The sequence below is a fragment of the Burkholderia sp. MSMB1078WGS genome, assembly GCF_001528895.1.
Classification (GTDB): domain Bacteria; phylum Pseudomonadota; class Gammaproteobacteria; order Burkholderiales; family Burkholderiaceae; genus Burkholderia.
The window spans coordinates 170908-212176 of sequence record NZ_LPDI01000024.1 but is presented as its reverse complement, the minus strand read 5'-3'; the positions used below and the strand labels follow the sequence as shown (position 1 = coordinate 212176).

General features: G+C 61.3%; 46 protein-coding genes, 4 tRNA genes and 1 rRNA gene (1 of these 51 cut by a window edge). 50 read left to right on the top strand and 1 reads right to left on the bottom strand.

The annotated features are described in order from the left end of the window. Positions 1-39 precede the first annotated feature (39 nt). From rrf to dsbD, 50 genes are all read left to right on the top strand, one after another. Positions 40-152 (top strand): 5S ribosomal RNA (rrf, locus tag WT24_RS04855). 1955 nt (positions 153-2107) lie between these two features. Beyond that, positions 2108-2193 (top strand) — tRNA-Tyr (locus tag WT24_RS04850). A gap of 43 nt (positions 2194-2236) precedes the next feature. After that, positions 2237-2310 (top strand) — tRNA-Gly (locus WT24_RS04845). Positions 2311-2332: 22 nt separating this feature from the next. Continuing rightward, positions 2333-2407: transfer RNA gene (locus WT24_RS04840), tRNA-Thr, on the top strand. A 66-nt stretch (positions 2408-2473) separates the two neighbouring features. After that, entirely contained in the window at positions 2474-3664 is a 1191-nt protein-coding gene (gene tuf / locus WT24_RS04835) for an elongation factor Tu (RefSeq protein ID WP_034209732.1), read from the top strand. 59 nt (positions 3665-3723) lie between these two features. Beyond that, positions 3724-3799, top strand: a tRNA-Trp gene (locus tag WT24_RS04830). A 42-nt stretch (positions 3800-3841) separates the two neighbouring features. After that, positions 3842-4222 (top strand): preprotein translocase subunit SecE, encoded by a 381-nt coding sequence (secE, locus tag WT24_RS04825; protein WP_059499776.1) that lies wholly within the window; start codon positions 3842-3844, stop codon positions 4220-4222. A gap of 1 nt (position 4223) precedes the next feature. Beyond that, positions 4224-4781 (top strand): transcription termination/antitermination protein NusG, encoded by a 558-nt coding sequence (nusG, locus tag WT24_RS04820; RefSeq protein ID WP_006400672.1) that lies wholly within the window; start codon positions 4224-4226, stop codon positions 4779-4781. A 141-nt stretch (positions 4782-4922) separates the two neighbouring features. Further along, complete coding sequence (rplK, locus tag WT24_RS04815; protein ID WP_006477201.1) at positions 4923-5354, top strand: 50S ribosomal protein L11; 432 nt, start codon at positions 4923-4925, stop codon at positions 5352-5354. After that, positions 5355-6053, top strand: a complete 699-nt coding sequence (gene rplA / locus WT24_RS04810; protein WP_034209724.1) for a 50S ribosomal protein L1 — start codon at positions 5355-5357, stop codon at positions 6051-6053. Between the two features lie 308 nt (positions 6054-6361). Then, positions 6362-6859 carry a 50S ribosomal protein L10 gene (gene rplJ, locus WT24_RS04805; protein ID WP_059499775.1) on the top strand — a complete coding sequence of 166 codons (498 nt, stop codon included), beginning with the start codon at positions 6362-6364 and terminating at the stop codon, positions 6857-6859. A 63-nt stretch (positions 6860-6922) separates the two neighbouring features. After that, complete coding sequence (gene rplL / locus WT24_RS04800; protein ID WP_006482911.1) at positions 6923-7297, top strand: 50S ribosomal protein L7/L12; 375 nt, start codon at positions 6923-6925, stop codon at positions 7295-7297. A gap of 390 nt (positions 7298-7687) precedes the next feature. Continuing rightward, complete coding sequence (gene rpoB / locus WT24_RS04795) at positions 7688-11794, top strand: DNA-directed RNA polymerase subunit beta (protein WP_034209726.1); 4107 nt, start codon at positions 7688-7690, stop codon at positions 11792-11794. A gap of 21 nt (positions 11795-11815) precedes the next feature. Further along, a complete protein-coding gene (gene rpoC, locus WT24_RS04790; RefSeq protein ID WP_059499774.1) occupies positions 11816-16057 on the top strand; it encodes a DNA-directed RNA polymerase subunit beta' in 4242 nt (1413 codons plus the stop codon). A gap of 268 nt (positions 16058-16325) precedes the next feature. Further along, a complete protein-coding gene (recQ, locus tag WT24_RS04785) occupies positions 16326-18173 on the top strand; it encodes a DNA helicase RecQ (protein WP_059832860.1) in 1848 nt (615 codons plus the stop codon). 227 nt (positions 18174-18400) lie between these two features. Beyond that, positions 18401-18781, top strand: coding sequence for a 30S ribosomal protein S12 (gene rpsL, locus WT24_RS04780; protein ID WP_006400662.1), 381 nt, complete (start codon positions 18401-18403; stop codon positions 18779-18781). A gap of 172 nt (positions 18782-18953) precedes the next feature. Then, positions 18954-19424, top strand: coding sequence for a 30S ribosomal protein S7 (gene rpsG / locus WT24_RS04775; protein WP_034209730.1), 471 nt, complete (start codon positions 18954-18956; stop codon positions 19422-19424). A gap of 123 nt (positions 19425-19547) precedes the next feature. Next, positions 19548-21650: an elongation factor G gene (gene fusA / locus WT24_RS04770; protein WP_034209731.1), complete on the top strand. Its 2103-nt coding sequence runs from the start codon at positions 19548-19550 to the stop codon at positions 21648-21650. 42 nt (positions 21651-21692) lie between these two features. After that, positions 21693-22883 carry an elongation factor Tu gene (gene tuf / locus WT24_RS04765; RefSeq protein ID WP_034209732.1) on the top strand — a complete coding sequence of 397 codons (1191 nt, stop codon included), beginning with the start codon at positions 21693-21695 and terminating at the stop codon, positions 22881-22883. Positions 22884-23166: 283 nt separating this feature from the next. After that, on the top strand, positions 23167-23478 hold the full coding sequence (gene rpsJ, locus WT24_RS04760; protein WP_004199280.1) for a 30S ribosomal protein S10: 312 nt from the start codon (positions 23167-23169) through the stop codon (positions 23476-23478). A gap of 178 nt (positions 23479-23656) precedes the next feature. Then, complete coding sequence (gene rplC, locus WT24_RS04755) at positions 23657-24307, top strand: 50S ribosomal protein L3 (protein WP_006482922.1); 651 nt, start codon at positions 23657-23659, stop codon at positions 24305-24307. Next, the gene (gene rplD / locus WT24_RS04750) at positions 24307-24927 is read left to right on the top strand and encodes a 50S ribosomal protein L4 (RefSeq protein WP_040143046.1); all 621 of its coding nucleotides are present in this window, start codon (positions 24307-24309) and stop codon (positions 24925-24927) included. Before rplC ends, rplD begins: the two co-directional genes overlap by 1 nt. Then, on the top strand, positions 24924-25238 hold the full coding sequence (gene rplW, locus WT24_RS04745; protein WP_004199275.1) for a 50S ribosomal protein L23: 315 nt from the start codon (positions 24924-24926) through the stop codon (positions 25236-25238). Before rplD ends, rplW begins: the two co-directional genes overlap by 4 nt. A gap of 2 nt (positions 25239-25240) precedes the next feature. Then, positions 25241-26068 carry a 50S ribosomal protein L2 gene (gene rplB, locus WT24_RS04740; RefSeq protein ID WP_034209733.1) on the top strand — a complete coding sequence of 276 codons (828 nt, stop codon included), beginning with the start codon at positions 25241-25243 and terminating at the stop codon, positions 26066-26068. A 10-nt stretch (positions 26069-26078) separates the two neighbouring features. Further along, positions 26079-26354, top strand: coding sequence for a 30S ribosomal protein S19 (gene rpsS, locus WT24_RS04735; RefSeq protein ID WP_004199273.1), 276 nt, complete (start codon positions 26079-26081; stop codon positions 26352-26354). Between the two features lie 12 nt (positions 26355-26366). After that, positions 26367-26696, top strand: coding sequence for a 50S ribosomal protein L22 (gene rplV / locus WT24_RS04730; RefSeq protein ID WP_004199272.1), 330 nt, complete (start codon positions 26367-26369; stop codon positions 26694-26696). 11 nt (positions 26697-26707) lie between these two features. Then, positions 26708-27508, top strand: a complete 801-nt coding sequence (gene rpsC / locus WT24_RS04725) for a 30S ribosomal protein S3 (RefSeq protein WP_006482899.1) — start codon at positions 26708-26710, stop codon at positions 27506-27508. A gap of 2 nt (positions 27509-27510) precedes the next feature. Beyond that, positions 27511-27927, top strand: a complete 417-nt coding sequence (rplP, locus tag WT24_RS04720; protein WP_006482873.1) for a 50S ribosomal protein L16 — start codon at positions 27511-27513, stop codon at positions 27925-27927. Positions 27928-27936: 9 nt separating this feature from the next. After that, entirely contained in the window at positions 27937-28131 is a 195-nt protein-coding gene (gene rpmC, locus WT24_RS04715) for a 50S ribosomal protein L29 (protein ID WP_006400652.1), read from the top strand. Further along, positions 28128-28400 (top strand): 30S ribosomal protein S17, encoded by a 273-nt coding sequence (gene rpsQ / locus WT24_RS04710; RefSeq protein ID WP_006477189.1) that lies wholly within the window; start codon positions 28128-28130, stop codon positions 28398-28400. Before rpmC ends, rpsQ begins: the two co-directional genes overlap by 4 nt. 309 nt (positions 28401-28709) lie before the next feature. Continuing rightward, complete coding sequence (gene rplN / locus WT24_RS04705; protein WP_006482918.1) at positions 28710-29078, top strand: 50S ribosomal protein L14; 369 nt, start codon at positions 28710-28712, stop codon at positions 29076-29078. A gap of 9 nt (positions 29079-29087) precedes the next feature. After that, positions 29088-29396 carry a 50S ribosomal protein L24 gene (rplX, locus tag WT24_RS04700; protein WP_006477187.1) on the top strand — a complete coding sequence of 103 codons (309 nt, stop codon included), beginning with the start codon at positions 29088-29090 and terminating at the stop codon, positions 29394-29396. Between the two features lie 16 nt (positions 29397-29412). Continuing rightward, positions 29413-29952, top strand: a complete 540-nt coding sequence (gene rplE / locus WT24_RS04695; RefSeq protein ID WP_006482882.1) for a 50S ribosomal protein L5 — start codon at positions 29413-29415, stop codon at positions 29950-29952. A 7-nt stretch (positions 29953-29959) separates the two neighbouring features. Further along, on the top strand, positions 29960-30265 hold the full coding sequence (rpsN, locus tag WT24_RS04690) for a 30S ribosomal protein S14 (RefSeq protein WP_006482884.1): 306 nt from the start codon (positions 29960-29962) through the stop codon (positions 30263-30265). Positions 30266-30279: 14 nt separating this feature from the next. Next, entirely contained in the window at positions 30280-30675 is a 396-nt protein-coding gene (gene rpsH, locus WT24_RS04685; protein WP_006477185.1) for a 30S ribosomal protein S8, read from the top strand. 18 nt (positions 30676-30693) lie between these two features. Further along, positions 30694-31224 carry a 50S ribosomal protein L6 gene (gene rplF / locus WT24_RS04680; RefSeq protein WP_006477184.1) on the top strand — a complete coding sequence of 177 codons (531 nt, stop codon included), beginning with the start codon at positions 30694-30696 and terminating at the stop codon, positions 31222-31224. 12 nt (positions 31225-31236) lie between these two features. Further along, complete coding sequence (rplR, locus tag WT24_RS04675) at positions 31237-31602, top strand: 50S ribosomal protein L18 (RefSeq protein ID WP_006477183.1); 366 nt, start codon at positions 31237-31239, stop codon at positions 31600-31602. A gap of 14 nt (positions 31603-31616) precedes the next feature. Continuing rightward, positions 31617-32135, top strand: coding sequence for a 30S ribosomal protein S5 (rpsE, locus tag WT24_RS04670; RefSeq protein ID WP_006752931.1), 519 nt, complete (start codon positions 31617-31619; stop codon positions 32133-32135). Between the two features lie 15 nt (positions 32136-32150). After that, positions 32151-32333, top strand: coding sequence for a 50S ribosomal protein L30 (gene rpmD / locus WT24_RS04665; RefSeq protein ID WP_006400644.1), 183 nt, complete (start codon positions 32151-32153; stop codon positions 32331-32333). Positions 32334-32359: 26 nt separating this feature from the next. Further along, the gene (rplO, locus tag WT24_RS04660) at positions 32360-32794 is read left to right on the top strand and encodes a 50S ribosomal protein L15 (protein WP_006482880.1); all 435 of its coding nucleotides are present in this window, start codon (positions 32360-32362) and stop codon (positions 32792-32794) included. 42 nt (positions 32795-32836) lie between these two features. Continuing rightward, positions 32837-34186: a preprotein translocase subunit SecY gene (gene secY, locus WT24_RS04655; protein WP_006482915.1), complete on the top strand. Its 1350-nt coding sequence runs from the start codon at positions 32837-32839 to the stop codon at positions 34184-34186. 8 nt (positions 34187-34194) lie between these two features. Then, positions 34195-34413 carry a translation initiation factor IF-1 gene (gene infA, locus WT24_RS04650; RefSeq protein ID WP_004521905.1) on the top strand — a complete coding sequence of 73 codons (219 nt, stop codon included), beginning with the start codon at positions 34195-34197 and terminating at the stop codon, positions 34411-34413. A 20-nt stretch (positions 34414-34433) separates the two neighbouring features. After that, complete coding sequence (gene rpmJ / locus WT24_RS04645; RefSeq protein WP_004199844.1) at positions 34434-34550, top strand: 50S ribosomal protein L36; 117 nt, start codon at positions 34434-34436, stop codon at positions 34548-34550. A gap of 38 nt (positions 34551-34588) precedes the next feature. Beyond that, the gene (gene rpsM, locus WT24_RS04640; protein ID WP_006400641.1) at positions 34589-34954 is read left to right on the top strand and encodes a 30S ribosomal protein S13; all 366 of its coding nucleotides are present in this window, start codon (positions 34589-34591) and stop codon (positions 34952-34954) included. Between the two features lie 28 nt (positions 34955-34982). Further along, entirely contained in the window at positions 34983-35384 is a 402-nt protein-coding gene (rpsK, locus tag WT24_RS04635) for a 30S ribosomal protein S11 (RefSeq protein ID WP_004197937.1), read from the top strand. 154 nt (positions 35385-35538) lie between these two features. Then, entirely contained in the window at positions 35539-36162 is a 624-nt protein-coding gene (gene rpsD / locus WT24_RS04630; protein WP_006477177.1) for a 30S ribosomal protein S4, read from the top strand. A gap of 124 nt (positions 36163-36286) precedes the next feature. Then, positions 36287-37264, top strand: a complete 978-nt coding sequence (locus tag WT24_RS04625; protein ID WP_006477176.1) for a DNA-directed RNA polymerase subunit alpha — start codon at positions 36287-36289, stop codon at positions 37262-37264. A gap of 149 nt (positions 37265-37413) precedes the next feature. After that, positions 37414-37809 carry a 50S ribosomal protein L17 gene (rplQ, locus tag WT24_RS04620; RefSeq protein ID WP_006477175.1) on the top strand — a complete coding sequence of 132 codons (396 nt, stop codon included), beginning with the start codon at positions 37414-37416 and terminating at the stop codon, positions 37807-37809. Between the two features lie 203 nt (positions 37810-38012). Beyond that, complete coding sequence (gene cutA, locus WT24_RS04615; protein WP_059499772.1) at positions 38013-38339, top strand: divalent-cation tolerance protein CutA; 327 nt, start codon at positions 38013-38015, stop codon at positions 38337-38339. Then, positions 38332-40179 carry a protein-disulfide reductase DsbD gene (gene dsbD, locus WT24_RS04610; protein WP_060031543.1) on the top strand — a complete coding sequence of 616 codons (1848 nt, stop codon included), beginning with the start codon at positions 38332-38334 and terminating at the stop codon, positions 40177-40179. The genes cutA and dsbD overlap by 8 nt, the downstream gene beginning before the upstream one ends. A 129-nt stretch (positions 40180-40308) precedes the next feature. Here the strand turns inward: dsbD and hemB are convergent, their stop codons facing one another. Continuing rightward, positions 40309-41269 carry the 3' portion of a porphobilinogen synthase gene (hemB, locus tag WT24_RS04605; RefSeq protein ID WP_034209736.1) on the bottom strand. Its footprint extends 38 nt past the window's final position, so 961 of the gene's 999 nt are visible here — the last part of the coding sequence; its start codon lies beyond the right edge, outside the window — the gene reads right to left on this strand; the stop codon is at positions 40309-40311.

Sequence of the window (41269 nt, the reverse complement as noted above, 5' to 3'; positions counted from 1 at the left end):
GATTGGTTGCGCTGCGAAGCAACGCAACAACCCTCTTTGCCTGATGACCATAGCGAGTCGGTCCCACCCCTTCCCATCCCGAACAGGACCGTGAAACGACTCTACGCCGATGATAGTGCGGATTCCCGTGTGAAAGTAGGTAATCGTCAGGCTCCCTAAGCCAAGAACCCCCGCCCGACCAGGCGGGGGTTTTTGCATTTCGGCGCCGAGAAAAAGCACGTGGAGAAGCGCCGTTGTGGCAGGAGCTGGGTGTCGACCGAAGGTGTCGGCTCAAATCGGAGTCGCCTCCGTGAGATTGGCGCAAATGCACCTTGTCTCTCGGGGTGCCTGCACGCCAGTGTGTTGCTGAAAAACTGTCCTCTTACTTACTTCTCGTTTGTGTGGGCGGTCATCAGATGCGCAACGAGAAATCGCCTTGGCACTTCTCCGTGGCAATCTCCGCCCGGCCTTGCTCAGCACCGGCGCAAACGAGATGTTGCGAGTTCTCCTCATCCGATAATCGATCAGCGTGCGTTGACCACCAGTGTATTTGGCCCATCTTCTACCTCGGTACGCTATGGCTATCGTCTGGCAGCGGGATATGTCTCGCGCTCGCTCTGTCTCCCGCGCGTAGTTGGCAGAACGGGCAGAATGTTGGCGCTCTCAACCCTCTTGTCGCCGCCGCTAATTGTTCGTTCCCCATGGAGCCGCGCGACTGAACTGCGTCAAGAGACGAACGATGTCGCTATCAAGCGCTACTTTTAGTCTATTCGCAGCATTTCACATCGAAATAGCCGTATTGGTACGTGACCCACGCCTGAGCCGGGACAGGAGGTGCCCCCAGTCGAGGACTGGCTGCGCCGTGTGCGTATAGCGGGCCAAAGAAGATCAAAAGTCGGCGCGGTTCTTCTCGACGGTCATCTGCGGACCGTCTCATCACGCGTAAATTTTCTTGATGAGCGAATAGGCGGCATTGCCTGCGCGGCATCGCGTTTTTCCCATCTGAAGGGCGTGCAGTCTGCGTCGACGCCCAGAGCCAGGCTTGTGTGTGTCGTATTCGGATCGCCGAACGGAGGGCCTCCCACAGCGGAGGGGGCTGTGTTCCGGTCGTGATTCCGGGCCGGCTCGAACATTGCCGGGCAGTGCTCGTCGGATGTCGATGCTCCGGCGCCACATATCGGCTTTCCGACGTTTTCGGGAGTGGGAGGCGTGGTGAGGGTACTCGCGCCGAACCCAGCGCCGGCATTTGCGCCCAGCTGGACGAGGCGGGCACCGTACGAGCGGTTGCGAGGTCGCATGTGCATGTATGTCGACGAGTCGCTGCGGTAAGGCGGTCCGACGACGACGTTGGGCGACTTGCTCGACGAGATGCAGCGGCGCCGACCATCGGAACATTCGACGCGGCGACAAGGCATGGAGAGACCGGAACAGGGCGCTCGTCGTCACCAGGTAGCGGCCATAAGCACATCGAGGCACGCAGAACCGCCGGATGCATCCCGCGAGACGTCGTTGGGCCATCGCACCCCGATCCATCGGTTGTGCCGCGTGCTAGTCGACGCCCATCCAAACCCCCGCAAAGCACCCAGGGCTTCGGTCCCGACCGTTGAGCCGCTCCGAGCGTCGAGCGCGCCTCCGGTGCTCCGCGGCGAAGCGGTGAGTCACGCTGCCGTCGGATCACCTGATCGGTATCGCGAGCGGCACCAGGAGTCTGCCGAAGCCGTGGAATGTACCGTTGCGACCACAAAGGAATGCCGTTCAGGAGCAAGCGGGCACATGGGAAGGTAGGCAGGCGATTCCTGCAGGAATCGCCGTCGAACCTCTCGAGAACCACCGGCGCCGGCTCGCCAAGTCGGCCCGGCACGAAATTTGCCGAAATTTTGTGCGTATCGCTTGGCATTGCGCGAAAGAGGCCGTATGATGGCGGTCTTTCGTTTTTAGCGCAGATGTAGATCGGCGTTGAAGACGGAGTCTGACGAAGATGTGGTGCCGATCGGCAACATCTCGCGCTTGCCTTAGCCGGGCGAGGGCGGGGATCGGAGGGAAGCGGAAGTCGGGAAGAGAATGAAAATAATCTTCCGGATGTGCTTGACAGGAGTGCGATGCACCCCCATAATCGTCAGTTCTCTACGGAGGGGTGCCCGAGTGGCTAAAGGGGGCAGACTGTAAATCTGTTGGCTTACGCCTACGTTGGTTCGAATCCAACCTCCTCCACCAAGATATCAGCGCAGTGAGCGGCAAGGAATCGTTAGTGGCCCGTGCGGGTGTAGCTCAATGGTAGAGCAGAAGCCTTCCAAGCTTACGACGAGGGTTCGATTCCCTTCACCCGCTCCAGACCGCTAAGTTGAAGCGTAGCGCCCATGTGGCTCAGTGGTAGAGCACTCCCTTGGTAAGGGAGAGGTCGGCAGTTCGATCCTGCCCATGGGCACCAGCAGTAAAAAGTCAGTGTCTTGTTTGCGCGCGGCGCAACCTGTGAAATTCCTTTTGGGAGTTGAAAATGGCCAAGGAAAAGTTTGAGCGGACCAAGCCGCACGTGAACGTTGGTACGATTGGTCACGTTGACCACGGCAAGACGACGCTGACGGCAGCGATCACGACGGTTCTGACGAAGAAGTTCGGCGGCGAAGCGAAGGCGTACGACCAGATCGACGCGGCACCGGAAGAAAAGGCGCGCGGCATCACGATCAACACGGCGCACGTCGAGTACGAAACGGCTAACCGCCACTACGCACACGTCGACTGCCCGGGCCACGCTGACTATGTGAAGAACATGATCACGGGTGCGGCGCAGATGGACGGCGCGATCCTGGTTTGCTCGGCAGCAGACGGCCCGATGCCGCAAACGCGCGAGCACATCCTGCTGGCACGTCAGGTTGGCGTTCCGTACATCATCGTGTTCCTGAACAAGTGCGACATGGTGGACGACGCTGAACTGCTCGAGCTGGTCGAGATGGAAGTTCGCGAACTCCTGTCGAAGTACGACTTCCCGGGCGACGACACGCCGATCGTGAAGGGTTCGGCGAAGCTGGCGCTGGAAGGCGACACGGGCGAGCTGGGCGAAGTGGCGATCATGAACCTGGCAGACGCACTGGACACGTACATCCCGACGCCGGAGCGTGCGGTTGACGGCGCGTTCCTGATGCCGGTGGAAGACGTGTTCTCGATCTCGGGCCGCGGTACGGTGGTGACGGGTCGTGTCGAGCGCGGCATCATCAAGGTCGGCGAAGAAATCGAAATCGTCGGTATCAAGCCGACGGTGAAGACGACCTGCACGGGCGTTGAAATGTTCCGCAAGCTGCTGGACCAGGGTCAGGCAGGCGACAACGTCGGTATCCTGCTGCGCGGCACGAAGCGTGAAGACGTGGAGCGTGGCCAGGTTCTGGCGAAGCCGGGTTCGATCACGCCGCACACGCACTTCACGGCTGAAGTGTACGTGCTGAGCAAGGACGAAGGCGGCCGTCACACGCCGTTCTTCAACAACTACCGTCCGCAGTTCTACTTCCGTACGACGGACGTGACGGGCTCGATCGAGCTGCCGAAGGACAAGGAAATGGTGATGCCGGGCGACAACGTGTCGATCACGGTGAAGCTGATCGCTCCGATCGCGATGGAAGAAGGTCTGCGCTTCGCAATCCGCGAAGGCGGCCGTACGGTCGGCGCCGGCGTCGTCGCCAAGATCATCGAGTAAGCCAGTTATTCGTTGATCGACAGTTTTGGGGCTGGCGGCAGCCAGCCCCAACATGGTTTAGGGGTATAGCTCAACTGGCAGAGCGTCGGTCTCCAAAACCGAAGGTTGGGGGTTCGATTCCCTCTGCCCCTGCCAAAAATCGCCACGTGTCCTACGTGGCATTTGTTTTAAGGTGTTATGGCGAATCCATCCGTCGAAACTGTAAATACCTCCGGCGATAAGCTGATGCTGGCCCTGGGCGTATTGCTGGTCTTGGCCGGATTCGTGGGCTTCTTCTGGCTGGCCAATCAGCAGTGGTATGTCCGCGGTGCCGCATTGGCGGTAGGTATCATCGCCGGCGTGGCCGTCGGGCTCATGTCCGCCCCTGGCAAGGGTCTCATCGCATTTGCCAAGGATTCGTACAAGGAAGTCCGGAAGGTCGTATGGCCCACCCGCAAGGAAGCAACGCAAACCACACTCGTCGTGTTCGGTTTCGTGCTCGTGATGGCGATTTTCCTCTGGTTGAGCGACAAATCGATCGAATGGGTGATTTTCTCGGTGATTCTGGGTTGGAAATGATATGAGCGATACTCCGGCATCCCCGAGCGGAAAACGTTGGTACGTCGTGCACGCCTACTCCGGTATGGAGAAGAGCGTGCAACGTGCGCTTCAGGAGCGCATCGAACGTGCTGGCATGCAGGACAAATTCGGTCAGATCCTGGTCCCGACCGAAGAAGTGGTCGAAGTCAAAGGCGGTCACAAGGCAGTGACCGAGCGTCGTTTCTTCCCCGGCTATGTGTTGGTGGAAATGGAAATGACGGACGAAACGTGGCATCTCGTGAAGAACACCGCGAAGGTCACCGGTTTCGTCGGCGGTGCGCGTAACCGCCCGACCCCGATTTCCCCGAAGGAAGTCGAGAAGATCATGTCGCAGATGCAGGAAGGCGTCGAAAAACCGCGCCCGAAGACCCTGTTCGAAGTCGGCGAGATGGTGCGTGTCAAGGAAGGTCCGTTCACGGACTTCAACGGCACCGTCGAAGAAGTCAACTACGAGAAATCGCGCGTGCGTGTGTCGGTCACCATTTTTGGCCGCTCCACCCCCGTCGAACTCGAGTTCGGTCAGGTCGAAAAAGTTTGATCCCGATTCGGTGGGCAGCCTCGGCTGCCCACCTTCGCGCTTACGGCCCGCGTCATGGCCGTTGAGGAGCGTCAGTAGCCAGCGGCGAAAGCGCGTTATCACTCACCGAACGCCTTCCCCGGCGTTCCAATGAGGTTTCAAATGGCAAAGAAGATTATCGGCTTTATCAAGCTGCAGATCCCTGCAGGTAAAGCCAACCCGTCGCCGCCGGTCGGTCCGGCACTGGGCCAGCGCGGCCTGAACATCATGGAGTTCTGCAAGGCGTTCAACGCGCAGACTCAAGGCATGGAGCCGGGTCTGCCGGTGCCGGTGGTCATCACGGCATTCGCTGACAAGAGCTTCACGTTCGTGATGAAGACGCCGCCGGCGACCGTCCTGATCAAGAAGGCGGCGAAGGTGGACAAGGGTTCGAGCAAGCCGCACACCGACAAGGTCGGTTCGATCACGCGCGCTCAAGCCGAAGAAATCGCGAAGACCAAGATGCCGGACCTTACGGCAGCTGATCTGGACGCAGCCGTTCGCACCATCGCTGGTAGCGCACGCTCGATGGGTATCACTGTGGAGGGCGTGTAAATGGCTAAGATCTCCAAGCGCCGTCAGGCATTTGCCGCCAAGGTCGACCGTCAGAAGCTGTATGCGATCGAAGACGCACTGAGCCTCGTGAAGGAATGCGCGAGCGCGAAGTTCGACGAGTCGATCGACGTCGCAGTCCAGCTCGGCATCGATGCGAAGAAGTCGGACCAAGTCGTGCGTGGTTCGGTCGTTCTGCCGGCAGGTACGGGCAAGTCGGTTCGCGTTGCCGTGTTCGCGCAAGGCGAAAAGGCCGAGCAGGCTCGTGCAGCAGGCGCGGAAATCGTCGGTATGGAAGACCTGGCAGAGCAGATCAAGGCTGGCCAGATGGACTTCGACATCGTGATCGCTTCGCCGGACACGATGCGTATCGTCGGTACGCTCGGCCAGATCCTCGGCCCGCGCGGCCTGATGCCGAACCCGAAGGTCGGTACGGTCACGCCGGACGTCGCAACCGCCGTCAAGAACGCGAAGGCTGGTCAGGTGCAATTCCGTGTCGACAAGGCCGGTATCATCCACGCGACCATCGGCCGTGCATCGTTCGAGCCGACCGCGCTGCGTTCGAACCTGTCGGCGCTGATCGACGCGCTGCAGAAGGCAAAGCCGGCAACGAGCAAGGGCGTGTACCTGCGCAAGATCGCACTGTCGAGCACGATGGGCGTCGGCGTGCGTGTCGACCAGGCTACGCTGGCAGCACAGTAAGCAAGTATTCGGGCCGCTTCGTTCGCGAAGCGGCCTACATGGGCTTTGGGCGGTTGTTCGTGCAGCAGGGCGGACAACCGGTTATCAAAGACCGTTGGTGGGGCGCAGCAGTCAGGTGATCCCTTAATTCAAGCCAACGCAGATGGCGAACCCGAAAAAGTTTTGCAGTGGTGAAGCCGCAGGCCGCGAAGCGATTCGCGGCGTGAGGTGGAAATACTCCTAACGAGGTCGGACGCCGTTGTTGAACGAGGTACGTGAGGTTTCGGCCATGCCGGTCGCGCCCAACGTATCGTTTCTGGAGGCTAACCGTGCCGCTTAATAGAGAAGACAAGCAAGCCGTCGTCGCTGAGGTTTCCGCGCAAGTCGCGAAGGCCCAGACCGTTGTGCTGGCTGAGTATCGTGGAATTGCGGTTGGCGATCTGACCAAGCTGCGCGCGCAAGCGCGTGAGAAGCAGGTGTACCTGCGCGTGTTGAAGAACACGCTGGCGCGTCGCGCTGTCGAAGGTACGCCGTTTGCTCCGCTGGCAGAGCAGATGACTGGTCCGCTGATCTACGGCATCTCGGAAGATGCAATTGCCGCTGCTAAGGTCGTCAACGACTTCAGCAAGAGCAATGACAAGTTGGTCATCAAGGCTGGTTCGTTCGATGGCAAGGTGATGGACAAGGCTGGCGTGCAAGCGCTGGCAAGCATCCCGAGCCGCGAAGAACTGCTCTCGAAGCTGCTGTTCGTTATGCAATCGCCTGTTTCGGGCTTCGCGCGTGCTCTGGCCGCGCTGGCCGAGAAGAAGCAAGCAGAAGCTGCGTAAGCGAACGTGCATCAGCGTTACTGATCGCTGGCTGTATCCGAATTCAATTTAGGAGTATTTCAAATGGCAATCGCAAAAGAAGACATCCTGGCAGCAGTCGAAGGGATGACCGTTCTGGAACTGAACGAACTGGTCAAGGCGTTCGAAGAGAAGTTTGGCGTGTCGGCAGCTGCAGTGGCAGTCGCTGGCCCGGCAGGCGGCGGCGCAGCTGCTGCAGCAGAAGAGAAGACCGAATTCACGGTCGTCCTGGCTGAAGCCGGCGCCAACAAGGTTTCGGTCATCAAGGCCGTTCGCGAACTGACGGGCCTGGGCCTGAAGGAAGCGAAGGACCTGGTTGACGGTGCACCGAAGCCCATCAAGGAAGGCGTCGACAAGGCTGCTGCTGAAGAAGCCAAGAAGAAGCTGGAAGAAGCTGGCGCGAAGGTCGAAGTCAAGTAAGTTTCGGCGCGCTGTGCGAAGGCTGGCGGTATTTTCACCGCCGGCCTTTTTGTGCTTTGTGGGGACGTTATTCTGGCACTCATTCGGGAGCCCGAATAATCGACCCCAGAAGCCAAAGAAAACCGCCTGATCGTTGTGATCGTTGTGACGCATCACACGCGATTGGCGGTTCTCTTTGTCTTCTGAAGCGACTGCAGAAGGCAAGTTTGGTCGGGTAGCGGGCAACACAGGCATCCGCTGCCGTCAGCCAGCGGTTGGTAGCGGCCAACCACCAAGCTTCTCGGCTCGTTCAAGCCGTCGAACGGCCATCGGGTCTCAGTCGGTGAACACTCGGGTTTGAAACGTCCAGGTATTCCGCCTCGATAGCACCCGCCGTGATTCGGAGATCGTATGCAATATTCCTTCACCGAGAAGAAGCGCATTCGCAAGAGTTTCGCGAAGCGCCCCATCGTTCACCAAGTTCCGTTCTTGCTGGCTACTCAGCTTGAATCATTCAGCACGTTTCTGCAAGCCGATGTGCCGGCGACGCAACGCAAGCCTGAAGGTTTGCAGGCCGCGTTCACATCGGTATTTCCCATTGTTTCGCACAACGGTTTCGCGCGCCTCGAGTTCGTGAGCTATGCGCTGTCCTCGCCGGCATTCAACATCAAGGAATGCCAGCAGCGTGGCCTGACGTACTGCTCCGCGCTGCGCGCGAAGGTCCGCCTCGTCATCCTCGACAAGGAATCGCCGAACAAGCCGGTCGTCAAGGAAGTGAAGGAGCAGGAAGTGTACATGGGCGAAATTCCGCTCATGACGCCGACGGGCTCGTTCGTCATCAATGGCACCGAGCGTGTCATCGTCTCGCAGCTGCACCGTTCGCCGGGCGTGTTCTTCGAACACGACAAGGGCAAGACGCACAGCTCGGGCAAGCTGCTGTTCTCGGCACGGATCATTCCGTACCGCGGCTCGTGGCTCGACTTCGAATTCGATCCGAAGGACATCCTGTACTTCCGCGTCGACCGTCGCCGCAAGATGCCGGTGACGATCCTGCTGAAGGCCATCGGCCTGACGCCGGAACAGATCCTCGCGAACTTCTTCGTGTTCGACAACTTCACGCTGATGGACGAAGGCGCGCAACTCGAGTTCGTGCCCGAGCGCCTGCGTGGTGAAGTCGCGCGTTTCGACATCACGGATCGCGACGGCAAGGTCATCGTCCAGAAGGACAAGCGGATCAACGCGAAGCACATTCGCGACCTCGAAGCCGCGAAGACCAAGTTCATCTCGGTGCCGGAAGACTATCTGCTCGGCCGCGTGCTGGCGAAGAACGTCGTCGACGGCGACACCGGCGAAGTGATTGCGAGCGCGAACGACGAAGTCACGGAAAGCGTGCTCGAGAAGCTGCGCGAAGCGGGTATCAAGGACATCCAGACGCTCTACACGAACGATCTGGATCAGGGTCCGTACATCTCGTCGACGCTGCGTGTCGACGAAACGACCGACAAGACGGCCGCGCGCATCGCGATCTACCGCATGATGCGCCCGGGCGAGCCGCCGACCGAAGAAGCGGTCGAGGCGCTGTTCAACCGCCTGTTCTACAGCGAAGAAGCGTACGACCTGTCGAAGGTCGGCCGCATGAAGTTCAACCGCCGCGTCGGCCGTGACGAGATCGTCGGCCCGATGACGCTGCAGGACGACGACATTCTCGCGACGATCAAGATTCTCGTCGAGCTGCGTAACGGCAAGGGCGAAGTGGACGACATCGACCACCTCGGCAACCGTCGCGTGCGTTGCGTCGGCGAACTGGCGGAAAACCAGTTCCGCGCGGGCCTCGTGCGTGTCGAGCGCGCGGTCAAGGAACGCCTCGGCCAGGCCGAAAGCGAAAACCTGATGCCGCACGACCTGATCAACTCGAAGCCGATTTCGTCGGCGATCCGCGAGTTCTTCGGTTCGTCGCAGCTGTCGCAGTTCATGGACCAGACCAACCCGCTGTCGGAAATCACGCACAAGCGCCGCGTTTCCGCACTGGGCCCGGGCGGTCTGACGCGCGAGCGCGCAGGCTTCGAAGTCCGCGACGTGCACCCGACCCACTACGGCCGCGTGTGCCCGATCGAAACGCCGGAAGGTCCGAACATCGGCCTGATCAACTCGCTCGCGCTGTACGCGCACCTGAACGAGTACGGCTTCCTCGAGACGCCGTACCGCAAGGTCGTGGACGGCAAGGTGACCGACCAGATCGACTACCTGTCGGCGATCGAGGAAGGCCGCTACATGATCGCTCAGGCGAACGCCGCGATCGACGAGGACGGCCGACTGATCGACGAACTCGTGTCGTCGCGTGAAGCCGGCGAAACGATGATGGTCACGCCGGACCGCATCCAGTACATGGACGTCGCGCCGTCGCAGATCGTGTCGGTCGCAGCGTCGCTGATTCCGTTCCTCGAACACGACGACGCGAACCGTGCACTGATGGGTTCGAACATGCAGCGTCAGGCCGTGCCGTGTCTGCGTCCGGAAAAGCCGGTCGTCGGGACGGGCATCGAGCGCACCTGCGCGGTCGACTCGGGTACGACGGTCCAGGCGTTCCGCGGCGGCGTTGTCGACTACGTCGATGCAGGCCGTATCGTGATTCGCGTGAACGACGACGAAGCGGTCGCGGGTGAAGTCGGTGTCGACATCTACAACCTGATCAAGTACACGCGTTCGAACCAGAACACGAACATCAACCAGCGTCCGATCGTGAAGATGGGCGACAAGGTCTCGCGCGGCGACGTGCTGGCCGACGGCGCCTCGACGGACCTGGGCGAGCTCGCGCTCGGCCAGAACATGCTGATCGCGTTCATGCCGTGGAACGGCTACAACTTCGAGGATTCGATCCTGATCTCGGAGAAGGTGGTCGCGGACGATCGCTACACGTCGATCCACATCGAAGAGCTGAACGTCGTTGCACGCGACACGAAGCTCGGGCCGGAAGAAATCACGCGCGACATCTCGAACCTGGCGGAAGTCCAGCTCGGCCGTCTCGACGAATCGGGCATCGTGTACATCGGTGCCGAAGTCGAAGCGGGCGACGTGCTGGTCGGCAAGGTCACGCCGAAGGGCGAGACCCAGCTGACGCCGGAAGAGAAGCTGCTGCGCGCGATCTTCGGCGAGAAGGCTTCGGACGTGAAGGACACGTCGCTGCGCGTGCCGTCGGGCATGAGCGGCACCGTGATCGACGTCCAGGTGTTCACGCGCGAAGGCATTCAGCGCGACAAGCGTGCGCAACAGATCATCGACGACGAACTGAAGCGTTACCGCCTCGACCTGAACGACCAGCTGCGCATCGTGGAAGGCGACGCGTTCCAGCGTCTCGCGCGCATGCTCGTGGGCAAGGTCGCGAACGGCGGTCCGAAGAAGCTCGCGAAGGGCACGAAGATCGACCAGGCTTACCTGGAAGACCTCGACCACTACCACTGGTTCGACATCCGCCTCGCGGACGACGAAGCAGCGGCGCAGCTCGAAGCGATCAAGAACTCGATCGAGGAAAAGCGTCACCAGTTCGACCTCGCGTTCGAAGAGAAGCGCAAGAAGCTCACGCAAGGCGACGAACTGCCGCCGGGCGTGCTGAAGATGGTCAAGGTGTACCTGGCGGTGAAGCGCCGTCTGCAGCCTGGCGACAAGATGGCGGGCCGTCACGGTAACAAGGGTGTCGTGTCGAAGATCGTCCCGATCGAAGACATGCCATACATGGCCGATGGCCGTCCGGCAGACGTCGTGCTGAACCCGCTCGGCGTGCCGTCGCGGATGAACGTGGGTCAGGTTCTGGAAGTGCACCTCGGCTGGGCCGCGAAGGGCCTCGGCTGGCGTATCGGCGAAATGCTGCAGCGTCAGGCGAAGATCGAGGAACTGCGCGCGTTCCTGACGAAGATCTACAACGAGTCGGGCCGCCAGGAAGATCTGGAAAGCTTCACCGACGACGAGATCCTCGAACTCGCGAAGAACCTGCGCGAAGGCGTGCCGTTCGCAACGCCGGTGTTCGACGGTGCGACCGAGGAAGAAATGGGCAAGATGCTCGACCTCGCGTTCCCGGACGACATCGCCGAACAGCTCGGCATGAATCCGTCGAAGAACCAGGTCCGCCTGTACGACGGCCGCACGGGTGAAATGTTCGAACGTCGCGTGACGCTCGGCTACATGCACTACCTGAAGCTGCACCACCTGGTCGACGACAAGATGCACGCGCGTTCGACGGGCCCGTACTCGCTCGTCACGCAGCAGCCGCTGGGCGGTAAGGCGCAGTTCGGTGGCCAGCGTTTCGGTGAAATGGAAGTGTGGGCACTCGAAGCGTACGGCGCGTCCTACGTGCTGCAGGAAATGCTGACGGTGAAGTCGGACGACGTGACCGGCCGGACGAAGGTGTACGAAAACCTCGTCAAGGGCGATCACGTGATCGATGCAGGCATGCCGGAATCCTTCAACGTGCTCGTGAAGGAAATCCGCTCGCTCGGTATCGATATCGATCTCGACCGCAATTAATCGGACTACGGAGAGAAAGCAATGAAAGCTCTGCTCGATCTATTCAAGCAAGTCCAACAGGAAGAAGTTTTCGACGCGATCAAGATCGGTCTGGCCTCGCCCGACAAGATCCGTTCGTGGTCGTTCGGCGAAGTGAAGAAGCCGGAGACCATCAACTACCGTACGTTCAAGCCGGAACGCGATGGTCTGTTCTGCGCGAAGATCTTCGGGCCGATCAAGGACTACGAGTGCCTGTGCGGCAAGTACAAGCGCCTGAAGCACCGCGGCGTGATCTGCGAGAAGTGCGGCGTCGAAGTGACGCTGGCGAAGGTGCGTCGCGAACGGATGGGCCACATCGAGCTGGCCTCGCCGGTCGCGCACATCTGGTTCCTGAAGTCGCTGCCGTCGCGTCTGGGCATGGTGCTCGACATGACGCTGCGCGACATCGAACGCGTGCTGTACTTCGAAGCGTACGTGGTGATCGAACCGGGCATGACGCCGCTGAAGGCGCGGCAGATCATGACCGAAGAGGATTACTACAACAAGGTCGAGGAATACGGCGACGAATTCCGTGCCGAGATGGGCGCGGAAGGTGTGCGTGAACTGCTGCGCGCGATCAACATCGACGAGCAGGTCGAGACGCTGCGCACCGAGCTGAAGAACACCGGCTCGGAAGCGAAGATCAAGAAGTACGCGAAGCGCCTGAAGGTCCTCGAGGCATTCCAGCGCTCGGGCATCAAGCCCGAGTGGATGATCCTCGAAGTGCTGCCGGTGCTGCCGCCGGAACTGCGTCCGCTCGTGCCGCTGGACGGCGGCCGTTTCGCGACGTCGGACCTGAACGACCTGTATCGCCGCGTGATCAACCGTAACAACCGGTTGAAGCGCCTGCTCGAGCTGAAGGCCCCTGAAATCATCGTCCGCAACGAAAAGCGGATGCTGCAGGAAGCCGTCGACTCGCTGCTCGACAACGGTCGTCGCGGCAAGGCGATGACGGGCGCGAACAAGCGTCCGCTGAAGTCGCTCGCCGACATGATCAAGGGCAAGGGCGGCCGTTTCCGTCAGAACCTGCTGGGCAAGCGCGTCGACTACTCGGGCCGTTCGGTCATCGTGGTCGGCCCGACGCTGAAGCTGCACCAGTGCGGTCTGCCGAAGCTGATGGCGCTCGAACTGTTCAAGCCGTTCATCTTCAACAAGCTGGAAGTGATGGGCGTCGCGACGACCATCAAGGCTGCGAAGAAGGAAGTCGAGAACCAGACGCCGGTGGTGTGGGACATCCTCGAAGAGGTGATCCGCGAGCATCCGGTGATGCTGAACCGTGCGCCGACGCTGCACCGTCTCGGTATCCAGGCGTTCGAGCCGGTGCTGATCGAAGGCAAGGCAATCCAGCTGCATCCGCTCGTCTGCGCGGCGTTCAACGCCGACTTCGACGGTGACCAGATGGCCGTTCACGTGCCGCTGTCGCTCGAAGCGCAGATGGAAGCGCGCACGCTGATGCTCGCGTCGAACAACGTGCTGTTCCCGGCCAACGGCGATCCGTCGATCGTGCCGTCGCAGGATATCGTGCTGGGTCTGTACTACGCGACCCGCGAAGCGATCAACGGCAAGGGCGAAGGCCTGTCGTTCACGGGCGTGTCGGAAGTCATCCGCGCGTACGAGAACAAGGAAGTCGAGCTGGCCTCGCGCGTCAACGTCCGGATCACCGAAATGGTCCGCAACGAGGACACGTCGGAAGGCGCGCCGGAGTTCGTGCCGAAGATCACGCTGTACGCGACGACCGTCGGTCGCGCGATCCTGTCGGAGATCCTGCCGCACGGCCTGCCGTTCTCGGTGCTGAACAAGCCGCTGAAGAAGAAGGAAATCTCGCGCCTGATCAACACGGCGTTCCGCAAGTGCGGTCTGCGTGCGACGGTGGTGTTCGCCGACCAGCTGATGCAGTCGGGTTTCCGTCTCGCGACGCGCGCCGGCATCTCGATCTGCGTGGACGACATGCTCGTGCCGCCGCAGAAGGAAACGATCGTCGGCGACGCCGCGAAGAAGGTGAAGGAATACGACCGCCAGTACATGTCGGGTCTCGTCACCGCGCAGGAACGCTACAACAACGTGGTCGACATCTGGTCGGCAACGTCGGAAGCGGTCGGCAAGGCGATGATGGAGCAACTGTCGACGGAGCCGGTGATCGATCGCGACGGCAACGAGACGCGCCAGGAGTCGTTCAACTCGATCTACATGATGGCCGACTCGGGCGCCCGGGGTTCGGCGGTTCAGATTCGTCAGCTGGCCGGTATGCGTGGCCTGATGGCGAAGCCGGACGGCTCGATTATCGAGACGCCGATTACCGCGAACTTCCGCGAAGGTCTGAACGTGTTGCAGTACTTCATCTCGACCCACGGTGCACGTAAGGGTCTGGCTGATACGGCACTGAAGACCGCGAACTCGGGTTACCTGACGCGTCGTCTCGTCGACGTCACGCAGGACCTGGTGGTGGTCGAGGACGATTGCGGCACGTCGAACGGCGTGGCGATGAAGGCGCTCGTCGAAGGCGGTGAAGTCGTCGAAGCGCTGCGCGATCGTATCCTCGGCCGCGTCGCGGTTGCGGACGTCGTGAATCCGGAAACGCAGGAAACGCTGTACGAATCGGGCACGCTGCTCGACGAAACGGCGGTCGAGGAAATCGAACGCCTCGGCATCGACGAAGTGCGCGTGCGCACGCCGCTGACCTGCGAAACGCGTTACGGCCTGTGCGCATCCTGCTACGGCCGCGACCTCGGCCGCGGCTCGCTGGTGAACGTCGGCGAAGCAGTCGGCGTGATCGCGGCGCAGTCGATCGGCGAACCGGGCACGCAGCTGACGATGCGTACGTTCCACATCGGTGGTGCGGCATCGCGTGCGGCCGTGGCTTCGTCGGTCGAAGCGAAGAGCAACGGTATCGTCCGCTTCACGGCGACGATGCGCTACGTCACGAACGCGAAGGGCGAGCAGATCGTCATTTCCCGTTCGGGCGAAGCGATGATCACCGACGACTTCGGTCGCGAGCGCGAGCGTCACAAAGTGCCGTACGGCGCGACGCTGCTGCAGCTCGACGGCGCGACCATCAAGGCCGGCACGCAGCTCGCCACGTGGGATCCGCTGACGCGTCCGATCATCACCGAGTACGGTGGTACGGTGAAGTTCGAGAACGTCGAGGAAGGCGTGACCGTCGCGAAGCAGATCGACGACGTGACCGGCCTGTCGACGCTGGTCGTGATCGACGTGAAGCGCCGCGGTTCGCAGGCTTCGAAGAGCGTGCGTCCGCAGGTGAAGCTGCTCGACGCGAACGGCGAAGAAGTGAAGATTCCGGGCACGGAGCACGCGGTGCAGATCGGCTTCCAGGTCGGCGCACTGATCACCGTGAAGGATGGCCAGCAGGTGCAGGTCGGTGAAGTGCTCGCACGTATCCCGACCGAAGCGCAGAAGACGCGTGACATTACCGGCGGTCTGCCGCGGGTGGCGGAACTGTTCGAAGCGCGTTCGCCGAAGGATGCCGGCATTCTCGCGGAGGTCACCGGTACGACGTCGTTCGGTAAGGACACGAAGGGCAAGCAGCGTCTCGTCATCACGGATCTCGAGGGCAACCAGCACGAGTTCCTGATCGCGAAGGAAAAGCAGGTTCTGGTTCACGATGCCCAGGTCGTCAACAAGGGCGAAATGATCGTGGACGGTCCGGCCGATCCGCACGACATCCTGCGTCTGCAGGGTATCGAGGCGCTGTCGCGCTACATCGTCGACGAAGTGCAGGACGTGTACCGTCTGCAGGGCGTGAAGATCAACGACAAGCACATCGAGGTGATCGTTCGCCAGATGCTGCGTCGTGTGCAGATCACCGACAACGGCGATACGCGCTTCATTCCGGGCGAACAGGTCGAGCGTTCCGACATGCTGGACGAGAACGATCGCATGATCGCCGAGGGCAAGCGTCCGGCTTCGTACGACAACGTGCTGCTCGGTATCACGAAGGCGTCGCTGTCGACCGACTCGTTCATCTCCGCGGCATCGTTCCAGGAAACGACCCGCGTGCTGACCGAAGCGGCGATCATGGGCAAGCGCGACGATCTGCGCGGCCTGAAGGAAAACGTGATCGTCGGCCGTCTGATTCCGGCCGGTACGGGTCTCGCGTTCCACAAGGCACGCAAGGCGAAGGAATCGTCGGATCGCGAGCGTTTCGACCAGATCGCAGCGGAAGAGGCATTCGACTTCGGCACGCCGAGCGCGCCGGCGGAAGAGCCGCAACACCCGGCAGCCGAGTAAGCGCGGGGCGGCGCAAGCCGCCTTGCCTTGCTATCATCGCTGTCACCGAAACCGCCCGGTTCTGCCGGGCGGTTTTTTTTCATCCTTCGTTCACGGGCCGGCACAGCGCCGGCGCATGCGTCGCGATCGCGTCCGGTACGGGCGCGGCAGGCCCGTGATGCACGCGAACGAACCCTGACCGAACGGCCAACATCGCGCGATTCGCCCCGCGTCGCGCGAGCGGGTTGTTAAAATTGCGGTCATCGCTTAGCCGTCCCTGTTCTCATTCATGTCCCGCGCCCTCGAAATACTCGACGAAGTCTTTGGTTATTCCGCCTTTCGCGGCCAGCAGGGCGAGATCGTCGAGCACGTCGCCGGCGGCGGCGATTGTCTCGTGCTGATGCCGACCGGCGGCGGCAAGTCGCTGTGCTACCAGATTCCCGCGCTGCTGCGCCGCGAGGCCGGGCAGGGCGCCGGCATCGTCGTGTCGCCGCTGATCGCGCTGATGCAGGACCAGGTCGCCGCGTTGAGCGAAGTCGGCGTGCGCGCGGCCTATCTGAATTCGACGTTGTCGGGCGCCGAGGCAGCGGCCACCGAGCGCGCGCTGCGCGAGGGCGAAATCGACCTGCTGTACGTCGCGCCGGAGCGGTTGATGACGGGGCGCTTCCTCGAGCTGCTCGAGCGCGCGAAGATCGGCCTGTTCGCGATCGACGAAGCGCACTGCGTGTCGCAATGGGGGCACGATTTCCGCCCGGAATACATCCAGCTGTCGGTGCTGCACGAGCGCTTCCCGTCGGTGCCGCGCATCGCGCTCACCGCCACGGCCGATGCGATCACGCGCGACGAGATCATCCATCGTCTCGCGCTCGACGACGCACGCGTATTCGTGTCGAGCTTCGACCGGCCGAACATCCGCTACCGGATCGTCGAAAAGGACAACGCACGCGCGCAGCTGCTCGATTTCATTCGCGCCGAGCACACGAATGCCGACGGCACGACGGACGCGGGTGTCGTCTATTGCCTGTCGCGCCGCAAGGTCGAGGAAACGGCCGAATGGCTGAAGGCGCAGGGCGTGCGCGCGCTGCCGTACCACGCGGGAATGGAGTTCGAGGTGCGGCAGAAGCACCAGGAAATGTTCCAGCGCGAGGAAGGCATCGTGATGTGCGCGACGATCGCGTTCGGCATGGGCATCGACAAGCCCGACGTGCGTTTCGTCGCGCATCTCGACTTGCCGAAGAGCGTCGAAGGCTACTACCAGGAAACCGGCCGCGCGGGCCGCGACGGGCTGCCGGCGAACGCGTGGATGGCGTATGGCCTCGGCGATGTCGTCCAGCAGCGCAAGATGATCGACGAGTCCGATGCGGACGACGCGCACAAGCGCGTGCAGACATCGAAGCTCGATGCGCTGCTCGGCTTGTGCGAGACGATCTCGTGTCGCCGCGTGCGGCTGCTGAACTACTTCGGCGAGGCGAGCCAGCCGTGCGGCAACTGCGACACGTGCCTCGAGCCGCCCGCGTCGTGGGACGCGACGCGCGAGGCGCAGATGGCGCTGTCGTGCGTGTTCCGCGCGCAGCGCGCGAGCGGCTTCAATTTCGGTTCCAGTCACCTGATCGAGATCCTGCGTGGCGGGCGCACCGAGAAGGTGTTGCAGCGCGGCCACGATCAGCTCAGCACGTTCGGAATCGGCGCAGCGCTGTCCGAGCCCGAGTGGCGCGCGATTTTCCGGCAGCTGGTCGCGTACGGCTACCTGGCCGTCGACCATGGCGGCTTCGGCGCGCTGATGCTGACCGAGGCCGCGAAGCCCGTGCTGAAGAACGAGGAAAAGGTCACGCTGCGCCGCTATGTGAAGCCGCAGCGCACCCGCCAGTCGTCGAGCCGCAGCGCCACGCGCGTCGATCCGACGGCTGGCATGGGCGCCCGCGAGCGCGCACGGTGGGATGCGCTGCGCGCATGGCGGGCGGAAACCGCGAAGACCGACGGCGTGCCGGCCTATGTGATTTTCCACGACGCGACGCTCGCCGAAATCGCGCGCAACGCGCCGGAGACGATCGACGACCTGCGTCACATCCCCGGCATGGGCGTGCGCAAGCTCGAACGCTTCGGCGACGAGATCATCGACGTCGTCGAATCGGCTTGACACAGCTGTTCCGCCCCCTTCTGTAAACCGCGCGGTCGGTCGGCACATCACGCAAGCCGTTGACTTAGTTGGTATTTCCGGAATATCATGTTGGGTTCCGGTATTCGGTGGGCCGAGTCGCGTTCGAAGGTTCGTGTCCGTCTCGCCGGTTCGGAAGTCAACTGTGCGTCGATTTTCGCTTTGCCCGAAATCGATGTGCAGATTTTGTTCAATTTCAGGAATAAACAATGCCAACCATCAACCAACTGGTTCGCAAAGGCCGTCAGTCGGAAACGACGAAGAGCAAGAGCCCGGCCCTGCAGGACTGCCCCCAGCGTCGCGGCGTGTGCACCCGTGTGTACACGACGACGCCGAAGAAGCCGAACTCGGCACTCCGTAAGGTCGCCAAGGTTCGTCTGACGAACGGCTTCGAAGTGATTTCGTACATCGGCGGTGAAGGCCACAACCTGCAGGAGCACTCGGTTGTGCTGATCCGCGGCGGCCGTGTGAAGGACTTGCCGGGTGTGCGTTACCACATGGTTCGCGGCTCGCTGGATACCCAGGGCGTCAAGGACCGTAAGCAAGCGCGCTCGAAGTACGGCGCGAAGCGTGCAAAGGCTGCCAAGTAAGCAGTTTTTGATCAGGGATCGCCGCAGGGCGGTCAAGGCGGGAGTGCCGGATTGCCGGTGCTGTCGAGTAAGTGGTCACCCGGCCAAGCTGGTTAGTCGTGAAGATGTGATCGGGTTTGTTGGTGGCCGCGGAGCTGGTTGCAGCTCCAACTGAACAAGTAAAGGAAGAATCATGCCGCGTCGTCGCGAAGTCCCCAAGCGGGAAGTGTTGCCGGATCCGAAGTTCGGTAACGTTGATGTTGCCAAGTTCATGAACATGCTGATGCTGTCCGGCAAGAAGTCGGTCGCAGAGCGCATCGTTTATGGCGCATTCGAACAAATCCAGACCAAGGGTGGCAAGGACCCGCTGGAAGTGTTCACGGTTGCGCTCAACAACGTGAAGCCGGTGGTCGAAGTGAAGAGCCGCCGCGTTGGTGGTGCCAACTATCAAGTTCCGGTCGAAGTGCGCCCGTCGCGTCGTATGGCATTGGCGATGCGCTGGCTGCGTGAGGCTGCGAAGAAGCGCAGCGAGAAGTCGATGGCTCTGCGTCTGGCAGGCGAACTCACCGAAGCGGCCGAAGGCCGTGGCGGCGCGATGAAGAAGCGCGATGAAGTTCACCGCATGGCAGAAGCCAACCGCGCGTTCTCGCATTTCCGTTTCTAAGCGCCTGGCTGGGCTGTTTGCGGAAATAAATTCCGGGCGGGTGCGCTTTTCAGGCGCCTCGCCCGTTTGTGTTGAGGCGTGATGCAGCAGGGCTGCATCACGTCATCCCAGTAGAGGATCAAAGTGGCTCGCAAGACTCCTATCGAGCGCTACCGCAATATCGGTATTAGCGCTCACATCGACGCCGGCAAGACGACGACGACCGAGCGCATTCTGTTTTACACCGGTGTGAACCACAAGATCGGTGAAGTCCACGACGGCGCAGCCACGATGGACTGGATGGAGCAGGAACAGGAACGTGGCATCACGATCACGTCCGCTGCTACCACGGCCTTCTGGAAGGGCATGGGCGGCAACTATCCGGAACACCGCATCAACATCATCGACACCCCGGGCCACGTCGACTTCACGATCGAAGTGGAGCGTTCGATGCGCGTGCTCGACGGCGCGTGCATGGTGTACTGCGCAGTGGGCGGCGTGCAGCCGCAGTCGGAAACGGTGTGGCGCCAGGCGAACAAGTACAAGGTGCCGCGTCTCGCGTTCGTCAACAAGATGGACCGTACCGGCGCGAACTTCTTCAAGGTCTACGACCAGCTCCGTCTGCGCCTGAAGGCGAACCCGGTTCCGGTCGTGGTGCCGATCGGCTCGGAAGAAAACTTCAAGGGCGTGGTCGACCTGATCAAGATGAAGGCGATCATTTGGGACGAAGCGTCGCAAGGCACGAAGTTCGACTACGTCGACATCCCGGCCGAACTCGCAGAGACCTGCAAGGAATGGCGCGAAAAGATGGTCGAAGCGGCTGCCGAAGCCAGCGAAGACCTGATGAACAAGTACCTGGAAGAAGGCGATCTGCCGGAAGCCGACATCGTCAAGGCGCTGCGTGACCGTACGATCGCGTGCGAAATCCAGCCGATGCTGTGCGGTACCGCGTTCAAGAACAAGGGCGTGCAGCGTATGCTCGACGCCGTGATCGACTTCCTGCCGTCGCCGGTCGACATTCCGCCGGTCAAGGGCGAGCTCGAAAACGGCGAAGAAGCAGAGCGCAAGGCATCGGACGAAGAGAAGTTCTCGTCGCTCGCGTTCAAGATCATGACCGACCCGTTCGTCGGCCAGCTGATCTTCTTCCGTGTGTACTCGGGCGTCGTCAACTCGGGCGACACGCTGCTGAACTCGACCAAGGGCAAGAAGGAACGCCTCGGCCGTATTCTGCAGATGCACGCGAACCAGCGTGAAGAAATCAAGGAAGTCCGCGCAGGCGACATCGCTGCAGCGGTCGGCCTGAAGGAGGCCACCACGGGCGACACGCTGTGCGACCCGGCGAACCCGATCGTTCTCGAACGCATGGTGTTCCCGGAGCCGGTGATTTCGCAGGCGGTCGAGCCGAAGACCAAGGCCGACCAGGAAAAGATGGGCCTCGCACTGAACCGTCTGGCTCAGGAAGACCCGTCGTTCCGCGTGCAGACCGACGAAGAGTCGGGCCAGACCATCATTTCGGGCATGGGCGAGCTCCACCTCGAAATTCTGGTCGACCGGATGAAGCGTGAATTCGGCGTGGAAGCGACCGTCGGCAAGCCGCAGGTTGCATACCGCGAAACGATCCGTTCGACGGCAAAGGACGTCGACGGCAAGTTCGTCAAGCAGTCGGGTGGTCGCGGCCAGTACGGTCACGCGGTCATCACGCTCGAGCCGAACGAACAAGGCAAGGGCTACGAGTTCTTCGACGAGATCAAGGGTGGTGTGATTCCGCGTGAATACATCCCGGCGGTCGACAAGGGTATCCAGGACACGCTGAAGTCGGGCGTGCTGGCAGGCTTCCCGGTCGTCGACGTGAAGGTTCACCTGACGTTCGGTTCGTACCACGACGTTGACTCGAACGAAAACGCGTTCCGCATGGCCGGTTCGATGGCGTTCAAGGAAGCGATGCGCAAGGCGAACCCGGTCGTCCTCGAGCCGATGATGGCTGTCGAAGTCGAGACGCCGGAAGACTACATGGGCAACGTGATGGGCGACCTGTCGGGCCGTCGCGGTATCGTCCAGGGCATGGAAGACATGGTTGGCGGCGGCAAGATCGTGCGCGCCGAAGTGCCGCTGTCGGAAATGTTCGGCTACTCGACGTCGCTGCGCTCGCTGACGCAAGGTCGTGCAACGTACACGATGGAGTTCAAGCACTACGCTGAAGCTCCGCGCAACGTTGCCGAAGCGATCATCAGCGCAAAGTCGAAGTAAATCTTTAGCTACCAATCGATTATTTTTTGAAAGAAGAGAATCATGGCAAAAGAAAAGTTTGAGCGGACCAAGCCGCACGTGAACGTTGGTACGATTGGTCACGTTGACCACGGCAAGACGACGCTGACGGCAGCGATCACGACGGTTCTGACGAAGAAGTTCGGCGGCGAAGCGAAGGCGTACGACCAGATCGACGCGGCACCGGAAGAAAAGGCGCGCGGCATCACGATCAACACGGCGCACGTCGAGTACGAAACGGCTAACCGCCACTACGCACACGTCGACTGCCCGGGCCACGCTGACTATGTGAAGAACATGATCACGGGTGCGGCGCAGATGGACGGCGCGATCCTGGTTTGCTCGGCAGCAGACGGCCCGATGCCGCAAACGCGCGAGCACATCCTGCTGGCACGTCAGGTTGGCGTTCCGTACATCATCGTGTTCCTGAACAAGTGCGACATGGTGGACGACGCTGAACTGCTCGAGCTGGTCGAGATGGAAGTTCGCGAACTCCTGTCGAAGTACGACTTCCCGGGCGACGACACGCCGATCGTGAAGGGTTCGGCGAAGCTGGCGCTGGAAGGCGACACGGGCGAGCTGGGCGAAGTGGCGATCATGAACCTGGCAGACGCACTGGACACGTACATCCCGACGCCGGAGCGTGCGGTTGACGGCGCGTTCCTGATGCCGGTGGAAGACGTGTTCTCGATCTCGGGCCGCGGTACGGTGGTGACGGGTCGTGTCGAGCGCGGCATCATCAAGGTCGGCGAAGAAATCGAAATCGTCGGTATCAAGCCGACGGTGAAGACGACCTGCACGGGCGTTGAAATGTTCCGCAAGCTGCTGGACCAGGGTCAGGCAGGCGACAACGTCGGTATCCTGCTGCGCGGCACGAAGCGTGAAGACGTGGAGCGTGGCCAGGTTCTGGCGAAGCCGGGTTCGATCACGCCGCACACGCACTTCACGGCTGAAGTGTACGTGCTGAGCAAGGACGAAGGCGGCCGTCACACGCCGTTCTTCAACAACTACCGTCCGCAGTTCTACTTCCGTACGACGGACGTGACGGGCTCGATCGAGCTGCCGAAGGACAAGGAAATGGTGATGCCGGGCGACAACGTGTCGATCACGGTGAAGCTGATCGCTCCGATCGCGATGGAAGAAGGTCTGCGCTTCGCAATCCGCGAAGGCGGCCGTACGGTCGGCGCCGGCGTCGTCGCCAAGATCATCGAGTAATATCGACGATCCGCGGATCCCTGCGGGGTCCGCGATTCCACGGTAAGCAACTCGTACCGTAGAAACCGGGTGTCCAGTTCGATCTGGCACCCGGTTTTTCTTTGTGGCGTGCGAACCGCTCTATTGACAAACGCCCACCGCCGCGAATTTTCGTGTAGAATCGCGGGCTTAGCAGTGGAAGTACCGCCCGGAACCTGATGCTTCGCTCCCCGCTGGCGTCATGTTTCACGTTCTTTTAGTGTCCGGCGATGCAACATCGCCTCGCTCTTTTCAAGGAATCGTCATGCAGCAACAGAAAATCCGCATTCGCCTGAAGGCATTCGACTATCGTCTGATCGATCAATCGGCTGCCGAAATCGTCGATACCGCGAAGCGGACTGGCGCAATCGTTCGTGGCCCGGTGCCGCTGCCGACGCGCATTCAGCGTTTTGACATCCTGCGTTCGCCGCACGTCAACAAGACGTCGCGCGATCAGCTCGAAATCCGCACCCACCAGCGCCTGATGGACATCGTCGACCCGACGGACAAGACCGTTGACGCGCTGATGAAGCTCGATCTGCCGGCTGGCGTCGACGTGGAAATCAAGCTGCAGTAAGGCTTCCGGCGCCGGCCGGTAAGCCGGATGGCGCTAAGTCTTTGTATTGCTTGCGGAAATCGAGAAGTCGGGCTATACTGCTTGGCTTTTCGCGTATTCGCGTAAAAAAGTTGGGCCTTGCGTGCCCGGCATTTTGTAAATCAGCCCCGACCAATCGCAGTCGGGAATGGAGAAAATGATGAGCCTTGGACTCGTAGGTCGCAAGGTTGGCATGACCCGTATCTTCACGGCTGAAGGGGATTCGATTCCCGTCACCGTGCTGGACGTGTCGGACAACCGCGTGACGCAGATCAAGACTGTTGAAACCGACGGCTACACGGCCGTGCAGGTTGCATTCGGCTCCCGCCGCGCATCGCGCGTGACGAAGCCGCTGGCAGGTCATCTCGCCAAAGCCGGTGTCGAAGCCGGTGAAATCCTCAAGGAATTCCGCATTGACGCGGCCAAGGCAGCCGAGCTGTCGAATGGCGCCGTGGTCGGTGCAGATCTTTTCGAAGTGGGCCAGAAGGTCGACGTGCAAGGCGTGTCGATCGGTAAGGGCTACGCCGGTACGATCAAGCGTTACAACTTCTCCTCCGGCCGTGCCACGCACGGTAACTCGCGCTCGCACAACGTGCCGGGCTCGATCGGTATGGCGCAGGATCCGGGTCGTGTTTTCCCGGGTAAGCGCATGACGGGTCACATGGGTGACGTGACGGTGACGGTGCAGAACCTCGAAATCGCCCGTATCGACGCAGAGCGCAAGCTGCTGCTCGTGAAGGGTGCGATTCCGGGCGCGAAGGGCGGCAAGGTCTTCGTGACGCCGGCCGTCAAGACCAAGGGGGCGAAATAATGGAACTCAAGCTCCTGAACGAAAATGGTCAGGAAGGTGCAGTGGTCAACGCATCGGACGTCGTGTTCGGTCGTGACTACAACGAAGCGCTGATCCACCAGGTCGTCGTCGCTTACCAGGCGAATGCTCGCCAGGGTAACCGCGCACAGAAGGACCGCGAGCAAGTCAAGCACACGACCAAGAAGCCGTGGCGCCAGAAGGGTACGGGCCGCGCTCGTGCCGGTATGTCGTCGAGCCCGTTGTGGCGTGGCGGTGGTCGTATCTTCCCGAATTCGCCGGAAGAAAACTTCTCGCACAAGGTCAACAAGAAGATGCATCGCGCAGGCCTCTGCTCGATCTTCTCGCAGCTGGCCCGCGAAGGCCGTCTGTCGGTCGTCGAGGACATCGTCCTCGAAGCGCCGAAGACCAAGCTGCTGGCCGACAAATTCAAGACCATGGGTCTCGACTCCGTGCTGATCATCACCGACACGGTTGACGAAAACCTGTACCTGGCATCGCGCAACCTGCCGCACGTGGCAATTGTCGAGCCGCGCTACGCTGACCCGCTGTCGCTGATCTACTTCAAGAAAGTGCTGGTCACGAAGGCTGCGGTCGCCCAGATCGAGGAGTTGCTGTCATGAGCGAGATTCGCAAGAACGATCATCGTTTGATGCAGGTCCTGCTCGCACCGGTGATTTCCGAAAAGGCGACGCTGGTTGCCGACAAGAACGAGCAAGTCGTGTTCGAAGTCGCACCGGATGCCACGAAGCAGGAAGTGAAGGCGGCTGTCGAGCTGCTGTTCAAGGTTGAAGTTGATTCGGTCAACGTGCTGGTTCAGAAGGGCAAGCAAAAGCGCTTCGGCCGTTCGATGGGCCGCCGCAAGGACGTGAAGAAGGCGTACGTTTGCCTGAAGCCCGGCCAGGAAATCAACTTTGAAGCGGAGGCCAAGTAATCATGGCAATCGTGAAAGTTAAACCGACTTCGCCGGGTCGCCGCGCGATGGTCAAGGTGGTCAACAAGAATCTGCACCAGGGCAAGCCGTACGCGGCACTGCTCGACTCGCAGAGCTCGACCGCCGGCCGTAACAACAACGGCCGTATCACCACGCGTCACAAGGGTGGTGGTCACAAGCAGCACTATCGTATCGTCGATTTCCGTCGCACGAAGGATGGCATCCCGGCAAAGGTCGAGCGTCTCGAGTACGACCCGAACCGCAGCGCGAACATCGCGCTGGTGCTCTACGCAGACGGCGAGCGTCGCTACATCATCGCCCCGAAGGGCCTGACCGTCGGCCAACAGCTGATGTCGGGTTCGGAAGCGCCGATCCGTGCAGGCAACACGCTGCCGATCCGCAACATTCCGGTCGGTACGACGATCCACTGCATCGAGATGCTGCCGGGTAAGGGCGCGCAAATGGCGCGTTCGGCTGGCACGTCGGCCATGCTGTTGGCGCGTGAAGGCGTCTACGCGCAGGTTCGTCTGCGTTCGGGCGAAATCCGCCGCGTGCACATCGAGTGCCGTGCAACGATCGGTGAAGTCGGCAACGAAGAGCATAGCCTGCGCCAGATCGGCAAGGCTGGCGCGAACCGCTGGCGCGGTATCCGCCCGACGGTGCGTGGCGTTGCGATGAACCCGGTCGATCACCCGCACGGTGGTGGTGAGGGCAAGACGGCTGCAGGTCGCGACCCGGTGAGCCCGTGGGGTACGCCGGCTAAGGGTTACCGCACCCGCAGCAACAAGCGCACGACGACGATGATCGTCCAGCGCCGTCACAAGCGTTAAGGAGTAGGCAATGGCACGTTCTGTTAAAAAAGGTCCGTTCTGCGACGCCCATTTGCTGAAGAAAGTTGAGGCGGCTGCAGCTTCGCGCGACAAAAAGCCGATCAAGACCTGGTCGCGTCGCTCGACGATTCTGCCGGATTTCATCGGCCTGACGATCGCTGTTCACAACGGCCGTCAACACGTTCCGGTGTACATCTCGGAAAACATGGTCGGCCACAAGCTTGGCGAGTTCGCACTGACCCGTACGTTCAAGGGTCACGCAGCCGACAAGAAGGCCAAGAAATAAGGGGCAATCAAGATGGAAGTGAAAGCAATTCATCGCGGTGCCCGCATCTCGGCGCAGAAAACGCGCCTTGTGGCTGACCAGATCCGCGGTTTGCCGGTCGACAAGGCGCTGAACGTTCTGACGTTCTCGCCGAAGAAGGCGGCTGGCATCGTGAAGAAGGTTGTGCTGTCGGCAATCGCGAATGCGGAGCACAACGAAGGCGCTGATATCGACGAGCTCAAGATCAAGAGCATCTACGTCGACAAGGCTGCATCGCTCAAGCGTTTCACCGCGCGCGCCAAGGGCCGCGGTAACCGCATCGAGAAGCAATCCTGTCACATCACTGTGACGGTCGGGAATTAAGGAGCCATACGATGGGACAGAAAATTCATCCGACTGGCTTCCGCCTGGCTGTCAGCCGCAATTGGGCTTCGCGTTGGTACGCGAACAACAACAATTTCGCGGCGATGCTGCAGGAAGACATCGGTGTTCGTGAATACCTGAAGAAGAAGCTGAAGAACGCTTCGGTCGGTCGGGTGGTCATCGAGCGTCCGGCGAAGAACGCGCGCATCACGATTTACAGCTCGCGTCCGGGCGTGGTCATCGGCAAGAAGGGCGAGGACATCGAACAGCTGAAGACGGAACTGCAACGCCGCATGGGCGTGCCGGTTCACGTCAACATCGAGGAAATCCGCAAGCCGGAAACCGATGCTCAGCTGATCGCTGACTCGATCACGCAACAGCTCGAGCGCCGGATCATGTTCCGTCGCGCGATGAAGCGTGCGATGCAGAACGCGATGCGTCTGGGTGCCCAAGGCATCAAGATCATGAGCGCAGGCCGTCTGAACGGTATCGAAATCGCTCGTACGGAGTGGTATCGCGAAGGTCGCGTGCCGCTTCACACGCTGCGTGCTGATATCGACTACGCGACTTCGGAAGCGAAGACGACTTACGGGATCATCGGCGTCAAGGTGTGGGTCTACAAGGGCGATACGCTCGGCCGCAACGATGCACCGGTGGTGGAAGAAGTAGCCGAAGACAAGCGTCCGCGTCGCAATGCGCGTCCGGGCGACCGTCGTCCGCGCCGTGACGGCGAAGGCGGCGCTCCGGGTGCTCGTCGTGGCGCACCGCGCCGTGGCGCCGGCAAGCCCGAAGACGGCAAGACTGGAGAATAACGATGCTGCAACCGAAACGCAGAAAGTATCGTAAAGAGCAGAAGGGTCGCAACACCGGCAAGGCGACGCGCGGCAACGCAGTGTCGTTCGGTGAATTCGGCCTGAAGGCGATCGGTCGCGGTCGTTTGACCGCACGTCAAATTGAAGCGGCGCGTCGTGCAATGACGCGTCACATCAAGCGTGGCGGCCGCATCTGGATCCGGATCTTCCCGGACAAGCCGATTTCGCAGAAGCCGGCCGAAGTGCGTATGGGTAACGGTAAGGGTAACCCGGAGTACTACGTCGCCGAGATTCAGCCGGGCAAGATGCTCTATGAAATGGACGGCGTAACCGAAGAACTGGCACGCGAAGCGTTCCGTCTGGCTGCAGCCAAGCTGCCGCTCAAGACGGCATTCATCGTGCGCCAGCTCGGCGCCTAAGGAGAAAACATGAAGGCTTCCGAACTTCTCCAGAAAGACCAGGCCGCGCTCAACAAGGAGCTGGCGGACCTGCTGAAGGCGCAATTCGGCCTGCGCATGCAACTCGCGACCCAGCAGCTCACGAACACGAGCCAGCTGAAGAAGGTTCGTCGCGACATCGCACGTGTGCGGACCGTCATGACTCAGAAGGCGAACCAGAAATGAACGATAGCGTGAAAACCTCGCTGAAGCGGACGCTGGTCGGTCGGGTCGTCAGCAACAAGATGGACAAGACCGTCACCGTGCTGATCGAGCACCGCGTCAAGCATCCGATCTACGGCAAGTATGTCGTGCGTTCGAAGAAGTACCACGCGCACGATGAAGCGAACACCTACAACGAAGGCGATCTCGTCGAAATCCAGGAAACGCGTCCTGTTTCGAAGACGAAGGCCTGGACGGTGTCGCGCCTCGTCGAAGCCGCTCGCGTCATCTAAGCGGGCAGCGCAGTAGGCAGTAACGGGCACTTCTCCACGAAGTGCTTGAAATCGCAAAGTTTTTGCTTGCGTGACCGGGATTATTTGTTATAATCCCGGTCTTCCCTCTTTATGGGAGCCCCGTCGCGGGCGAAGTTGGTGGGGGAAGCGGACTGGCGCCTGCCTGTCCGAAGGATTCACCGAATTGCGATGGCGGGTTTCGTTTGCCGTCGCTGCTGTTCCAACCCAAGCAGCCGATTGGCTGACGGGACCAAGACTGACCGAATGCATCATGGTGGTGCATCCGGATTAAGTTGGGAAAGACAAACCATGATCCAGACCGAATCTCGGCTCGAAGTAGCCGACAACACGGGTGCACGTGAAGTCCTGTGCATCAAGGTGCTCGGCGGCTCGAAGCGTCGTTATGCCGGCATTGGCGACATCATCAAGGTGAGCGTCAAAGAGGCAACGCCGCGCGGGCGCGTGAAGAAAGGCGAAATTTACAACGCCGTGGTGGTCCGCACCGCCAAGGGCGTGCGCCGTCAAGACGGCTCGCTGATCAAGTTCGACGGCAACGCCGCTGTGCTTTTGAATAACAAGCTCGAGCCGATCGGCACCCGTATCTTCGGGCCGGTGACGCGTGAGCTGCGTAGCGAACGATTCATGAAGATCGTTTCGCTGGCGCCGGAAGTGCTGTAAGGAGTCGCGATGAACAAGATTCGCAAAGGTGACGAAGTCATCGTCGTCACTGGCAAGGACAAGGGCAAGCGCGGCGTCGTGCTGGCTGTCGGTGCTGAACATGTGACGGTTGAAGGTATCAACCTCGTCAAGAAGCATGTGAAGCCGAACCCGATGAAGGGTACGACGGGCGGCGTGGAAGCGAAGACGATGCCCCTGCATATTTCGAACGTCGCACTGGTCGACGCGAATGGCAAGGCGTCGCGTGTTGGCATCAAGGTCGAGGAAGGCAAGAAGGTTCGCTTCCTGAAGACGACCGGTGCCGTACTGAGCGCCTGACGCAGCGGAGTAAAAAATGGCTCGTTTTCAAGAGTTTTACAAAGAAAAGGTTGTGCCCGGCCTGATCGAGAAGTTCGGTTACAAGTCGGTCATGGAAGTGCCGCGCATCACCAAGATCACGCTGAACATGGGTCTTGGCGAAGCGATCGCTGACAAGAAGATCATCGAGAACGCCGTTGGCGACCTCACGAAGATCGCTGGCCAGAAGCCGGTCGTCACGAAGGCCCGCAAGGCAATCGCAGGCTTCAAGATCCGCCAGGGTTACCCCATCGGCGCGATGGTGACGCTGCGTGGCCGCGCGATGTACGAATTCCTCGACCGTTTCGTGACGGTTGCCCTGCCCCGCGTGCGTGACTTCCGCGGCGTGTCGGGTCGTGCTTTCGATGGCCGTGGCAACTACAACATCGGTGTGAAAGAGCAGATCATTTTCCCCGAAATCGATTACGACAAGATCGACGCACTGCGTGGGCTGAACATCAGCATCACGACGACTGCGAAGACCGACGACGAAGCAAAGGCTCTGCTCGCCAGCTTCAAGTTCCCGTTCAGAAACTGAGGTTACCGTGGCTAAACTGGCACTGATCGAACGTGAAAAGAAGCGCGCCCGCCTGGTCGCGAAGTTCGCAGCAAAGCGCGAAGCGCTGAAGGCGATCGTCGAAGACCAAAGCAAGTCGGAAGAAGAGCGCTACGAAGCACGCCTGGAGCTGCAGCAACTGCCCCGCAACGCAAACCCGACCCGCCAGCGTAACCGCTGCGCGATCACGGGCCGTCCGCGTGGCACGTTCCGTAAATTCGGCCTCGCGCGTAACAAGATTCGTGAAATCGCATTCCGTGGCGAGATTCCTGGCCTGACCAAGGCGAGCTGGTAATAGGAGAAACGTAAATGAGCATGAGTGATCCTATCGCCGATATGCTGACTCGCATCCGCAACGCGCAGATGGTCGAGAAGGTATCGGTCGCGATGCCCTCGTCGAAGGTCAAGGTTGCAATCGCGCAAGTCCTGAAGGACGAAGGTTATATCGACGATTTCGCCGTGAAGGCGGAAGGTGCGAAGTCCGAACTGAATATCGCGCTGAAGTACTACGCAGGTCGCCCGGTCATCGAACGCCTCGAGCGCGTGTCGAAGCCTGGTCTGCGCGTGTATCGCGGCCGTAACGACATTCCGCAGGTCATGAATGGCCTCGGTGTGGCAATCGTGTCGACGCCGAAGGGCGTGATGACCGACCGCAAGGCGCGCGCTACCGGCGTCGGCGGCGAAGTCATCTGCTACGTCGCTTAAAGCCGAGGAGAGAGAAACATGTCTCGAGTAGGTAAAAGCCCGATCGCGCTGCAAGGCGCGGAAGTCAAGCTGGCCGACGGTGCAATCACCGTCAAGGGCCCGCTGGGCACCATCACGCAAGCGATCAATCCGCTCGTGAACGTGGCGAACAACGACGGCACGCTGAATCTGTCGCCGGTCGACGAAAGCCGCGAAGCAAATGCACTGTCGGGCACGATGCGCGCGATCATCGCGAATGCCGTGCACGGCGTGACCAAGGGTTTCGAGCGCAAGCTGACGCTGGTTGGCGTCGGTTACCGTGCGCAAGCGCAAGGCGACAAGCTGAACCTGTCGCTGGGTTTCTCGCACCCGGTGGTGCACCAGATGCCGGAAGGCGTCAAGGCTGAAACCCCGACGCAAACCGAAATCGTGATCAAGGGGATCAACAAGCAACAAGTCGGTCAAGTGGCTGCGGAAGTCCGCGGTTACCGTCCGCCGGAGCCCTACAAGGGCAAGGGCGTGCGTTATGCCGACGAGGTTGTGATCCTCAAAGAAACGAAGAAGAAGTAAGGGTGCGCAATCATGGATAAGACTCAATCTCGCCTGCGCCGCGCTCGCCAGACGCGTATCAAGATCGCTGAGCTGCAGGTCGCGCGTCTCGCCGTGCATCGCACGAACACGCACATCTACGCTCAAGTGTTCTCGCCGTGCGGCACCAAGGTGCTCGCCAGCGCGTCGACGCTCGAAGCAGAAGTGCGCGCAGAACTGGCCGACAAGTCGGGCAAGGGCGGCAACGTCAATGCTGCGACGCTGATCGGCAAGCGTATTGCCGAGAAGGCAAAGGCTGCCGGCATCGAATCCGTCGCCTTCGACCGCTCGGGCTTCCGCTACCACGGCCGCGTCAAGGCGCTGGCTGAGGCAGCTCGCGAAGCTGGGCTCAAGTTCTAAGGAAGGAATTCGTCATGGCAAAGATGCAAGCGAAAGTTCAGGCTGACGAGCGCGACGACGGCCTTCGCGAAAAGATGATTTCGGTCAATCGCGTGACCAAGGTCGTGAAGGGTGGCCGTATTCTCGGCTTCGCCGCACTGACCGTGGTTGGCGACGGCGATGGCCGCATCGGTATGGGCAAGGGCAAGGCGAAGGAAGTGCCGGTCGCTGTCCAGAAGGCAATGGAACAAGCTCGCCGCAACATGTTCAAGGTGCCGCTCAAGAACGGCACGCTGCAGCACGAAGTGCACGGCAAGCATGGCGCATCCGCTGTCCTCCTCGCTCCGGCGAAGGCAGGTACGGGCGTGATCGCCGGCGGCCCGATGCGCGCAGTGTTCGACGTGATGGGCGTTCAGAACGTCGTGGCGAAGAGCCACGGTTCGACGAACCCGTACAACCTCGTTCGCGCCACGCTGGACGGTCTGCGCAAGCAGTCGACCCCGGCAGACATCGCGGCGAAGCGCGGCAAGTCCGTCGAAGATATTTTGGGCTAAGCCCGGGTGGTCACCATGTCTGAAAAAACTGTCAAGGTTCAGCTCGTCAAGAGCCTGATCGGGACCCGCGAATCGCACCGCGCAACCGTGCGTGGCCTGGGCCTGCGCCGACTCAACTCGGTTAGCGAGCTGCAGGACACGCCGGCGGTCCGCGGCATGATCAACAAGGTCTCGTACCTCGTTAAGGTCATCGCGTAAGCGGCCCTACGGATCAAGGAGTTGATATGGAATTGAATAACCTGAAGCCGGCCGCTGGCGCCAAGCACGCCAAGCGTCGCGTCGGTCGTGGCATCGGTTCGGGCCTCGGCAAGACGGCTGGCCGTGGTCACAAGGGTCAGAAATCGCGTTCGGGCGGCTTCCACAAAGTCGGTTTCGAAGGCGGTCAGATGCCGCTGCAACGTCGTCTGCCGAAGCGCGGCTTCACGTCGCTGACGAAGGAATTCGTCGGTGAAGTGCGCCTGGGCGACCTCGAGAAGCTGCCGGTCGACGAGATCGATCTGCTCGCACTGAAGCAAGCCGGCCTGGTCGGCGAACTGACGAAGAGCGCAAAGATCATCGCGACGGGCGAACTGAAGCGCAAGATCGTCGTGAAGGGTCTCGGTGCCACCAAGGGTGCGCGTGCTGCGATCGAAGCGGCTGGCGGTTCGTTCGCCGAGTGACACGCGTAGCGCGTCGTCACTTGCATTCATCGGAGAAGGTACTTGGCTAACAGCCCGAGTCTTGCAAAACCCGGTCGAAGCACGGCGAAATTCGGCGATCTGCGCCGGCGAGCGATGTTCCTGCTCCTGGCGCTGATCGTCTATCGCATCGGCGCGCACATTCCCGTGCCGGGCATCGATCCGGATCAACTGGCTAAGCTGTTCCAGAGCCAGGCGGGCGGCATCCTGGGCATGTTCAACATGTTCTCGGGTGGCGCGCTTTCCCGCTTCACGATCTTTGCGCTGGGGATCATGCCGTACATCTCGGCGTCGATCATCATGCAGTTGCTGGCGATCGTTTCGCCGCAGCTCGAGGCGCTGAAGAAGGAAGGGCAGGCAGGGCAACGGAAGATCACGCAGTACACGCGGTATTTCACCGTGGTGCTCGCGACCTTCCAGGCATTCGGTATCGCGGCTGCGCTGGAAAACCAGCCGGGCCTCGTCACCGATCCCGGCATGCTGTTCCGTCTGACGACGGTCGTGACGCTGGTTACGGGCACGATGTTCCTGATGTGGCTCGGCGAGCAGATTACCGAGCGTGGTCTGGGCAACGGTATCTCGATCATCATCTTCGGCGGGATCGCAGCAGGGTTCCCGAATGCCGTGGGTGGGTTGTTCGAACTGGTGCGTACGGGTTCGATGAGCATCATTTCGGCGATCATCATCGTCGTTCTGATCGCCGCGGTGACTTACCTGGTCGTGTTCATCGAACGCGGTCAGCGCAAGATCCTCGTGAACTACGCGAAGCGTCAGGTCGGCAACAAGATCTACGGTGGGCAGTCGTCGCATCTGCCGCTGAAGCTGAACATGTCGGGCGTGATTCCGCCGATCTTTGCATCGTCGATCATTCTGTTCCCGGCAACGATTCTCGGCTGGTTCAGTACCGGTCAGCCGACAGGAAGCTGGATTTCCAATACGTTGCATAACGTTGCGGAAGCGCTGAAGCCGGGCCAGCCGGTCTACGTGCTGCTGTACACGCTGGCAATCGTGTTTTTCTGCTTCTTCTACACCGCACTGGTGTTCAACAGCAGGGAGACCGCGGACAACCTGAAGAAGAGCGGCGCGTTTGTTCCGGGCATCCGTCCGGGCGATCAGACCGCACGATATATCGACCGCATCCTCACGCGTCTGACGCTGGCCGGTGCGATCTACATCGTCTTCGTGTGTCTGCTGCCGGAATTCCTGGTGCTGCGCTGGAACGTGCCGTTTTATTTTGGTGGAACGTCGCTGCTGATCATTGTCGTCGTCACGATGGACTTTATGGCGCAGGTGCAGTCGTACGTTATGTCGCAACAGTATGAGTCGCTGCTCAAGAAGGCTAACTTCAAGGGCGGCAACATCCCGATGCGTTGAAAAGGACTATGGCCAAAGACGATGTAATCCAGATGCAGGGTGAGGTAATTGAAAACCTCCCGAATGCGACCTTCCGCGTGAAGCTGGAAAACGGCCATGTCGTGTTGGGGCATATTTCCGGGAAGATGCGGATGCACTACATCCGCATCCTGCCGGGCGACAAGGTGACGGTTGAATTGACGCCTTACGATCTGTCTCGTGCGCGGATCGTGTTCCGGGCGAAGTGATTTGAAAAAAGGGTATTATCATGAAAGTGATGGCATCGGTTAAGCGCATTTGCCGCAATTGCAAGATCATCAAGCGCAAAGGCGTCGTTCGCGTGATCTGCAGCTCGGATCCGCGCCACAAGCAGCGCCAAGGCTGACCGCGCGTTTGTTTGCGCTTTTTGTTTGAGGAAAAACAATGGCTCGTATCGCAGGGGTTAACATCCCGAATCACCAGCATACCGAGATCGGCCTGACGGCTATCTTCGGTATCGGCCGCACCCGTTCGCGCAGCATCTGCGTGGCAGCTGGCGTCGATTTTTCGAAGAAGGTCAAGGATCTGACCGACGCAGACCTGGAAAAGCTGCGTGAAGAAGTAGGCAAGTTTGTCGTCGAAGGCGATCTGCGCCGTGAAGTGACGATGAACATCAAGCGCCTGATGGACCTCGGTTGCTACCGTGGCGTCCGTCATCGCAAGGGCCTGCCGATGCGCGGTCAGCGTACGCGTACGAACGCACGTACCCGCAAGGGTCCGCGTCGTGCAGCGCAAGCGCTGAAGAAGTAAGCGGAACTGACAGTTACAGGAAAACGTAATGGCTAAGGCTTCGAACACCGCGGCGCAACGCGTTCGCAAGAAGGTTAAGAAGAACGTCGCTGAAGGCGTGGTTCACGTTCACGCGTCGTTCAACAACACGATCATCACGATCACCGATCGCCAAGGCAACGCTCTGGCATGGGCGACGTCGGGCGGTCAGGGCTTCAAGGGCTCGCGCAAATCGACGCCGTTCGCTGCTCAGGTCGCAGCCGAGTCGGCTGGCCGCGTCGCGATGGAATACGGCGTGAAGAATCTGGAAGTGCGGATCAAGGGCCCGGGCCCGGGTCGCGAGTCGGCAGTGCGCGCACTGCACGGCCTCGGCATCAAGATCACCGCGATTTCGGACGTCACCCCGATTCCGCACAACGGCTGCCGCCCGCCGAAGCGTCGTCGTATCTAAGGATGTGCTGGCACGTTCGTGCTAGCGCATTGCCTGTCGCCGCTCAGCGTCGACGGGCGTTGCTTTTTTGATTGACTAAGCCCACCGTTCGCCCCAAAGGGAGCGGACTAGCGCGGATTTCGATCCGCGTGACTGATTGATAAAGGAATGCAAAGTGGCACGTTATATCGGCCCCAAAGCCAAGCTTTCCCGCCGTGAAGGCACCGACCTGTTCCTGAAGAGCGCACGCCGCTCGCTCGCCGACAAGTGCAAGCTCGACAGCAAGCCGGGTCAGCACGGCCGTACCTCGGGCGCACGTACGTCCGACTACGGTACGCAGCTGCGCGAGAAGCAGAAGGTCAAGCGTATCTACGGCGTGCTGGAACGTCAGTTCCGTCGCTACTTCGCTGAAGCCGATCGCCGCAAGGGCAACACGGGTGAAAACCTGCTGCAACTGCTCGAGTCGCGCCTCGACAACGTCGTGTATCGCATGGGCTTCGGCTCGACCCGCGCTGAAGCGCGTCAGCTGGTGAGCCACAAGTCGATCACCGTGAACGGCGTCGTTGCAAACGTCCCGTCGCAGCAAGTGAAGGCAGGTGACGTCGTCGCGATTCGCGAAAAGGCGAAGAAGCAGGCGCGTATCGTCGAAGCGCTGTCGCTGGCCGAGCAAGGCGGCATGCCGAGCTGGGTTGCAGTCGATGCGAAGAAGTTCGAAGGCACGTTCAAGCAGATGCCGGAACGCGCTGAAATCGCAGGCGACATCAACGAAAGCCTGATCGTCGAATTGTATTCGCGTTAATCCGATTGACGGCCGAGGTACCCCGATTGCGTTGCGCAAGGACGGGCCTCGGCTGTTTATTTTCTGGTTGTTACCGGTCAGCCTTATCGGTGTAACGAGCCGAGGGTATTGAAAAGGAAAGCCCATGCAAACCAGTTTGCTGAAACCCAAGATCATCGCCGTGGAATCGCTGGGCGAGAACCACGCGAGGGTGGTCATGGAACCGTTCGAACGCGGTTACGGCCACACCTTGGGCAATGCGCTTCGCCGCGTGCTGCTGTCGTCGATGGTGGGCTACGCGCCGACCGAAGTCACGATCGCAGGCGTGGTGCACGAGTACTCGACGCTGGATGGCGTGCAGGAAGACGTCGTCAACCTGCTGCTGAACCTGAAGGGCGTGGTGTTCAAGCTGCATAACCGTGACGAAGTGACGGTTACGCTGCGCAAGGAAGGTGAAGGCGTCGTGACGGCCGGCGATATCGAGCTGGCTCACGATTGCGAAGTCATCAACCCGAATCACGTGATTGCGCACCTGTCGAAGGGCGGCAAGCTCGACGTTCAGATCAAGATCGAAAAGGGGCGCGGCTACGTGCCCGGCAACGTCCGTCGCTACGGCGAAGACACGGCCAAGATCATCGGCCGCATCGTCCTCGACGCATCGTTCTCGCCGGTTCGCCGCGTGAGCTACGCTGTCGAAAGCGCGCGTGTCGAGCAGCGTACCGACCTCGACAAGCTCGTGATGAACATCGAGACGAGCGGCGTGATCACGCCGGAAGAAGCGATCCGCCAGTCGGCCCGCATCCTGGTCGACCAGTTGTCCGTGTTCGCGGCGCTGGAAGGCACGGAAACGGCAGCCGAAGCGCCGTCGCGTGCACCGCAGATCGATCCGATCCTGCTGCGTCCGGTGGACGATCTCGAGCTGACGGTTCGTTCGGCGAACTGCCTGAAGGCCGAGAACATCTACTACATCGGCGACCTGATCCAGCGCACGGAAAACGAGCTGCTGAAGACGCCGAACCTCGGTCGCAAGTCGCTCAACGAGATCAAGGAAGTGCTCGCTTCGCGCGGTCTCACGCTGGGCATGAAGCTCGAGAACTGGCCGCCTGCTGGTCTCGACAAGTAAGCCCGGTCGTAGCCTGGCTATAGCCGTAGTTGGCAAAGATGCGGATTTTCCTTTAAAATCCGCATCTTGCTTTTTTTCGTTACCGGCCCGTGCGCCCTCCGAGGTGCGATAGAAGAGCTGGACCAAAACTTTGAATCAAGGAAACTGAAATGCGCCATCGTCATGGTCTGCGGAAACTGAACCGCACGAGCAGCCACCGTCTGGCTATGCTCCGTAACATGTCCAACTCGCTGATCGAGCACGAAGTCATCAAGACGACGCTGCCGAAGGCGAAGGAACTCCGTAAAGTCGTCGAGCCGCTGATCACGCTCGGCAAGAAGCCGTCGCTGGCAAACCGTCGCCTGGCGTTCAACCGCCTGCGCGATCGTGACTCGGTCGCGAAGCTGTTCGACGTGCTCGGTCCGCGTTTCGCGAACCGTCCGGGCGGCTACCTGCGCGTGCTGAAGTTCGGCTTCCGGGTGGGCGACAACGCACCGATGGCACTGGTCGAACTGCTCGACCGTCCGGAAGTCGACGAAACGGAAAACGTGCAAGAAGCCGAGTAAGCTTCCGGTACGCAGCAGGATCAGAAAGGGGCCGAGCGTTTTGCTTGGCCCTTTTTGTTTTTGAGATGCCGGCTGCGATCGATTGTCGCAGGCCGGTGCCGGCAGCGGCGCGCGGGCTGCGCTACGATACGGGGCAACCGGTGCGGTCGCCGAGCGGGTAGCCGGCGCCGGCAGGAGCCAGCAGACCAGTGAGGAGGGCGCGGATGATAGTGGTGCTGATGCTGACGACGGTACCCGATGCGGCGACGGCTGCGGTGCTGGCCGACGGCGCGCTCGACGCGCGCCTTGCCGCGTGCGTGTCGGAGCTCGGTGCGATCAAGTCGCGCTATCACTGGCAGGGCAAGGTCGAAACGGCCGACGAGATCCAGTTGCTGTTCAAGACGAGCCCCGTGCGGGCGCTCGAACTGGAGCGATTTATCCTCGCGCATCATCCTTACGAGACACCCGAAATCGTCTCGTGGCAGGCGACGGCATCGGCCGCGTATGGCCAGTGGGTGACCGGCGAAACTCAACGTCTATTTCATGTTTAACGGTATGGCGCTTTCGGTGCGCGTGCGTGCGCTGCGGTTTGTTGCGGTCCTGTTGTCGTTCGTGCTCGTACTGGGCGGCCTGTCCGTCGCGCGCGCGGCCGACGATTTCCTCGATCCGGCGGTTGCGTTCAAGTTCAGCGCGAGCGAAGCGCCGGGACAAGTGGACGTGCGTTTCAAGATCGCCAACGGCTATTACATGTACCGCGAGCGGTTCGCGTTCGCGGTGAAGAGCGGTCAGGCGACGCTCGGCGAACCGCAATTCCCGGCCGGCCACGTGAAATTCGACCAGACGTTCCAGAAGAACGTCGAGACCTATCGCGACGAAGTCGTCGTTCACGTGCCGGTGAAGCAGGCAGCCGGGCCGTTCGAGCTCGCGGTGACGTCGCAAGGGTGTGCGGACGAAGGGATCTGTTATCCGCCGGCCGAGCACGTGATGAAGGTCGATGGCGCCGCGCTCGGCGCCGCATCGTCGTCCGGCGATACGGCTGTCGCGGGCAACTGGTTCGACAAGGTCACGAGTGCGGATTTCGCGCAGTCGCTGCTCGAAGGCCACGGCTTCTTCACGATCGTCGCACTCTATTTCGTCGCGGGTGTCGTGCTGAGCCTCTTGCCGTGTTCGTACCCGATGATTCCGATCGTGTCCGCGATCATCATCGGCCAGGGCACGCGTGCGACGCATGCACGCGGCTTCGCGCTGTCGCTGACCTACGTGGTCGGCATGGCGCTGGTCTACACGGTACTCGGCATCGCGGCCGCGCTGGTCGGCCAGAGCCTCGGCGCATGGCTGCAGAATCCGTGGGTACTCGGCGCGTTCGGCGTGCTGCTGACCGCGTTCGCGGTGTCGCTGATCTCGGGCAAGGACATCGCGCTGCCGGCGCGCTGGCAGAACGGCGCGGCCGAGGCATCGAGCGCGCGCCAGGGCGGCCACTTCGTCGCGGTTGCAGTAATGGGCGCGTTGTCGGCGCTGGTCGTTGGCGCGTGCATGACGGCGCCGCTGTTCGCCGTGCTCGCTTTCATCGCGCACACCGGCAATGCGTGGCTCGGCGGCGCGGCGCTGTTCGCGATGGGGCTGGGGCTCGGCGTGCCGCTGCTGGTCGTCGGCGTCGGGGCCGGGACGGTGCTGCCGCGCGCAGGTGCGTGGATGGACGGCGTCAAGGTGTTCTTCGGCATCGTGCTGCTCGCGGCCGCGCTGTGGATCGTGTGGCCGGTGCTGGCGGCCGGGCTGAAGATGGTGCTCGCGGCGTTGTGGCTGCTGATCGCGGCCGCGGCGCTCGGCCTGTTCACGCCGAATGCCGGTGCTGCGTCGGTGTGGCGCCGCCTGGGCCGCGGCGTGGGCGCCGCGCTCGCGATCTGGGCAGCGACGTTGCTCGTCGGCCTGGCCGCGGGCTCGACCGATCCCGTCAAGCCGCTGGCCGTGCTCGCGGCGCGTACGACGGTGTCCGGCGGTGCGGCGGCGGCTGGCGCGGCTGCCGCGCAGGACGGCCCGGCGTTCGCCCCGGTGCGCTCCAGCGGCGAACTCGACACGCTGCTGAAGACGTCGGGCCGGCCCGTGATGCTCGACTTCTACGCCGACTGGTGTGTTAGCTGCAAGGAGATGGAGCATCTGACGTTCACCGACGCGCGCGTGCAGGCGCGGCTCGCGCAGCTTCACCTCGTGCGCGCGGACGTTACCGCGAACAATCCGGACGATCAGGCGCTGCTCAAGCGCTTCAACCTGTTCGGGCCGCCGGGCATCATCTTCTTCGATCGCCACGGCAACGAGATCGGCCGCGTGGTCGGCTATCAGGCGGCCGACACGTTCCTGCGCAGCCTCGATCGGGCGGCCGTTCCGACGGCATGACGGCGGCCGGCCGACGCGAACTGGCGAACGGAAGCTTCCGGGCTGGCTGACGGTCTCGATCGACGGTCAACGAAAAACGGCGGAACACCGAGGTGTCCCGCCGTTTTTGCTGGTGCAGCCGGCGCGCGATCAGCGCTGCGCTTTCAGCAGACGCGCGGCATCGAGCGCGAAGTACGTGAGCACGCCGTCAGCGCCTGCACGCTTGAACGCGAGCAGCGATTCGAGCACGACCTTGTCGTGGTCGAGCCAGCCGTTCATCGCGGCCGCCTTCAGCATCGCGTACTCGCCGCTCACCTGGTACACGTAGGTCGGGAAGCGGAACTCGTCCTTCACGCGGCGCACGATGTCGAGATACGGCATGCCGGGCTTGACCATCACCATGTCGGCGCCTTCGTCGATGTCGAGGCGCACTTCGCGCAGCGCTTCGTCGCTGTTCGCCGGATCCATCTGGTAGGTCATCTTGTTACCCTTGCCCAGATTGGATGCCGAACCGACCGCATCGCGGAACGGGCCGTAGAACGCCGATGCGAACTTCGCCGAGTAGGCCATGATCCGCGTATGAATATGGCCGTCGCTTTCCAGCATCTCGCGGACCGCGCCGATGCGGCCGTCCATCATGTCCGACGGCGCGACGATGTCGACGCCGGCTTCTGCCTGCGCACGCGCCTGATCGACCAGGATCTCGATCGTGTCGTCGTTGATCACGTAGCCGTTTTCGTCGAGCACGCCGTCCTGGCCGTGGCTCGTGTACGGATCGAGCGCGACGTCGGTCAGCACGCCGAGTTCGGGGAAGCGCTTCTTCAGCTCGCGCACGGCGCGCGGGATCAGGCCTTCCGGATTGGCCGCTTCGCGGCCGTCGGGTGTTTTCAACGACGGCTCGATGGCCGGGAACAGCGACAGCACGGGCACGCCGAGTTCGACGCACTGTTCGGCGACGTGCATCAGCAGATCGACCGACACGCGCTCGACGCCGGGCATCGACGGGACTGGCTGGCGTTCGTTGGTGCCTTCGACGACGAACACCGGATAGATCAGATCGTCGGTGGTCAGGCGGTTTTCGCGCATCAGGCGGCGAGAGAAGTCGTCGCGG

What these genes read in the sequence shown, in the direction of transcription:
- tuf (WP_034209732.1), top strand. Translation starts at nt 2,474, where the DNA reads ATGGCCAAGGAAAAGTTTGAGCGGACCAAGCCGCACGTGAACGTTGGT.
- secE (WP_059499776.1), top strand. Translation starts at nt 3,842, where the DNA reads ATGGCGAATCCATCCGTCGAAACTGTAAATACCTCCGGCGATAAGCTG.
- nusG (WP_006400672.1), top strand. Translation starts at nt 4,224, where the DNA reads ATGAGCGATACTCCGGCATCCCCGAGCGGAAAACGTTGGTACGTCGTG.
- rplK (WP_006477201.1), top strand. Translation starts at nt 4,923, where the DNA reads ATGGCAAAGAAGATTATCGGCTTTATCAAGCTGCAGATCCCTGCAGGT.
- rplA (WP_034209724.1), top strand. Translation starts at nt 5,355, where the DNA reads ATGGCTAAGATCTCCAAGCGCCGTCAGGCATTTGCCGCCAAGGTCGAC.
- rplL (WP_006482911.1), top strand. Translation starts at nt 6,923, where the DNA reads ATGGCAATCGCAAAAGAAGACATCCTGGCAGCAGTCGAAGGGATGACC.
- rpoB (WP_034209726.1), top strand. Translation starts at nt 7,688, where the DNA reads ATGCAATATTCCTTCACCGAGAAGAAGCGCATTCGCAAGAGTTTCGCG.
- rpoC (WP_059499774.1), top strand. Translation starts at nt 11,816, where the DNA reads ATGAAAGCTCTGCTCGATCTATTCAAGCAAGTCCAACAGGAAGAAGTT.
- recQ (WP_059832860.1), top strand. Translation starts at nt 16,326, where the DNA reads ATGTCCCGCGCCCTCGAAATACTCGACGAAGTCTTTGGTTATTCCGCC.
- rpsL (WP_006400662.1), top strand. Translation starts at nt 18,401, where the DNA reads ATGCCAACCATCAACCAACTGGTTCGCAAAGGCCGTCAGTCGGAAACG.
- rpsG (WP_034209730.1), top strand. Translation starts at nt 18,954, where the DNA reads ATGCCGCGTCGTCGCGAAGTCCCCAAGCGGGAAGTGTTGCCGGATCCG.
- tuf (WP_034209732.1), top strand. Translation starts at nt 21,693, where the DNA reads ATGGCAAAAGAAAAGTTTGAGCGGACCAAGCCGCACGTGAACGTTGGT.
- rpsJ (WP_004199280.1), top strand. Translation starts at nt 23,167, where the DNA reads ATGCAGCAACAGAAAATCCGCATTCGCCTGAAGGCATTCGACTATCGT.
- rplC (WP_006482922.1), top strand. Translation starts at nt 23,657, where the DNA reads ATGAGCCTTGGACTCGTAGGTCGCAAGGTTGGCATGACCCGTATCTTC.
- rplD (WP_040143046.1), top strand. Translation starts at nt 24,307, where the DNA reads ATGGAACTCAAGCTCCTGAACGAAAATGGTCAGGAAGGTGCAGTGGTC.
- rplW (WP_004199275.1), top strand. Translation starts at nt 24,924, where the DNA reads ATGAGCGAGATTCGCAAGAACGATCATCGTTTGATGCAGGTCCTGCTC.
- rplB (WP_034209733.1), top strand. Translation starts at nt 25,241, where the DNA reads ATGGCAATCGTGAAAGTTAAACCGACTTCGCCGGGTCGCCGCGCGATG.
- rpsS (WP_004199273.1), top strand. Translation starts at nt 26,079, where the DNA reads ATGGCACGTTCTGTTAAAAAAGGTCCGTTCTGCGACGCCCATTTGCTG.
- rplV (WP_004199272.1), top strand. Translation starts at nt 26,367, where the DNA reads ATGGAAGTGAAAGCAATTCATCGCGGTGCCCGCATCTCGGCGCAGAAA.
- rpsC (WP_006482899.1), top strand. Translation starts at nt 26,708, where the DNA reads ATGGGACAGAAAATTCATCCGACTGGCTTCCGCCTGGCTGTCAGCCGC.
- rplP (WP_006482873.1), top strand. Translation starts at nt 27,511, where the DNA reads ATGCTGCAACCGAAACGCAGAAAGTATCGTAAAGAGCAGAAGGGTCGC.
- rpmC (WP_006400652.1), top strand. Translation starts at nt 27,937, where the DNA reads ATGAAGGCTTCCGAACTTCTCCAGAAAGACCAGGCCGCGCTCAACAAG.
- rpsQ (WP_006477189.1), top strand. Translation starts at nt 28,128, where the DNA reads ATGAACGATAGCGTGAAAACCTCGCTGAAGCGGACGCTGGTCGGTCGG.
- rplN (WP_006482918.1), top strand. Translation starts at nt 28,710, where the DNA reads ATGATCCAGACCGAATCTCGGCTCGAAGTAGCCGACAACACGGGTGCA.
- rplX (WP_006477187.1), top strand. Translation starts at nt 29,088, where the DNA reads ATGAACAAGATTCGCAAAGGTGACGAAGTCATCGTCGTCACTGGCAAG.
- rplE (WP_006482882.1), top strand. Translation starts at nt 29,413, where the DNA reads ATGGCTCGTTTTCAAGAGTTTTACAAAGAAAAGGTTGTGCCCGGCCTG.
- rpsH (WP_006477185.1), top strand. Translation starts at nt 30,280, where the DNA reads ATGAGCATGAGTGATCCTATCGCCGATATGCTGACTCGCATCCGCAAC.
- rplF (WP_006477184.1), top strand. Translation starts at nt 30,694, where the DNA reads ATGTCTCGAGTAGGTAAAAGCCCGATCGCGCTGCAAGGCGCGGAAGTC.
- rplR (WP_006477183.1), top strand. Translation starts at nt 31,237, where the DNA reads ATGGATAAGACTCAATCTCGCCTGCGCCGCGCTCGCCAGACGCGTATC.
- rpsE (WP_006752931.1), top strand. Translation starts at nt 31,617, where the DNA reads ATGGCAAAGATGCAAGCGAAAGTTCAGGCTGACGAGCGCGACGACGGC.
- rpmD (WP_006400644.1), top strand. Translation starts at nt 32,151, where the DNA reads ATGTCTGAAAAAACTGTCAAGGTTCAGCTCGTCAAGAGCCTGATCGGG.
- rplO (WP_006482880.1), top strand. Translation starts at nt 32,360, where the DNA reads ATGGAATTGAATAACCTGAAGCCGGCCGCTGGCGCCAAGCACGCCAAG.
- infA (WP_004521905.1), top strand. Translation starts at nt 34,195, where the DNA reads ATGGCCAAAGACGATGTAATCCAGATGCAGGGTGAGGTAATTGAAAAC.
- rpmJ (WP_004199844.1), top strand. Translation starts at nt 34,434, where the DNA reads ATGAAAGTGATGGCATCGGTTAAGCGCATTTGCCGCAATTGCAAGATC.
- rpsM (WP_006400641.1), top strand. Translation starts at nt 34,589, where the DNA reads ATGGCTCGTATCGCAGGGGTTAACATCCCGAATCACCAGCATACCGAG.
- rpsK (WP_004197937.1), top strand. Translation starts at nt 34,983, where the DNA reads ATGGCTAAGGCTTCGAACACCGCGGCGCAACGCGTTCGCAAGAAGGTT.
- WT24_RS04625 (WP_006477176.1), top strand. Translation starts at nt 36,287, where the DNA reads ATGCAAACCAGTTTGCTGAAACCCAAGATCATCGCCGTGGAATCGCTG.
- rplQ (WP_006477175.1), top strand. Translation starts at nt 37,414, where the DNA reads ATGCGCCATCGTCATGGTCTGCGGAAACTGAACCGCACGAGCAGCCAC.
- cutA (WP_059499772.1), top strand. Translation starts at nt 38,013, where the DNA reads ATGATAGTGGTGCTGATGCTGACGACGGTACCCGATGCGGCGACGGCT.
- dsbD (WP_060031543.1), top strand. Translation starts at nt 38,332, where the DNA reads ATGTTTAACGGTATGGCGCTTTCGGTGCGCGTGCGTGCGCTGCGGTTT.